Here is a 57,671-nt window from a genome sequence, read left to right as displayed (position 1 = left end):
GGTCTTGCCTTCTCCCGTTTTCATTTCCATGATTTTACCCTGGTGGAGAATGATACTCCCCATCAGCTGTACATCGAAGAGCCGTTCACCAAGGATTCTGTATGCAGCTTCTCTGGCCAGAGCGTATGCTTCGGGAAGTATCGCGTCGAGGCTATCGCCTTTTGCGAGCCTTCCCTTGAATTCGGCCGTTTTTTCCAGGAACTTTTCTGCGGAAAGTTTCATCATGGCCGGTTCATAGGAATTTATTTTTTTGACGAGCGGAATAAGCTGCTGTAAATCCTTTTTTTGTTTTGATCCGAACAGGATTGCGAGAATTTTATCGAGCATACCGCTAATGTACATTCTTTCGTGAAACTCGTCAAGTTTATCATGTGGTACTTGCACGAAGATTTCATTTATCATACAATCGGGTTACATTACTATCATCATCGGGAAAGAGAATACATGAAAAAATATTTCAAACCTTTTGGAATCGTTTTGTGGCTGGTCCTTTTTTTAGCGGGGTGCCCGATGGAACAGCCCGAACGCCTTTATAAAGAAACGCTTTTTACCATTTATCTGGGGAAACTCGAGGATCAGATCGATCTTTTTCAGCTAAATGGCGGATTTTCCAATGCAAAAAACGATTTTTACATGAGAGACGGAATGTTCTATATTGCCAATACGAACTCTTCGAAAATCATGCAGTTCACTTCTTACGGGGATCTGCTTTTCATTCTTTATAATCCCGATCCCGCCATCAATCCGCAGCCCGTGATACTTCAAACCGAAGATATCGAAGGAAAGGTGACCAACAGGTACGCGGCGCGGTTCGGCCTTCAGCATATCGGAGTGATCGCGGTCGACAGTGAACATACCATCTACGTGGAAGATTCGGTGCCTGAAGACCAGGCCATTGAAGATGAGGAAAACGGTATTGTCCTCAATTCCCGTATTCTTCGTTTTACCCGGCTTGGAGAGCTTATCGATTTTATCGGTCAGGATGGAGTCGGCGGAACCCCGTTCCCCTTTATCTATGATATTCATGTCACGAAAAATGATGAACTCGTTGTCGTTTCAAAAATACCGGAAGCCTGGATCGTATTCTGGTTTACAAAGGAGGGGAGGCTGCTTTTTACGGAAAGATTCGACCTTATCAATCTTCCGAATGAAAAAAATTACATTGCATCTCTCACCTCGCTTATTCCCGATTATAAGGAATATTTCGTCTTCCTTCACGCCTCGTATTCTTCGGAAGAAATCGATCAGTCGACAAAGACCAAAATCACGATAAAGAACAGGTTTTCGCGGATTTATGCCTATGATATCGAAAAAAAGAAGTATTCGTATCATATTCAGGTACCCGATGCGGGAAAACGGAAATACCAGAGCGGTTTCGGGGAAGTTGAAATGCCGCTTCCTTCATATGAGTTTATCGGGGTGAATGAACGGAAGCTTTTCTACCTCATCAGACCCGATGTTACGAGTGATTATCAACTTATTGTCATGGACAGGAAGGGGGATGTCCTCTCGTCGCGGTATCTGATTATCGGTGAATATGACGATTCGGAATTATACATCAAACAGATTTCCCTCTCCTACCGCGGTATCATCTCCGGTTTATTGTGTTTCAACGATCATGTGGAGATGATCTGGTGGCGGACGGACAGGGGAATCAAGGGAATCGGGAATGAGTAAGGAAACGGAACCGCACCACGAAGAACGTCTCGTTATCAGGCCGGATGTGCCGCAGGAGGTTGTCTACCATTATAACCGGGAAGAACGGCTTGGTTCCCTCGACCCGGATCGTGCTGAGAAAAAGAAGAAGCGCGGCGGAAGAAATTTCTTTACGGTCATCCTTGTCGCGGATATTCTGATTATCGTCATTGTCCTGTTCTTTCTTCGATGGTCGGGATTGACCGACAGACCGGAAATCAGGATGCTTGGGCGTCATATGCGGCTCGGCGCGTACTGGATTAAGGACAGGGTCTTCGTCAAACTTGAAATCGAAGGAAACGGGAAGCACGAAGATGCGCCGGACGGCGGTGAATGCCGTGTCAGATTTTATCAAAAGGAAGGGGGGGCCTGCACAAAGACATTCGTCCTTCCCGCAAGGGGAGGTGGTGTCAAAGAGATCTCATGTTCTTTTTTTTCAAAAAGCGTGCAAAAAAGGATATGGGCCGATGTTTCAATCGGAAACCTTTCGGAACGCCTTTCAATAACGCCAAATGAACGATAATTTTTTATCGTTCGTTTTTTCCTGTTCATTGACTTTTTTGAGTTTTTATAATAAGCTGATTACATCATCCTGTAATACCGCCGGTACTTTCCGGGGGTGCGGGAGAGCGGATCGTAATAAATATTTTTACTATTAGAAGGACAGACAAGATGGAGCAGTTCTATTTTCTTTCTATTTTTTTCAATCTTCTGGGAGGGATCATTCTGAGTGCGGCGTATATCAAGGAGAAGGTACCTCTTTTTTCACCATTTCTCGATGTGATTGCCAAAAAGGAGGTGAAATTCATAGCCGGCATTGCTTCCCTGATTATCGGTGTATTCAAACTTATCGTGCCGTGGGGGATCATCATTATCGGAGATTTGCTGCCCGCTGCGACTTCTTTTCTGGTGGGGGCAGCCCTTGTTACCGATTTCTTCAAGGAAAGCACGACCCTGACATCAGAGACAGTCAAGAAAATGGATGTACTGGTCAATCAATACAGAAATATCATCGGAGGAACCGGGATGGTGATGGCCGTCGTCCATTGGCTTTTCGGCGGGGCACCGGTGCTTCTATAGTTCCGGCTTTCGTCATCCGCTAATCGATAGATCGTCACATTACCCGTTCGATGATGATAAAGAGGTGAACGCTTTTCATGGATCGATGCGGAAGGGAGCGGTTTTAGTCAAAGCCTGATTCCGTTCGGAACGGGTTTTTCCTTAAAAAAGAGATTTCCTTTATCGTCGACCGCATAGTAACCGCGTGCAATATATTCGATCGTTTTGGGGAATATGATCCAGTCGCCTTCTTTCTTCAGCCGGGTCTGGTTTTTTTCCGCGATCCCGGCCGCCGCCTCAGGATCCGAAAGCGATTTCCCGTCGGGAATTTCGATGTCAAGGGGGCGGGATATCATCAGAATTTTACCCCCATCGACTTCCGGTTCGATCAGATGCGTCGTTGAGCAGATTGTCTTTTCTCCGGCCATAATAGCATCCAGTACGGCGTGATCGCCCACCCATCGCCGCTTTCCGTTTCGCGTCACTGAAAGATCAGCCGGATGCACATTGACACCGATAAACGCGGAGATGAGAGCGTTTGTCGCGATTGACATATAACCGGCATACACCGCACATTGCGCCCTGAAACATGAGAGCGCATTCACCGTTTCCCTGTCGAAATCCGAGCGTACCGTCATGTCGCGCCGCGGCAATTCCCTGCTTCGATAATATGAGCGTATATCGCGTATGATAACCGGAAGATCGAAATCCCTTCCGATTTCGGGTGCATTGCTTTTATAATTGTCGCTGAAGACCGCAACAACCCGGTAAGGGGAAGTTCCTTCCTTTTTGGCCAGTGTGTGCTGATGTTCCAGAATTGTGCGGAGGTTGGAGCCCGACCCCGACATAAGGCCGACGACCCGGAGAATTCCGTGGTCCGGATTATGAAGTCTGGTCAGCGTCATGATGCAAGCCCAATTCGGCGATTAATTCGGGATGCGTTTCTTTCAGCGCATCATGGATCTTTTTCAGCTGGGAGGGCGTAAAGCGCCGCGAACGGAGTTCGTATTCATCGAAGGCCTCCCATACGGCCGGGGTTACGGTCTTGACGATGGTACCCAGCACGTCCGCATACTGCCGGATTTCCTGCTGTGCATGGATATCGGCACGCAGCTTGATGAAATGAAGCAGGTTGCGAAGATCGATCTGCCAGTACATCTGCGTATAGAGACTCAGTGGCAGAATGATACGGGAGATTTCGCGTGAAATATTGTCCCCGATGCACCGGCGGTATCCGTCATATGCGGTTTCGCAGGTTTTTTTAAGAATCCGAAGTACTTCCTGCTGCATTTCGGACGGAACTTCCTCTTCACTTCTTCCCTGCCTGTTGTGTTGACTTTGAAACCGGATGTCTTCTTCCCGGGGCAGGTAGAACTCATCCTCCATGACACTGTATCGTCCGGAGATCTCGTTCATCCGTGCCGTACGATGGCGTACCCACTGACGCGCGACAAAAATAGGCATTTTCAGATGAAACGTGAAAATGACCTGTTCGAACGGACTCATATGTTCGTTGCGGAGAAGATAATTAATGAGTTTTTTATCCTCCCGTACCGTTTTGGTGCCGCTGCCGTATGAAACGCGGGCAGCCTGCACGATACGGGCGTCCCCACCCAGATAATCGACAAGCCTGACAAAACCGTGGTCGAGTACCCTTGTTTCCTTGTCGAGGATATCTTCGGCTTCCTGAACCCTTATATGCGCCATTGTCCCCCTCCTTTTTATAATGTGCGGCCATTATATCGTATTATTGCGGCTATGCAAAGAGTATAGGCGGGAAGGACGTTATGCAATGTTATCAGATACATATTCGTACAGATGAACACCGTCCATTTATTTTGTATTTCAATTGAAAAGGTGTTCAGAATTTTAACAGGATGTGGGAATAGGCCTTTATATCCAGATATAACGTATCAAAAAAAGTTATGTTCGTCACGACATTCAGCCCCATGTTGAATGTTTTTTCCCTGTTCAGCGCAAACTCACACCCCAGATTTCCAGATACGCCGAACGCGTAGGGTATATCGGTATAAAAGGTATCGAAATGGGTTCTGAAGTCGATGATATCGAGTTTGTAATGGGGGCTTGCGCCGATAAAAAACCCGAAAAAATCACCGAATTCAAAAAAGGCTTCAATAAGCAGTTTGCCGGTGAGGGAGTGATAATGGACATACCGGTGATAGGCGTTATCGTCACTCTGAATCGCGAACGAATAATCGATGAGGATGGCCGGCCTGAGGTAAAAATCGAATGTAGCCGTATTGACAAGCAGCAGACTCCATTTTATTCCCTCTTCGAGTGAGACACAGGGAAAAACGACATCTTTCCATTCACCCAACACGGTATAGAAATACCCCGCTGAAATATGGAAACTCATGATTTTCTCCGTCGATGTTCTCACCGTGCCCGGAATATCTTTGACAACCACTTCTTCCTTGACCTCTTTTCCGGATTCCTTTTCATCGAGTAATTTTTCGATTTTTGCCAGTAGATCGCTTTCTTCTTTGCTTATTGTTGCTTTGCCTTCTTCCTCCCCTGTTTCCGTTTCTTTTTCCTTTTCCGCGATTTCAGGCTCTCCTATTTCCTCCCGTAGTTTTTCAGCCCTTTCCCGTGCCGTTTTTTCTTCCCGGGTCTTTATTTCGGCATATTTATAGCCGAACTCTATGGTTATCCGCTCGGCGAGCGCGTCGACGAATTCCTCTTCATTTGAGACGTCTTTTACCATGTCGGTCGAAAAGACGGTATCCCCGGCGATTTTACTGTAGATTTTGATCGACGCGATATACCGCTTTTCATCGTTTTCGATAAACAGCTCTCCGTACAAAACATAATCGACTTTATGAAAAAAACATATGGCAAGGGCGTCGAGATTGTCGGTAACCGGCTCGTTGCTGATAAAAGAAGGTTTTTCCTTTTCCAGGAGGGAAAGGTCCTTGAAGGTGAGATCGCCGGTCGAATGATCGGTGAGTACCTTTTTAAAAAGGATCGAAATGATATCCGTTTTCCGTTTATGCGATTCCTGCGTCAGGTCGGAATAGGATTTATACGATGAGTTCAGGCTCGAGACGTAGACAGATATGCCGGATACATGTGTCGTTACGCCCAACAATAACAGCGCAAACGTAATTCCACACCAATGCTTCACGATATTCTTACCTCGTTATTAATTATATCGTAAAATTATCGTAAATTCAATACAATGGGAAATATATGCTGTGCCTTTCATCGATCGTGAAATGTCGCAGCCCCTTATTAATCTGATTTGTCATCACTTCTCCGGTCGTACGATCCGGACATCGGTAAAGAGCGCGGCTTTGAGCTTTTATTATTGATATTTTATATGAGAAGGATTATATTAATAATGGAAAACCAATGAGGAATTTGCTGATGAAAAGAAATATGTATCGTGCGGTAATTTTCTCGATATTATTGCTTATATTGGGCGGATGTGCCATGGAAGGTGATGTATATCTCTCTTTTTTCTGGTATGACGGGCAAAAGCCCGATGCGACATTTACATGTTCCGCCCCCAATATTCCCGCCGCCCTTGTTGATCTTGAAAAAGGAGTGTATTACAAGACCAAAGCCGGTTCTTATACGGTATCATGCAGCTGGACGGCGCCGCCCGGTGTTTATTCCACCAATTTCACGCTGGAAGCAGACAGCACGATATTGGGCGTGGAAAACGCTTACTACGATATCAGTTTTTATCAGTACGCAAATCCTGTCTGTCTCAAGGTCCCCCAGGATTTTTAACAACACCCGTTAACACGGTGTCATTCTTCGAAATATCGCGGGAATATGTCGAAACGTGAACATGGAACAAGTAAAAAAGTAACGATGCCGCTTGAAGCCGCCGTCATCCTCACCTACCGTTGCCCCATGAAGTGCACGATGTGCGGGATACACGATCATCCGTCAAAACCGGAACTGGAAATCAAACCCGACATATGCGAGAAACTCCCCGACCTGAAATTTGTCAATATAACCGGAGGAGAACCCTTTGTCAGGGAAGATCTCGGTGAGTTCGTCGCGCGTCTCTCACGTAAAGCGGACCGGATCGTGATTTCCACGTCCGGCTGGTTTGTCGAACGGACCATCGCCCTTGCAGAGAAATATCCGAAGGTGGGGTTCCGGATCAGTCTCGAGGGGCTTCCCGAAGTCAATGACCGGCTTCGCGGCCGGAAGGGGGGCTTTGACCGCGGGTTGAGGGTCCTTCTTGAACTCAGAAAGATGGGTATCAAGGATATCGGGTTCGGGATTACCATCTCCGACGCGAACGCCGAGGAGATGCTCCTTCTTTATGAATTATCTCGCGCCATGAAAATGGAGTTCGCGACTGCGGTCGTTCATAATTCTTTCTATTTTCACACCTCCTCCAACAGGTTCCGCGAGCCGGAAAAAGTATGCGGTTGTATCGGGGAACTGGTCGGGCGTCTGTTACGTGAAAACAACGTCAAAAGCTGGTTCAGGGCCTATTTCAATTGCGGCCTTATCCGATGCGTGCAGGGGAAATCACGTCTCCTCCCCTGCGAAGCGGGGACCGTGAACTTTTTTCTCGATCCGGATGGTGAGATATATCCATGCAACGGCTGCGATCCGCAATACTGGTTCGAGAGTATGGGAAATATCAAACAAAACGTGACCTTCGGAGACGTCTGGGGAAGCGAACAGGCGGAAAAAGTAAGGGCACTGGTGAGGACATGCAGGCGGGGATGCTGGATGATCGGGACGGCGTCTCCCGTGATGAAAAAATACTTCCGTTATCCGCTTTTATGGGTGATACGGAACAAGCTTCGCTCGATGGCCGGAAAATCGATATGTATCGATGAACCCGTCCCTCACCGGGAAAAGAACGGAAAGGATTATCCCGAAGAACCGGTTCAGGAAAAGCCGTTGTGAAATTCTTTGTCACAGGAACACGCGGAATACCCGATATACAGGGAGGAATCGAGACACACTGCCGGGAATTATATCCCAGGCTTGTGTCATATGGTTGGAAGATAACGCTTGCCGTAAGAAGCTCTTATACACCTGGACCTGTTGTCCGGTACAAAGGAGTCGGGCTTGTCGGTTTACCGGCATTGAAAATCAGGGGGCTGGAAGCATTTGTTCATACCTTTATCGCCGTCATGTATGCACGGTTTCACGGTTTCAGGGCCGTTCACATTCACGCTGTCGGCCCCGCTCTTTTAGTCCCCCTCGCCCGTCTTTTAGGCTTCAGGGTGGTGTTCACCCATCATGGACAGGATTACCGCAGACAGAAATGGGGAAATATAAGCAAGGGAGTACTCAGACTCGGGGAGATGTTCGGCAGCCTCTGCGCACATAAAATAATCGCCGTCTCAAAAGGGATCAAGCACAGTTTGCTGCAAAAATACGGGCGGAAAGATATCGAGGTGGTCCCGAACGGGGTCTGTATTCTCGATCGGACGAAACAGACCGGCTTTATCCGGTCGATCGGACTTATACCGGGACATTATATGCTCGGTGTGGGAAGACTTGTCCCCGAAAAGGGATTTCATGACCTTATTGAAGCGTTCGGAAGGTTGCCCCGTAATATGGCATTACAGTGTGTTGTGGCGGGAGATGCCGATCCCGAAACGGCATACAGCAGGCGGCTGAAAGATATTGCCCGCAAGGCGGGGTGTGTCCTCCCGGGTTATGTCGGCGGAGACAAATTACGTGAGCTTTATTCACATGCAAGGCTTTTTGTGCTGCCTTCATATCACGAGGGACTTCCGATCGCGCTTCTCGAAGCATTGAGTTATGATTGTCATGTTCTCGTAAGCGATATCAATGCCAATAAGGAGATCGATATTCCCGGAATTTCGTATTTTAAAACAGGGGATGCGGCTGCTCTGTACGAAAACATACTCGTTTCTCTGAAAAACCCCGCTTCTTGTTCCTGCCGGAAAATATTGAGTGAAAAGTACGGTTGGAATGCGATTGCTGAAAAAACCCATGGCGTTCTTGAGGGACTTTTTAAATAAATATACTTGTAAAAGAAATCCTGTTACGCTATCATATCGGTCTGAACAAACTATTGAATGAAACGTTACGAACCATCTACGTTATTGAAACAGTAAGGAGAAAGGCGCGGATATGACAAAGGAAGCATTTATCAAACAAAAAATCGACGGTATGAGTCTCGATGAAAAAGTCGGCCATATGCTGACCTTTACCTGGCGCGGGTGTTTGATCACCCCAAGCGGGATCGAACAGATCGTGAGGCTTCACGCGGGCGGGCTCTGCCTCGAACCTTATACGCAGGAAACATGCAAGAACCTGTATTGGGGGAATTCCCAGCTCGACCCGGATTTTGTCAAACCGCCCGGATATTTTGCCATCGCGAATACCTATTTTAACAATCACAATCCGGGAATAAGCGTCACCCCGGAAGAATACACCGAAATTCTCAATCAGCTGCAGAAGATCGCCGTAACGGAACGACCTTCGGGGGTTCCGCTTCATATGGCAATCGACTTCGAGGGGGATTTTAAAAACGATTACACGGCGGGCGGTATCAGGCAGTTTCCGCCGCCGATGGGTCTGGCCGCGACCGGCGATCTCGATCTTACATATAACGTCGGGTTGACGATCGGCAGGCAGTTGTCGGCCATTGGTGTGACCCAGATATATTCGCCCGTGTGCGACGTCAATATCAATCCGAAAAATCCCGAAATCGGGGTACGGTCATTCAGTGACGATCCGGCTGTATGCGCCGAATTCGCCGCCGCCCTCACCAGGGGATTCCAGGACGGCGGCCTGGCCGCGACCGCAAAACATTTCCCGGGCCGCGGCGACTCGTCGACCGATGCCCATGATGTTCTGGACGTCGTTCGGGCCGACATGAAACGAATGCACGAGGTCGAGTTGCGCCCCTTCAAGGCGGCTATCGATGCGGGGGTCAAGGGGGTGATGACGGCGCATACCATCTATACCGCGTATGACCAGGAATACCCGTCGACCTTGTCGAAAAGGATTCTTACCGGTCTTTTGCGCGATGAACTCGGGTTCGACGGCGTGATCGTTTCCGACGCGATCGGGATGGCGGCGATTCTCAAAAAATGGCCCCTTCCGAAAGCCTGCGTGATGGCGATAAAGGCGGGTGTAAATGAAATATTGTTGAAAGCGGACGATGAATCGAGATCACAATGTTTTTTCGGTATTAAACACGCGGTGGAAACGGGAGAACTTCCCGAGGCCCTGATCGACGATTCGGTCCGCCGCCTTTTGGGTATGAAATACGATCAGGGGTTGTTCGAGAAAGCCGGCACGATGGACCCGGAAAAAACCCGTGCGATCGTCCGCAGCAGGGAGGTGATCGACTTGTCGCTTGATGCGGCGCGTAGAGCGCTTATGATCGTCCGCGACGAGGAGAATCTCCTGCCGCTTGCGCCCGATCAACGGATATTGGTCGTCGAACAATGTATCCCCTATGTTTTTCTGGGCAAGGACACCTACAGCCATCAACATGTTTTCTGTGAAGCGATGGTCAATCAGTCGCGAAATCTGATTCTCCTCGATACCGATTTTCATGCAACGGACGATGAAATCGAAGAATGCCTGAAGCTGGCCAAACAGGCCGATCTGGTCGTGATGACAAATTATTACGCGCGCATCGAAAAGGCAGGCAATAACGCGAGACTCGTCAAACGGCTGAAAGATGCCGGACATACCGTGGTCGTCGTTACCAATTACCCCTATGTGGAAGGGACGACCCCGGAGGCCGACGCCGTCGTATGCAATTTCAGCGGTTCGCCCGATTCGATCAGGGTATCGGCTGAACTCCTTTTCGGAAAAATCGAACCGCAGGCATCGCTTCCCATCTCGAATGCATAAGGGCGTTCGTCGCCGCGGCATTTTTTCTATGAGAATCACACACCGTATTATTTTCTCAAGCCGGTAATAAAGTCAATCAGATCTTTCGGATCCACCACATCTATCTTTTTCTTCTGCTTGAGGTCCATGATGTATTGTATCATGATGTGGGATAAAATGGCTCCCGGCCTTGGGTAAGCGGCGACAATATAATGCGGGCCTTCTTTTTCTTCACCGTCTTCCAGTTCGTATTCCGCACGAAGGTTATCCGGCGTAATAAGCGAGTTGCCGTGCTCGAATACGACCTTGTCCATTTTTTTGTACACTTCCTTGCTTTCTTCCGTCATGCCGTAATGATGAAGCAACTGTGCAAAAACATAGTTTGATGTGGTATAGACATCCTGGCCCTGTTCGGATTCCACTTCTTCTCCGTCCTCTGTTCTGGTCATACACCAGCCCATCGTCGTGAGATTGTTCACATAGATCGTTTTGAGAATCTGCTTTATTCTTTCTGCCGGGATAAACGGCTCTTCACCCATGGCGATCATCGACCATATTGCATCGAGTTGATTGGTCCAGACATCCTCGTTTGTTTTCCCCGACTCGGGATCATAGCAGGTGATATAATACTGAAGCCGGTTGCCTTTCCGATTTGTCTTGTCCCTCCATAACTTCTCGAAGATTTCAGAAACTTTGAGGTAGACCTCTTCATATTTCTTTTCCGCTTCCGCATCCTTCATCATTATCGCCATCTTCTTCATGGCCAGACAACATGCCATGAACATGGTCACATCATAGGCATCGATACCGAACAAGGTGAGATTATCAAAGGTGTTTTTTACCTCGTCGGGATTCCCTTCGGGGATGCCGTCCCCGTCGATATCGAGGGTTTGCAGGTATTCGAATCCGAACTTGAGGGTATTCCAGTTTTTCTTGATAAAATCGCGGTTTCCCGTGAACTTGAAATTACGCAATACACGAAGGACAAGTTTGGGGTAGAGGTCGATCCAGTAGTTGTTGTTGTACCAGGCATAATCGCTGATATTCCTCAATGCATGGCCTTTCGGCATCATTCCCAGATCATGCGCCACACTTCCCTTGACTTTGAAGGTATCACGAATCTGCGTCATTACAACGTCTTCATATTCTTCAGGAAACATCTCGTAATGAAGCCTTGCTTCGACAAACGAGGAGTGATAGTGATAAAAGCGTTCCGACAGATCTTCCGCCAGAATCGAGTCGATAAATCGCTGGCAGAGTTCCTCTTCTATTTCGGGAAAAAGCAGCAGAATGACCATCGAATACCAGTCGACATCCGAAGGATCGATATACGAATAATCGAAACACTCGAGAAACCTGGCTTTGTCCTTCCCGTTTTTGTCTTCGATCCAGACCGCGGCGTTCGATAACGGAAAACTGAATTCATTGATTAAAAGCCTGAGTACCCGTAATGCGCCTCCCCTGTCTTTTTTATACGCGGGGCTTTGCCGTATAAGCTCAAACAACCTGCTATGAAAGTTCATGGTCCGGTCCCACCATTCCCGATAGTGCTTGTAGGCCGTTTGCGCCATATCGACTACCCTGGTTTCATCGTTGCTGAAGCTTTTACTATATTTCCTGTCAAAAATTTTCCCGTCGATATATCGTTGCTGCGGGAAATCGAGGACGACGATAAAGGGTATGGTGATCGACGCTTTCGGCTCAAGGGAAAAGGTAATACTGATCGCGGCTCCGTAATCGTTGTTGAAACAGGCTTCGTACTTTTCATAAAAACTACCGTCGGCGTTCAACAGCATATCCTGCTTGTATCTGTTCAGATGAACATACGGTTGTGCATCGATGCGGAGGCCGTCAATGTCGGGGACCGCTATCAGCATTCTGTTTTTACTTTCCCGGCTTCCCATGATCACCCCGCGGAGTGAGCCCGAGGTGAACTCTTCGTGCCGGTGACCTTTGACAGGTGCGCTCGAGACATAAATACTGTCCTGATCGGTCGGCTTGAGTTCTTTTTCCTGAAGATTCACCAGGGAAGGCCTGGGAATGACAAGGGTTATTTCCCTCGATTTGTTCGATGCGTTCTTTACCTCATACTCCTCGACGCCGATCGGCATCAGGGCCTGATTGTTCCCTGACACAAGCGGCGAGACAAATCTTCGTTTTACTCCGACGGTTCCAACTTTATAGGACAACTCCGCAAGGGGAGTCGCGATCGAAATGGTGACGTTGTCTTCGGCGATCGGCGCGTGATAATAATTTTTCAAAGCCGGGACATCGTCCGGACCCTCGACGGCTACGGGAGTCCTGGTTGTCAGCATCGTGAAGGTGTCGCCGATACGGATGAAGGGCGCGGAGCCCAGCTGAATCGCGTTCTGATTCAGAAGGATAAGCCTGCCCGCGTCGTTCAGCCGGTTGTACAGGCCCTCAGGTGATATGCCGATTGAACAGGTGGGGGCGCCCTGGAGGGCGATCGTCTGAGGAAACTGGAGTGTTTTGGACATTCCCTGGAAATGAACCGTCATTCTGTTTGTTTTGTAAATATCCGATATCTGTGAGCCCGAAATGGTAAAGATATCTTTCACATTGAAATTGTTCGATGCTGGCATGTATCAATGTCTCCTTATGTATTTTTATTAATATCCCGATAACCTCAAACGGGTTGTTTCACGGCACTCCGCGTGCAGCTATTACACTCCCGTTAATCCGGCTTTTCATAACAGTCTTTCAAGACCGAAAGGCGTCGACGTTAAGTTACTCAAATTCATGCCGAAAAGGCAAATCCTTTTCCCGGTTTATTTTCACCTTTCATTTATTTCACCGATACGGACCGACGACCACCTGGAAGAGCGTGACCTTGCTGTCGATACGGGAAGGTTTTGAAAAGCCAACCGCTTTCTCCGCGGCCGGCTTTCCTTCATCTTACATGTAACAATTGTCGTCATTGTATATCCTTTCATCCGCCCTTTACATATTCACTCATACTTACGGCGGATAAAGGAGACCTTAGAGAATGTTTCCTACGAACCACTCAAACCAAAGGGATTTTTCTTCAACGCCTTGAGTTTTTTCGGCGGGGCCGTTTTTTGCGCGCTGAGTTTTACCGGCACCTTTGTCGTTCCGCACGGCTTTATTTTGCCGAAAAGCAGGTCGGTGGAAAGCCGGATCGAATCCGGAGTGCCGCTGAAATGACAGACGACGGCGTCCGCTTCCGCAGTCGTTCCTTCGATGTACGGGTTGTTGGTGACTACGACGATCTTGTGTCCGGCTTTTTTCAGTTTTCTGGCAAGAAGCTGGTTGTTGCCGGTTTTGACGATACGGGCATAATAATTGGTCATCACGACGATGTCGGCCTGTTTGGCAAGTTCGAGACATTCGGCGATTTCGTCTTCAAAGGCGGCGAATGCCGTATCGACCAGAATAAGATTGTGCGAGTGGTTGACCATCGCTTCGCAGAACACGTGCGTGTGATTGTACGGATCCTTTCCGACAAACTCATACGGGATGCGCTGCTCGATAACCAGTATTTTCTGTTTCGGATTCAGGGGAAGCAGTTTCTTGTCGTCACGCATGACCACCATCGCCTTTTTGGCAACATCCGCCGAAAAATCGATGATTTGTTTACTCGCGGTAGTATTGTGTACCTGAACGGGATCCTTTTCGACCGGGTTGGTAAACAGCCCCTGATCGTATTTCATTTTCAGAAGACGGGTGACCGCATCGTTCAGCCTTTCTTCGGACAGTTCTCCATTTTCGACCGCCTGTTTGATGCCGAAGAAACACTGTGACCTTGATTCATCATCCGCCTTGAGAAGAATCGTGTCGACCCCGGCCTTGATCGCCATGGCACATGCCTGCGGGAGGGGCCATTTCTTGAGGATGGCCGCCATACCGATAGCATCGGAAACGATTACACCGTCAAACCCAAGCTCACCCCGTAATAAGCCGGTAAGCACTTTTTCGGAAAGGGTTGCGGGATATTCGGCATCATATGCCGGGTATATGGAATGGGCCGTCATGATCGCTTTGACCCCGGCATCGATCGCAGCCTTGAACGGAACCAGCTCGACTTCCTGCATTCTCGATTTGCTCGATTTGATGACATCCAGTACATCATGGGCATCCGTAGCCGAATCCCCCCTGCCGGGAAAGTGTTTCGCCGAGGCAGCGATACCGTTGTCCTGGAACCCTTTGAGCAATGCAACGGCGTGTTTCGCGCATACTTCCGGATCGTCGCTGAACGCCCTCACCCCGATTTCGGGATTTTTCGGATTCACGTTCACGTCGCAGACCGGCGAATACATCTGGGTGACGCCCATGGCGGCGAGCTGTCTGCCGATTGTCGCGCCGATTTCGTACGTCAGTTTCACATCGCCGATAGCGGCCATTCCCATCGGTCCCGGGAACTGCCGAATTCCACCGGACATGTAATCGTTTTTGAAATCGCCTTCGAAGTCGATGGTCATGTGAAGAGGAATACCTGAAGGGCGATTGACCGCCAATTTCTGCAGTTTATTCAGTGCCTTCGTGTAGTCCGGCGGGGTGATGCTGATCCCGAAGGTTTTACCGTTGAAATAGGTATTTGAAATGGTAAAGTAATCCTTTGGTTTTTTAAAATTTTTATCCAGCTGGGTGTTTCCCCAGTAGAGGTTTTTTGAGGTCTCGAGTGCGTAGGGTTCGAGGCAAAGACCGCCGCATTGAAGCCGTGTAATCTGCTCGATACCGCTTGGCGTCAGAATCGTCCCCCGCCAAGTGAATGTGAGGAGTTGACCGACCTTTTCCATTAAACTCATGCCTGCCAATTTTTTGCTGACAAATGCATCTCTTTCTTTTGACATTGTTCGTCTCCTTGTTTGTTTTCAAATTATCGTGTCAGGCTGCTTAGGATTCCCATTTGCCGCTGTTACGCGGTCCGACCCAGAATCCCTTCTCGTACTTCCAGCCTTGTTCGTTTATCTTCAATTCCTTGGTTTTCCATCCTGCCTTGATCCGTTTTGTCAGATCATCGAATCCCTTGTTCCATGTCAATCCGTCGGGAACGGTGACGTTCATGCTGCCTGCAGCATTTGCGTACCTGAGGCACGATTCGATCGAATGTTCCCATACAAAGGCCGAGAGGAATCCGGCAATAGCGGAATCGCCCGAACCGAGTGCACCCACGAATTTTTCTTCTTCGTAGACCGGGAACCAGAGTTCCCTGTTTGCCCAGTTTTCGATATTCGAACCTCCGGCCGCGCCCAGTTCTTTGAGCCGTCTGCTTTCTCCCGTTCGTATGTAAAGTCCACGGTGTCCGCATTTTACCATCGCGATGGCGGAGCCCATTGCGATCAGGTCGTCACCCATCCTCGTTATCTCGTCGACTGTCATGTGATCGAGAACGCTTTCCTTCGGTCCAAGACGGTTTTTCTTTTCGAGAAACTGATGTTTATAAAGAAAATAAAAAAGTTCCTCGGCACTCGGTACCATGATGTCGGACAATGGTACCCAGTCTTTCAAAATGGAGGACCAGTCGACCTGGCCCGCGGGGCTGTTGACATCGGGAAGAGAAAGATCGAGGGCGGTCGTCGTTCCCAATTCCTTTGTTTTTTTGAGTATCTTTGTTAACTCTGCGCCATTGTTCCTGTACAGTTTCGCCATCCATGGCGGATAGCCGAAAAGCATAAGCTTTGTCCGCTTGACGAGGTCGAAATTCATATCGTCATACCCGAAGGTATCGTTTGCACCGCAATGATGCAGGTAAAAACGGTCGATTCCCGGTATACAGATCGCGATCGTATACGAGGTTGATTCTCCTTCAACCACTTTAATCCCTTCGAAATGGCCTTCGTGCTCTTCATACCACCGAAGAATCTGTTTCCCGAAGTCATCGTTTCCGATCTTTCCGATTAATTCGGTCTTGACGCCGAGACGCCGTATCGATACGCCGGCGTTGGTGACGGGGCCTCCGCCGACAACCACACATTCTCCCATATTGATCATTTTGCCGGGAACCAGCACGTCCGTCAGTTTGTCGACGCTGTGATCGATGTTAAAAGCAGGTATCAGATCGAGGCATGTATGACCCGCCGCAACAATCTCGAGATCTTTCTCATAATCCATAATTCGTACTCCTTCTATTTAATTGATAAAAAATATATTGATATTCACATCAAATTGAGGTTGTTCCGCACCCTGGAATAAGGCTGTTTCAAAACCTCGCGACACGATATACAGCTTGATTTCAATACAAATGGCGCTGTATATAGTGGTTATTATTATCACTCCATAAAACAACGAGGTTGCAAGACAGCCTCAATTATTTTCTTCTAAACACGAGTAATTGAGGTTGTGAGACAACATCAATTATCGTAGTGCGTTTCAGGTATGCATTGATTTTCACGCCGACATACTTCTAAGCACCTCATAGAACGCCTGCTTTGGTTTATAGTCACGGTCGAATAATAACGGATAATTGGTCCTGCCGCGCATAGGCCAGTTGTTCAGCCACGAATACCCGTCACTGATTCCCCATATCGTCACTCTGCCTATCCTGTCGCTCATTTTTTTGAAAATCCGAAACAACCCGGCGTAACGGTCCGCCAGGCGTTGCCGGATCTCATCCGGCAGTGTTTCCGGATACGGATCGAATGACGATTGGTAATCATATCGCAAAGAAACATCGGCACCCCTGTCTGCCCCGGGATAAGGAAGAACGTCCACATCGAGTTCGGTGATCATAACGTTTACTCCGCAATCCGAAAAACCCCGTATACTCGCTTCAATATAATCAGATCGCACCGGAAAATCAAGTGCCCAGTGTCCCTGCATCCCGACGCCGTGTATCGGAACGCCCTGCGAAAGAAGATCGCCGACAAGCCGTATAACGCCGTCCCTTTTGGGTGGATCGACGAGCGAGTAATCGTTGTAATACAATTCGGCCCCGGGATCCGCCTCATGGGCAAACTCAAAGGCCTTTGTAATATAGTCGACGCCGATAATATCAAGCCATCGCGAGGGCCTCAACGTGCCGTCGGCACTGACGGCTTCATTGACGACATCCCATCCGCCGACCATTCCTTTATAACGGCCGACAACGGTAACGATATGCTCCCGCATACGATGAAGCAGTGTCTCGCGATCGGCGGGTTTACCGGAGTCATCCTCGAATACCCATTCCGGCGTCTGGTTATGCCAGACCAGAGTATGGCCCACGATGAACATGCCGAGTTCCCTGCCCAGCCCGACAAACCGGTCGGCAGTCTCGAAAGTAAATCTCCCCTCCGTTTCCTGAAGGTGCATCCATTTCATGGCATTTTCCGCGGTGATGGAGTTGAAATTTTCTTTCAGAACTTTTACCGCTTTTTCATCTTTCCCCGTAAATTGATCTTTATTAAGTGAGGTTCCTATGCTAAAATGATTTCCTATACTCTCTTTCAACATCTGCTTTTACCAACAATGGTCGAGTTTTCTTTCGGGGTCGGCTGACAACCTTGATTTTTTTTTCGGGTTAATGGCCACACCGGCGAGATGATGATATGCATTTTTAAAATAATGGTCAACCTGATTTGAGGAAATTGGCCGGAAAATTATCAAAAATAATGTGTCGGACCGAAGGGGTATTGTCTTGTGACTCAAGACGGCAGATAGTAGTCAAAAAAACTAGATTAAAAAACGGATAGGATTGAGGGCATATGGCCGAGACAAGCCTAAGACAAACGGGAGGTAAATGATGGCGAAAAACGATAAGAAAAATGAATATATCACTTTTACGCATGAAAAGGGGGCGGGGGCATTCGTTCTTTCGGATGAGGGGCTGTCTGCACCGTTATACATCGATACCGGTGACTTTACGGGAGTGAAAAAGGCGTTCAAACAATGTGCCGTCGATATCGGGCGTGTAACGGGTACGGAACCGGACCTCGTTTTCGATACGGTTCCCCGGGCCAGGGAGATCGTTTGTGCGGGAACAATCGGTAAAAGCTCTTTGATTGACGGGCTTGCGGAAAAAAAGAAGATCGCATCCGGGATGATTGAAGGAAGGTGGGAGTCATTCATCATTCAAACGGTCGAAACCCCGTTTCCGGGTGTCGAACGCGCCCTGGTAATCGCCGGAAGCGACCAGCGGGGTACGATATTCGGAATATACGACCTCTGCCTCCGGATCGGTGTTTCCCCATGGTATTTCTGGGCCGATGTACCGATAACAAAACGCAGGGCGCTTTATGTCCTGCCCGGTTGTTATACGGAAGGCGAACCGGCCGTCAGGTACCGAGGTATTTTCATCAACGACGAATACCCGGCCCTCACCAAATGGGCCAATGAAAACTTCGGGGGCTTTACTCATCGCTTTTATGAAAAGGTCTTCGAACTGATTCTCCGCCTGAAAGGGAATTTCCTCTGGCCCGCGATGTGGGGTCATGCCTTTTATGACGACGATCCGGCCAATCCGAAGACCGCCTTCGAATATGGGATCGTTATCGGAACGTCTCATCATGAACCGATGATGCGTGCCCACAGCGAATGGCAGATGTATGGGGACGGGCCGTGGAATTACGAGAAAAACGAGGATATCCTGAAAAAGTTCTGGGAAACCGGCGTTAAGCGGATAAGCGGGTATGAGAGTATTATTACCGTCGGGATGAGGGGGGACGGTGATGAACCGATGTCCAAAGAAGCAAACATATCCCTGCTTGAAAAGATCGTGAACGACCAGCGGTGCATTATCTCCGAGTCGACCGGCAGGGAATCCGGCAATCTGCCGCAACTCTGGGCAATCTACAAAGAAGTTCAGGAGTACTATGAAAAGGGGATGAAAATACCGGATGACGTGACCATGATGTTCTGCGACGACAACTGGGGGAATATACGAAAGTTGCCCCTGAAGGGGGAACAGCCCCGAAGCGGCGGATACGGTATGTATTACCATTTCGATTATGTGGGCGCGCCGAGAAATTACAAATGGGTCAATACGTCCCAGATAACGAGAACATGGGAACAGATGAATCTCGCCTACAAATACGGTGTGGACCGGATCTGGATCGTCAATGTAGGGGACATTAAACCGATGGAGTTTCCCGCACACTTTTTTCTCGACCACGCGTGGTATGCCGATCGATGGTCCGTCTGTGACCTGAACGATTACACCCGCCGGTGGGCCAGCCGGCAGTTCGGGGAGGAATACGCATCGGAAATTGCCGATATTATTTCCCGTTATACCATGTATAACAGCCGCCGCAAGCCGGAGCTTCTCTCGCCGCATGTCTACAGCCTTGTCAATTACCGTGAGGCCGAAACCGTGCTTGCCGATTACAATGAATGCAGGCAAGCGAGCGAACGGATCTATCGCAGGCTTCCCGCAGAATACAAGGACGCCTATTATCAACTTGTCCACTATATGGTATCGGCCTGTGCCAATCTGAATGAACTATATGTGGCGGTCGCGAAAAACCGTCTCTATGCGAGACAGGGGAGGGCGTCCGCTAACGATATGGCGGACCTCGCGAGGAAATTGTTCAGCAAAGACGCCGAATATACATCATATTACAATCATGATTTGTCGGGGGGCAAATGGAATCATATAATGGATCAGACTCATATCGGGTATATTTCATGGCAACAGCCGGAAATCAATCGCCTGCCCGATGTGAAGGAGATTACGCTCCCCGACGTTGCCGATATGGGGGTCGCTATTGAAGGATCGGAAGAATGGTGGCCGGCATCCGGCTGTGATGCCGTTTTGCCCGAATTCGATTCGTACAAAAGACAGGTTTACTATATCGAGATATTCAACAGGGGGAAAAAACCATTTCGCTTTTCTGTCGAGACCGATAGAAACTGGCTTCACGCAAAGCCGGACAAAGGGGTGATCGAAACCGAACAGCGTGTTCGGATATGGTGTGACTGGAATGCGGTCCCGGCCGGAAAACACCGGGCGCATCTTCATGTCACCGGAACAGGAAAGAAGCCTGTTGCGGTGAGTGCCGCAGTCGATAAACCCGGCAGTCAGGGTGAAGAGGCGGTGAAAGGATTTATCGAGGGAAACGGTTACGTTTCCCTCGAGGCCGAACATTACAGCAGGGCGGTCGACACGGATGAAATCACCTGGAAGTGTATTCCTTCGCTGGGCAGGACACGTTCGGCGATGACGACATTTCCGGTGACCATGTCGGTACAGAGACCGGGCGGGGAGAGTCCCCGGCTTGAATATAGAATATACGTGAGGAATCCCGGCGATGTTGCGGTACGGGTTTATCTTTCGCCGACACTCGACTGCCTCAACACCGGCGGTTTATGTTACGCGGTTTCGTTCGACTCGGCCACCCCGCAGATTGTCAATATCCACGAGCATTTCTCTTATAAAGCATGGTTGAGGATGGTAAGCGACAATATAAATGTGACCTGTTCACGGCACCGGATTGAAGAGGCGGGTGGGCATGTATTGAAGTTCTGGATGGTCCATCCGGGCATCGTCCTTCAAAAGCTCGTCGTTGAAACGAAGACGATCTCACCGAGTTACCTCGGGCCTCCCGAAAGCTGTTTCAGGGAGTAACGGGAATATCGCGGGGTGATTCGGATCATCCGTATTTGTTTTGAAACCAGTTGATGGCAAACTCCCGCAGCTCGTAGGCAGTTGAAAGATTGAACTTAATTTTTATGTTGTTTCTGTGGGTTTCGACCGTTTTAACACTCATATTAAGTTTTTTGGCGATCAGTGCCGGACCCATGCCTTTCGCAATAAGCTGGAATATCTCGAATTCACGGTCACTCAGTTTATCGACAATACTCGAGCCAAGGGTCTGTTTTTTTTTCATGATACCGAGTGAAACCCGCTGCTTCATCGCGTCACTGACATATATATTGCCGGAGAGGATTTGACGGATCGCTTTCAACACCTTGTGTGAGGTCTCCTCTTTCATGATATATCCGTCCGCTCCGGTATCGATCGCCCGCTCCCCGTAGAGGGTTTCATCATGCATCGAGACAACGAGAATTTTCAGGTTCGGATAGGCGTGCGTCAATTTTCGTATGAGTTGCAGGCCATTGATCCCTTTGAGCGAGATATCTACCAGGGCAAAATCGACTTCCCTGTCTTTGATGATTTTCAGTGCTTCTTCAGCACTGCTTGCCTCTGCGACGACGGAAAAATCCTTTTCATTGTTGATAAGGTAAACGAGACCTTCACGTGAAATAGGATGGTCGTCGATAACGATAAACTTAATTTTTTTCCGTAACATTTATCTCCGCAATCCTTTTATTTTTTTCTTGGGATAATGCATGTTACCGTTGTCCCCCCTCCCCGGTTTTTTTTAATGTTCAATTTACCTCCGACAACATTCGCTCTGTATCGCATGCTTCGTATCCCCATTCCCCCCGACGATTCATATTTCTTTGGAATTCCGATACCGTTATCCGTGACGACAAGCTCCACTTTATCATACATGGAATTGATCGTTATTTCGATATGTGAAGGCTTTCCGTGCTGCACCGCATTTGTCACCGATTCCTGAACGATCCGATACAGATGTAAATTAAGGAGATTATCCTCGATTTCAACCTTAATGTCAAATATTATATGGCAGGATATTTTAAATTGCACCTGAACGCTTGAGGCCAGTTCCTTGAGCATTTCAATAAGACCACTGTATTCGAGTTCAGCCGGATAAAGGCCTTTTGCCAATGACTTTGTTTTGATGATGGTGTTTTTTATCAATTGCCGAAGGTAGCTCGCTTTTTCCGCTTTTTGGGGATCCACTTTTATCAGTTGGTTCTCGATGACACTTGCAATTGCACCGATTCCCACCATGTCCTGACAAATATCGTCATGAAGGTCCTGGCCGATTCTTCTTCTTTCATTTCCGATTACCTCGAGCACTTCCCGTTCGAGTTTCCGGCGTTCGGTAAGATCATAAAACCCGGCAAGGATGCATCGCTCGCCTTTGAAAATCATCTTCTGAAACGACGAAATAACCCAGAAATCGTGACCGTCGGTGTTATGGACCGGAATTTCAACGTTTGAAAGGTGATTTTCTTTACGTAATTTATGATGCAGTTCTTTCATGAACTCCCTGTCATACAGAAAATCCTGAAGACTGATTTCTTTATCGTATTCGCTTTTAATGCCGAAGGTCTTGCAGAAGGGCTTGTTCGCGTAAAGAATGTGCCCGTCGTTCATGCGGATAATCACGAGGGGGATAGGGGTCGCTTCCGTAATGGCGCGCAGGTTTTTCTCGCTTTCTTTCAGACTTTCTTCCACTTTTTTTCTCAGTTGTATCTCTTCTTCGAGTTGCCTGTTCGATATGGTGAGGTCCCTGGTTCGTTTCGCGACCTGTTTTTCGAGATTTCCCGCATATTGCTTTATCTCTTCCAGCAGGAAAGCACCCTTGAGGGTGATGCTTATTTGCTGCCGCAGGGTATCGAATATGACCGGTTCATCCGGAAACATCTCGCAGAAAAGGAACCCGAATTGATCATATTGAAAATAGAGTGGTTCCAGGATCATTGTACAACGGTGTTCGTTATAGGAGAGGCCGGGCGGGAGAATCGTCCTGCTTTTATATGACCGGTTTTTCCCTTTAATGACAAGCGGCTTTCCGCTTTTATAGGCAAGAAAAAGCCGTGCGGTATCGGGCACCTTGGATTCGTGCCGGTAGAGTGCGAGGTAGCATTGACGTATCTGTAAAGCCGAAAGTGAGGTGACCAGAACGTCCGAAAGCTTGTCGAGATCGAAGTTGGAAATCAGTGTATTCCCCACTTCGCGCAGCCGGTCCGTCCGTTTCACCAGCTGGATGCGGATATATGCCTGATACCGGCGGGAAGTATCGCCGATAAGGACCCTTGCCTGTTCGCAAATGTTTTCCGCCTTTATCAATGCTTCCCTCGAGAGATTGAATCTGAGCACGTATTTGCGGATAAGCGATATAATCTCGTGCCAGTAGGTCACCTCGATTCCCTTGATAACAGAATCATGCAGGATGGTATTCAGCATGGACAATAAAGCCTCGGAGTTCGGGTTTTTCATATCGTTATAGAAGGAAACGATAAGGCCGCGGACCTGTTCTTTGAACTGATCGTCGGTAAGATGTGACATCGGATTCTTGTTTAGTATATCCGAACATTCTTCGATGATATCGTCTTTGTAGGAAAGGAAGTCCTCGGAGAAAGAAACGCCGCTTGTCGCCGTATCATTGATGAAAACCTGTTTTGCGATATGTGAAAAGCAGCCGCAGGATTGGCGTATAACAGCGTGTGAGGGGAGGACGATGTTCGGCGGGGTCTTTTCGTTCCCGACGATTCCGGCGATGAGCTGCAATGCCTTTTGTCCCAACGTGTAAATAGGCTGGTTTACCGTCGTTAACGGGGGGGTGTAATTCTGGCTTTCCCTGATATTATCATACCCGGTTACAATGATGTCTTTCGGTACGCTGATACCCCTTGCCTGCAGGGCTTCGAGCACACCGATCGCCATTGAATCGTTTGCCGCGACAATCGCATCCACGTTTCCTTTGAGTGTGTTCATAAGGGTGTCGACGGCCTGTTTCCCCGAGTCTTCAAGAAAGTCCCCCTGTATGTATTGCCTGTCATCAAACGGGATGCCGTGGTTGGCGAGTACGTCCCTAAAGACGTTGAAGCGTTCTTCGGCCTCCTGATGCCCCCGGGGACCGGATATGAATGCGAACTTTCGACAGCGATGGCCGGTGATGAGGTGTTCGATGAGGCTGAACAGGCCGGTTTTGTTTTCCGCAATGACGCTCGGGACATTCTCGAAGGTCAAACCGATACTCACGACGGGGAGGGCTTGATAGGATCTGATAAAGTGATAGAGTTCGTCCTTTGTGATACATTGACCGATCGTGCTTGCCAGGATGATAATACCGTCGACATTCTCCCTGCCGGCGAGTTGATAGATGACGTTTGCCTGCGATTCGAAACGGTATTTCGACTGTATGATTTCACCGGGAAAACAGATGATGTCGATATCCCGGCATACGGCTTCGTCGCAAATTCCCCGCCATATCTCCTTCTGGTATTCATAATCCAGTTTCGTGACAAAGAATCCAATGGCTGTACGGTTTTTTTTCACGGATTTTTTTTTCATCGATGATTCGCTACTATAGTATTACAGAAAGCATCATGTGTCAATGTGGACAGACATACATTACCGGTTCGACGGTGAAGCGGCCCGGTCGATTATTTTTTCAGGGCGCTATCCGGATTTTCACTAAGGGATGCCAAAAGACGGTCGCAAAGAAGCCGCGCCGCGATCCTGTGCCCCGCCTCCGTCCAGTGCAGATGGCCTTTGAGACGATAGAGTGTTTCACTGCTGCGGGCTGAGAGGAGGGGATAGCGTGTATGAACGATGTCGTCTTCCGTAATCAACTTCAGAGCGCCGGCGGGAAGGTTTGATTCGGCAAACGTGAAGTCTATGATATCGAGGAGAAAAAAGGAAATATTTCGTTTATTACATTCTTCTTTTATTTTATCGAGCAACTTTGCACCGAGGAGCGTCCGGGCTGTTTCCTTTTTTATCGTATCCCCGGAAATATCGTCAAGGTTCCTTTCATAGTCTTTTGTTTTTATAAAATACGCGAGCTGTTCCCTCAACAGGCAGAGGAGGTGCGAGTTTTCGGCAAGCCAGCGATAGATACCGAGCGAGTAGAGAAAGTCTCTTTCTTTTACGGCGGGAAGATAGGTTTCCGCCGACCTCGATAACTCGCCGTCCGGGCCCATCGAAAAAAGCCCCGTCCGCACATTATCGTCGAGATCGTTCTGGTAATATCCGACGATGACGATATCGGGATTAAAATTAAAACCGAAGGTTTGAAGCATGATCAACTCTTCGGCGGTACTGAACCCGCTGACGGCGCAATTGATGACTTCGACGCCCGGATATTTTTTCTCAAGGCATTGCTCGAGCAGATAAAGATAGGAATCTTCCACATTGACTTCATAGCCCTGCGTAAAAGAATCGCCGACAGCGACTATCCTGAGTATACCTTCCGGTTTTTCGAATGTGTATTCGCGGTCGCTTCGAATCCCCATTGAGTTTATCCTGAACCCGACCCGGGCCTCGGGCGAGGTGTGGAAATACCGGACGTTCGGGATATTGACACGGATCCCGCCGCTTCCTGCCGTCACATAACGGGGGAAGAGTACCTGCGGGAAGAAAAGACGGACGGTACATTCACCCGCAATCAGGGCGATAATGATCGAAAGAAAGGTGAGTAAAATCCGCTTTATCCATGTGTTGCGGCGTCCATTACCTTTTTTTCCATTGACCATCGGTATTTCCTTTCACCGGACTACGAAAACAATGTAATGACAATACTATAAGTGATAGAATTTTAAAGCGCAAGAGTTATTTTCAGGTCTTTCCGGCGAAACATGCTTTTATTGCTACTCTTGTTGATATACATTATAATGTCATCACCTCGTGAAACAAAAAGAACTTGTCCGTGATATTTTTAAAACGACAGCACTCGTGATCGCCGGCAAATCCGTCGGCTTTCTTGTTCCTTTTATAATAGGGGCGCTTTTCGGTATAAGCGGCGATATGGATGCTTTCTTTTTCACTTATGGTTTGCTTTTCTATATATCGATTATTTTTTCTTCGACTATCGCCATGGTTATTGTCCCGTATGTCGCGGAAGCGCGGTCAACAGGCGGCGATATCGGAAAATTTGTCGGTTCTCTTCTGGTTTCCATAACATTGTTGATCCTTCTTTTGAGTCTGATAATTATTCCTTTGCTACATCCGGTACTCGGTCTGGTCACACAATTCAACAAGGAATCATTACGGCTTATTTTCGTGTTATATATTGAAATGATCCCGTTGGTTCTCCTGATCGTCTATGCCGGTGTTTTTGACGGTATTTTGAACGCATACAAGAAGTTTGACGCACCCGCCCTTTCTCCGGCCCTCCGTGCGGTCGTTCTCATCGTCGTTATGTTTCTGTTTCAGGGTACCATAGGTATTCATGCTATCGTGCTCGGCTATATAACAGGCGAGTTGTTTCGCCTTGCCGTTCTGGTGGTCATGGTAAAAATAAACAAACTCTTTACATTTCGTTTTTCTTTTTTCCCCGACGTCCGGTTGAAAGAGTTCTTTCGCAAAGCGGGGTTCCAGCTTATTGGTGTGCTGTCAATCAATCTAAACTCATTAATCGATAAAACGATGGCCTCCTGGCTTGATGAGGGGAGTGTTTCAATTCTCTACTACGGCGACCGGCTTTTTATGGTCCCCGCCAATATCATCATGACGGGACTCGGCGTCGCATTGCTTTCCCATTGGAGTGAACAATACTATTCGGGTGAAAAAAACAGGTTACGGCATCAGGTGAACAGAACCGCACTGCGCGTGTGTTTGGTGATCATTCCACCCTTGCTTTTGTTGATGTTTTTTCACAGGGAACTGGCTATGTTTGTTTTCGGATTCAGTAATTTCAGCGATCATGACATACTGCTTATTGCAAGGGTATTTTTCTTGTATGTCATCGGGCTTCTTCCCTACGTCGCTTCCCAGATTTATGCCAGGGGCCATATCGTTATGAAAAAAACCAGAATCATCATGATCGGTTCGCTATTGTTATCCTGTTTAAATGTCTGTTTTAATGTTGTGTTTATGAATATAATCGGTGTGGAGGGACTGGCCTTGTCGACAAGTATCGTGTCTGTAGCCGGATTTATATTCTTTATATTGACATTCAGGTATACCCATTGATTCAATCGATTTTACTCTGTTGAGTTCGATCGACGAATCGGGTATAATCGAATAACAGAAGGCTATTGTCGCCCGATAAAACTATGCAGACGAATGAGGCAATTATAACAGGTTACAAAACAGAGAAATGGATTCATTTTTTACTTATGACTACCGGTCTGTTTCTCCTCGTTCAGGATCTCATTGCAAGGAATATAAGCGAATACGGACAGCTTTTCAGCCTGGTAAAATATGCAGAGGAAATTATCGCTATCGTCCTGTTTGCATTGATTATTTGTTATCATATTTTTTTACGGTCTATTATCAGAATGACAAACATCGACTTTTTTCTTGTTTTCTTCATCATCATCAATCTTATTTCAGGAATAATAAACAAAGTGCCTTTTTTTATCTTTCTTTCGCAATCGATATTATATCTCAAAGGCTTTTTTATATTTTTTATTTTTTATTATTTGAGATGCGAAGAAGATGTGCTGAAAAAATATATCCTGGTTTTTTTTCGGGCCGGGGCGATCGTCCTTTTTTTCGGTTTTGTGGATCTGATAATCCCCCACCGGTTCAGGGCGCTTATCGGAAACGCGGCCTTTGTCGATTACCGTTTTTCCATCCCTTCGGTCCAATCGGTCTTCACCCATCCTGTCTATTTCGGATGGTTCATGAGTTTTATGTCGCTTTTCAGCTTCGCTTTTTTTGCCGTTTACAAAAAGACGCGGTATTTTTTTATGAGTCTCTGTTTTTTTGCAGGCTGTTTTCTCTCAATGAGGGTGAAGTCGATTATCGGATTCGCGATTGCCCTTTTCGCGGGGTTTCTCCTCATCCCGCTCGAGCGGAAAAAGCACCTGACCGGTGTCTTTCTCATCTTCGCATTGATCGTCCTTCTCGTTCTGGGGCCGACGGTGGCGGGGCTTTTCCAGTCGAAAATGCAGCTTTATGTGATCGGTGAAAACAGGATGGATGCGGCGAGGAATGTCCTTTATATAAAGAGCGCCGAGGTGGCCGTCGACCATTTCCCTTTCGGGGCGGGGCCGGGGCGGTTCGGTTCGTGGCTGAGCAGGATTTTCTACAGCCCGGTTTATGAAAAGTACGGACTCTCGAAGGTCTGGGGTATGTCGAAGGAGAATCCCTATTTTATCACGGACACCTTCTGGCCCATGATCCTGGGGGAATCGGGGATATTGGGATGCCTTTCGTATATCATTATCCTGCTGATTTTTTTCTTCACCCTGCGGGATCGGGCCGTTCGAACGGGCAGCCGGCTGTTTTGCGCGTTTTACATGGGAGCCTTCATGGTACTTATCGAAAGTATCGCAGAGAGTATCGCCACCCCCGTCTTTGTCAATCCGCCCCCCTCCATTTTTGTATTCGGGGCGATCGGGATCTGTTATTCACTCGCGCGGACGGAAAAAAGCGGGGAACCGCTTTTGAAAAAATACACGACATGAAACCGCCGCCTACCTGAAAATACTCACGGAAAAGCCGACGATATTTCTCGTCTCGTCGTCACGGGGCGTCATGCCGCTTTTGTTTTCATCCTCGAATGTATATGAAAAACCATAAAAGACCTCAAAACAGACGGGAAGGTTTTTAAGGCTGTATGAAGCCCGAAGGGTGACGATGTTGATCCATTCATAGAGTCCGTCCTGTAAAAAACGCTTTTTCGGGTATTGGGAAGCGATATCGTAGTGAAAGTACTCGTCGATATCGCCGTAAATAGCAGGAACATAAGCCCCGGAATAGTCGTTCGTTCCGTGCCTGATGAGTCGATACCCGAACGATACAAGCAACCCCGAAAAAGGCATGGTTTCAAGCATGAGGAGAAAGGAATCGGAGTTGGGCGGAAGCGGGAAACCGATATTCTCCCCGTCATGGGTGTAGCTGAGATCGACGTTGGTTTCAGGGCTTGCCGGATTGACTTCGGGGTAATGGGCGTAGACAAACGGTTCGATTTTTGTATACTGCATGCACAGAAGCGAGAAGGGGATGAAAGGAAGGGGGACCCTGATTCCCGCCTGGAAAGCGAAGGCGTTTCGCGGATTGGAAAAGAGTTCTTCAATGTGAGAGAGTTCCATTTCGTCGATAAAGAGTGAGAGGTATACTTGCGCGATACCGGGAAATGTATACACTGCCTCGATGGAAAGGAAAACATTGTCGAAATCGCCGTTCAGATTCTGATGAATCAGCGGGTACAGGAGGGGGGCGCAATATCCCGGTTCGAAACGTTTGCCCCAAAGCGCGATCGATGCGGCAAAAACGGAAAAAGATGTGAAGGGATTGAACTGAAGCATTTCGATTGTGACCATTTTTTGATAGGTTGGGTTGCCGCTGTCTTCTTTCAGCCCCTGATCGGCCCGCCAGTTGCCGAGAGAGCCGATCAGATAGGAATAATGGAACCACGGGAGGGGCCGTGCATGGAATTCGAGGGCCTCGAAAGGCCGGGCCGTTTCGGAAAGGAAAAGGCTCCCCTCGCCGGCGCCCCAGTTTCTCCGCAGACGGGCGAGTCTTATGGAAAGCGCGTGGTCGAAGAGGATTGCGGTGATTTCATTTTCAAGGAGAAATGAAAAATAGGGGACGGGTTCTATCCCGTCCGCGCTGTACCGGGGTTCACCGAACCCGATATGAAAGCCGTCCCATTCCTTTGTAAAGGTATAGGGGAGGAAAGCTTCGGGGGCGACTTTATCGAATGTGGCGCCGAAGGCCCCGTTATATGAAAGGCTATCACCGATATCGCCCCTGAGATAAAAAGCGAGGGCGTGATGCATATGCCAGGCTTCGGGTTTGTTGAGATTGCATCTGAAAACCGATAGTTCATCGATTCCTATGGCGCAAAGGCCCAGAACACCAACCCCTGCGATATTACCCCGGGAGAAGCCCGTTTTATCCTGCTTGAACGAATCACAGAAACCCCCGATTATTTCCTGTTCCTGAGGGAGGAGTTTACCGGCGCCGTTCAGTATCGCCCCGAGATACCCGGTGACATTCGATGCCGCATAGGGTTTCGCGCGGGGGAGGTGGGGGATCAGACCCCTGATTTCCGCGTACTCGAGAATAAAATAAACGGGGCGGTCGATACGAACGGAGAGATGGTTTTGGGGATATGATAATTGAGTCAGACAGAGGCCTATGCCGATGAAGAAGGCGGTTTTTTTCATACATAATGTCCTTTGGTTCATATCATAAAGATTTTTACGGCCCGGAACAAGGATAAATACAGCCGATTTTTCATGATATTTCCCACATTTCCTGGAAAAAACGTGAAAGAGATATTATATTTTGTAGTGGGGCGATAAAATATGGCAGGGCGTTTTTATAAATTTTTTGTGTTGCTTCTCGCACATATCGTAATGACGCTGTTTTTCTTTTTCATCTGCCTTTCGATTATTCCGGTGGTGCTGCGGTCACGGCCGGAGCAGCAATTGATCCTCTTTTCCTTTCATGCGTTCTATTGCCTGCTTTATTTTGTTTTACTCTGGAAGGATCTTTACAGCCGGAGCTCGACGATGTTCTTCAGTCCCCGGACATGGAGCCTTATCGTAAAGAACCTTTTTCTTTCCACAAGCTTTATGGCCCTCGTCATGTTTCTCACCTATTCGGCGGATGTCATTTTTACGCTTTCGATATTCAGGGCCGGTTTTTTCAGGATAGTTGCCGTTATTTTCATAGTCGATATGTGCTGCTCGGTTCTTCTGCATTTTTTCCAGTTCGGATGGATACGGCTGCTTGTCGAACAGGGGTATCTGAAAAAGAATGTCATCATCATCGGAAAGCCGGACAGGAGATTTCCCGTTTCGCGGTTTTTCTCCGAATCCTACGGGACGAAGATATATAAAGGAAATATCTATGGAAACGAGTCGGGCTGGTTTTTTTCGGATCGGGACAAAAGGGAAAGGAAGATAACGCTGGAAGATATTCCGCACCTCCTCTGGAAAGAGATTATCGGCGAAGTCCTCATTTTTATCGGCAGGGAAATAAGCGATGTCCACATTTATATGCTCGCGAAGTTTTGCAGGGACAACAGTATCGCCTACAGTATCGTGCCCGATATTGAAAAGCTCATGGAGAAAGATTTCTGGAACAATCCTTTCTCATACATACCGGTTATCGAACATTGGGAAAGCATGAGGGACTCGCTTACCCTTATCACATGCAAACGCTTTATCGACCTCATTCTGGTTTCCTTTTCATTACTCATCGCTATCCCGATCGGTCTTATTATCGCGGTGATCATCAAATGCGAGGATGGCGGCCCTGTTTTTTATATAAGCAGGAGAGTCGGTAAAAACGGAAAAGTAATCAAATTTTACAAATTCAGATCCATGGTTGTCGATGCCGACAAAAGGAAACGGGAACTCCTTCAGCTTAACCGGCGCAAGGACGGGCCGCTTTTCAAAATCGACAATGATCCCCGCGAAACAAAAACAGGCAGGATTCTCAGGCGGTTCAGTCTTGACGAATTGCCGCAGTTGATCAATGTACTCAGGGGAGATATTTCCCTTGTCGGTCCCCGTCCCCACCTCGTCGATGAAGTCGCGTTGTATACCTCCCGCGACCGGCTGCGGCTTGAATGTTTTCCCGGTATCACCTGTTATCCGCAGATTTTCGGAAACACGGCAATAAGTTTCAGAAAGGTCGTGGATCTGGACCTTTCCTATCGAAGAAAATGGTCGCTTTTTCTCGATATGAAGATACTGGCATCGAGTCTCAAAGTGTCGCTTTTTCAATAACCTCGGGACGAATACCGGACTGGAAGATACTTTCGTTTCCTGTTTTTTTCGAATAACAAACTGCTATACTGTCATGATTCCTTTTTATTCACCCTCTTTACAAAGAAGTCTTTTTCTTATATCTTTAAAGAAATATGAAGTCACAACCTCGACGTGACGAAGAGTTTGATCTGCTTCGATTTATGGGTGTTTTTTATAAATACAGAATGCTCATCCTGGTGATGACCGGTATTATCGCCGGAGTCGGGCTGTTTTTTCTGTTCGTGACGTCGATTCTTCCTTCCCGGATCAGTATTCTTCCCGATATGTACCGGCCGGTCGCCGTTATTCTCGTGAACGAACGGACTTCGGGAGATATTATCAGTTCGCTTCTTTCGTCGTTGCCTTTTCCCGGCCAAAGTTCAATCGTGGGCGGCGGGGCAAGCAGCTTCAGCTATGGAAAACTGGCGGAAGTTCTCCTTCACAGCAATTCGATAATCGATATCGTCGCGGAAGAGTTTCAAATGGCGGAACGATACAATGTCGTCCGGTATAAAAAAGGGGATACGCGAAATAAAATCCTGAAGTACCTTTCCGTCGACTATGATGAGGAAACGATGCTTGTTACCATCGGTTATACGGATTACGATCCGGAATTCGCGACCAGAGTGGTGAACAGGTTTGTCGAATTACTCGACAAACGATTTCTTTCCATCGGCGGGAACAGGATCATCATGCAGAAACAGCTTCTCGAAACAAAAATAACGGAAGTCAAGGCGGAGATCGAGGTCCTGGAAAGCCAGATCCAGGAGTTTCAGAAAAAATACGGGGTTCTGGATATCGACAGCCTGGCGATGGAGCAGGTGACGATGATGGCGGGCTTCCGAAGCCAGCTTATCCTGAAAGAGATGGAGATCAAGACATATTCGGATTTTTCCCGGATCGAGGACCCGGTCATAAAGCGGCTGAAAGCGGAGCGCGATAATCTGCTTGGACTTATCGGGGAAATGGAGTCGGGTTTTTCCGAGTATATGGATGTCATTCCTTCCCAGAAAGATCTTCCCGATATCGCGCAAAGCTTCTACCACCTGGAACGGGATCTTTCCGTCCAGGAAAAAATATATGAAATTCTGGTTCAACAGTATGAGGTAATCAAGCTTTCGATGGAGGGCGTGCCCATGTTTCAGGTGCTGGAAACCGCCGATGTCCCCGATATGGAAATAGGTCCCCACAGAAAAACACTTTTCATCACAATTACTGTCATCGGCTGCGTCCTGAGTATTTTCACCGCTTTTATTGTCAATACGATTCAAATGATCCGGAATGATCCGGATAGACTGAAACGGATAAAGGGGCAATAACCATGGGGAAAAAACTAGCCGTATGGCTGCTCTTTCTTTTATCGACACAGGGGCTCCATGCCGAAGAAAATGATATCCCTGATTTTAATTCGGATTTTCGGGCTTTTACGGATGCGCCGGATGCAAAGGTACTGCTTGCCGTCTCGACGGCGGCATATCCGGTGACACCGGGGGATGTGTATCAGCTTGTCTATATGGATTCACAGGGATTGCGGTCGCTGGAGATGATCGTGTCGGGGGATTATTCGGTAAATCTGACGCTTTTCGGGAAAATAAATGCGGAAAATCTTACCTATACCAGGCTGCAGAAGAAAATCGAAGAGATAATTCAACATGCGTATCCGGGAAGCGGTCCCCAGCTTATTCTTCAGTCAACGGGTATGTTTCAGGTATTTTTACAGGGTGAAGTGGAAAAGGACGATTTTGTCGGCTGCTGGGGGCTGTCGAGGCTTTCGGATATATTGCAGGGAAAGACTACCCCCTATGCGTCATTCAGAAATGTGGCCGTCATTTCAAAAGACGGTACGAACAGGGAATATGATCTGTTCGGCGCAGTCAGGGCCGGTAAGGTGGAACAGAATCCGTTTCTGAGACCCGGCGATACCGTTATCGTAAAAAAGGCCGGGCGGCGGGTTACCGTTCATGGTGAAGTAAGGCGGCCGGGTACCTATCAGCCGCTGCCGGGCGAAGGGCTACGGGAACTGATCGGTTTTTATGCGGACGGATATACCGGGCAGGCCGGCCCTGAAGCGATACGTATCACCCGCTATAACACCCAAACGGGCGGGGGAGCGCGCACGTTGTATTATAACGGGTCCGATATATCAACGACAGAGGTGACGATTGAGGATATGGACGATGTGTTTGTGCCGGCAAGGAAGGAAATGCTTCATGTCGCTTATTTTGAGGGGGCCCTGATGCTGCCGGAAAAGGGGGAAGCGGACGGGGCATCGCAGGCATTCCCTACCGGCAAATATATCCACCGGTTCGCACCCGGTGAACGTCTTTCCACCGCCGTCAGCAGGATTGCCGACCGTCTTGTTTTCTCCGCAGACCTGAAAAGCGCCTATATTATCAGGGAAAGCGAGGAAAAACCGATTCCCGTGAATCTTGAGGCCCTTCTTTATACGGATTCCCCCGATGAGGATATTGAACTCAATCCTTTTGACAGGATAATCATCCCGTTCAAGCAATTTTTTGTGACGGTAAGCGGGGCGGTTTTTCTTCCCGGCAGGTATCCGTATGTGCCGGACAGGGACTACCGCTATTACATCGAGATGGCCGGGGGCAGCGACCCGGCGAAAAACCTCAATAACACGGTCCGTATCGCGGATGCCGACAATGTGAAACAGCCGTCGGACAGGGTGATCCGGCCGGAAGACAGAATTTTTGTCGAGTACAACAATCCCCTCTATCATATCAACCAGTGGGCGGTCTTTATCAGCGCGGCCGTGTCGGTAACGGCCCTGGTCTTCAGCATCGTGCAGATTTCGAAATAGGTGCGGGATTCAGGTGCTTTGCCAGAATAAAATATCAAGTGAAAAAAACGCAGAAATCACCGCGCGTAAAGTTTTGCGAGTTTAGTGAGTTCACCCCGGTCGAGCCAGACGCCTTTGCAGGTCGGACAGCGGTCGATGTTGACCTCCGGGGCTTTGTTGTTTTTCATGTGCTGCAATGCGATACGGCAGCGGGGGCATTGCCTGTTCCCTTCTTTCATTTCGACGGTTTTTTGTTCCGATGTATCGAGATGTTTGATATAGAAATCACTTACTGTGAAGAGATCGATAAGTTCTCCCTTATCGAGCCATATGCCGCCGCACCGGGGGCACCGGTCGATCGTGATTGTTTTTTCACACTGCACTTTCTCCATTTTTTCGGAAGGACAATTAATACAGGAAAGCGACTCCGGTTCCGATGTGAAAGCCATATCTTCCCCCTTATTCCATGAGTTTTTCGAAACAGGCGTCCAGCCATGGCTGGACTTCATAATAGTAGGCATCCTGGGTCATGAGAAAGGCAAAGAAGGCCTCTTCATATCGTTCGGTGAAATAGTATATCTGGCCGCAATAAAAGGAGGCTCGGGCCTGGAGTTCGTCTGAATGCTTTACTCTCAGGAAATCTTTCAATTTTTCCTCGGCGATATCGAATTTTTTCTTTGCGAACAAGCCATTGACGATATGCTGGAGTGTGGTCGCCTCCCCTTCGGTTGCCGCGGTATCGATTTCGAGAATCTGCATTTTGATTTTCGGTGTGGAAGGAAATGTCAATCCGCGGCTCAGGTTGTCGACCGCTTTCTCCGTCTCTTTGCTCAGTTTCTTTTCTTCGGGCAGATAGGAGGAAACGGACGGAACGAGTTTTTTCCCGTCTTCGACATCGGAGAGAATCGAGATATAGGGGAGGGGGATCGGCCGTCCGGCCGTCGACGACGATTTTTCTTCCTTGCCGCCGATGGGGATGGTAACAGGCTTGGCAAGGGTGTTTTTACCCGGTTCGAGTTCGATTTTACCGATTTTAACAAGCGCGGCATCTAAAACGGCGTAAAAGTAATCGATGCCCGCGATTGGATAATCCGTATAGGTGGTTTTGCCTTCAAGGGCAATCGGGGTGATCGACTGGATAAGGTTGTCCGATATAAGGATGGGAGACGTATTGCGGTAAAGAAGATACGTGCCGTCTTTTTTTGTCGTTTTAAACGTTACGACAATTGTATTGTCTTTTACCACCGCCTTGAGTTCCGTTATCTCTCCCGTGCGTTCGATCTCCGTCTTGCTTTCTTTTATAAAAACCCCCTCGATGGTGATATTCCTGAAAGGAATGAAGAGGCTGTGAATCTCCCCGGTTTTATCTTTGATCAGGACCGCGTAATAGTATTCATCGGTATTATCGGGATAATCCACATAGGATTCCCTGTCTATTTCCAGGGAGGCAATTACATCGGCATCGGCGATATTTTCGTCATTTATTTTTTCCGTGTACCGGTACACGAGAATGGTACCATCGATATCTTTGGGATTTTTCCACATGAGTACGATCGCTATATCCGAAACGGTCGCTGTGAGACGGGACACAAATGGAGAAAACTCATCAGGCCCGTAATTCTGACCGGCTATATTGACAGCCGCCATGAAAAAAACCACGATAACGGGCACAAACGTCCTTTTCACGGTAATACTCCTCATATCGCGGCATGTTTTCTCATTCCCGGTATCCCGATTGCCGCCGTGATATCCTGCCATACTATGAGAATCGGCCTTTTTATCCATCAATATTATTATAACATTTTCCGGTGTCTATGGCTACAATCGGGAGGCGTGAAAAAAAAATCCAGCAGATTGATTTAATGATTGTAATGATGTAAACTCCATCCATGTTTGTAGCAGTTTCCTGTGATTTTTCAAACGAAGATCATAGAGATCATGTTTCCGATCTGCTCATACAATATGGATTCAAACAGGTGATGGAAGGCCTTTTTGAATCAACGACGATTCCGGAATCTCATCTGGCGAGACTCAAGAAAGATATTGATTCTGAAACGGATTCGTATGATATTATCCGTATATATCAATACCCTTTTGAAGATACCCTTGTCATTTCCGCCCTTGAAAGAAAAAAATGGCGCAAGATGAGAATCGTGGTATAGACCGGATGACGAAGCTTAACGTATCGGTCGAACCGTGCATTGAATGTTACATCCGCAAAGGGTCGTCTTGTATCGTCCGGAACGGGTATGCCCGGTATCATACCTTAAAGGGATGATTTTTATTATTTTTACTATATCGGGATTTTAGGATAGGGTGTCTTCGTCGTAAGGATGACCATTAATTTTAAGGAGGAAAAGAATGCTTTCCGAACTGCAACAGAAAATAGATAGCCTTCACCACGATATCGAGGAAGCCTGGAGGTATCTTTGACTTCGATGAGTTGAGAGAAGAAGTCAAAAAACTCGAAGAGGAAACGACCAATCCGGATCTATGGCAGGACCGGGAACGGGCGGAAGTGATACTGTCAAAACTCAAAAAGAAAAAAACCAGGCTTCAGCGTTGGGAGAGTGTGAGAAACGAATTCCAGTCACTCAGGGAATTGTATGAACTTGCCTGCGACGAACAGGACGAGTCGCTGGAAAAGGAGATAAGCCATGCGCTCAATCGTATCGACAAAGAATATAAATCCGCCCGTATTTTCGAATTCTTGAGCGATAAACATGACGATGCATCGACCTTTCTCACGATTCATTCGGGTGCCGGCGGTACCGAAGCGTGTGACTGGGTGAGTATGCTTTTTCGGATGTATATCCGGTGGGCCGAACGCCACGGCTATAAAACGGAGATTATCGATATACTGGAAGCGGAAGGCGGAATTAAGAGTGTCCTCCTCGAGGTAAGCGGCGAATACGCCCATGGATATCTTAAAACCGAAACCGGCATTCACCGTCTTGTAAGGATTTCCCCCTTTGATTCGAATAAACGGCGCCACACCTCATTCGCGTCCGTCTTCACCACCCCCGTCATCGATGATGATATCGAGGTCGATATACGGGCGGAAGACCTCAGAATCGATACCTATCGTGCTGCCGGTGCGGGAGGACAGCACGTCAACAAGACCGATTCAGCCGTCCGGATCACCCATATCCCGACGGGAATCGTCGCCCAGTGCCAGAACGAGAGAAGCCAGCACAAGAACAAATCGATGGCGTTAAAGGTACTGAAATCGAGGCTTTACGAACATTATATGGAAGAAAGGGAAAAAGAAAGGGCCGAGAAGGAACAACAAAAAAAGGATATTGCCTGGGGAAATCAGATACGTTCGTATGTTTTTCAACCCTATACCCTTGTCAAGGATCACCGCACGAAGCATGAAACAGGAAACATACAGGCGGTGATGGATGGGGAGATTGACGATTTTATCGAGGAATATCTCAAATTTATGGTCAGCGGGCAGAAGGTGTAGGCCGTGGGGCGTGACCGGTTTTTTTCTTTTCAGGCGGCAATTCACAGTTGAAGAAATCGGGGTTATATATTATGCTAATACCGATGTTGTGTAAACGGACGACGATTGCGACCTCTCTGTTTGTTTTTATAAACGCCGCCTTTCTTTTGCAGGGAGAAACCTCACTCGAAAATTCAGAATTGTATCTGCCGGAGAATACCGGCTATACCGTTGGTTTTTGTATGTTCTCCGATCTCGATCTCTCACCGGAAAATATTCATCTTAAACAAAGCATCCCGATGCTCCTCAAAGAAGACCTCGAGTCACTCGAAAAGCATGTTGTCAGTGTCCTGCAGGAAAAGGCGTATCAAAAAAATATTCTCCTCGACCGAATCCGCACACTCAACAGGCAACTCATCGATCTGCAAAAAACAAAAGACGCGATTCTGTTCGAAAACGTCATGGAATCGAAAAAAAAGGCCGCATTGGAAGAAACAGAGAAAAAAATCGGGGATATCATCAAAAAAATCGGGGAAATAAAAGAGACCGATCCGGCCGGGATTACAATACCCGAGGAGCTTCGCATTCAGATAAAATCGGGAGAAGGCGCGGGACTTCTCCTCGATCCGCCTTCATATTCGGCATTACAATATACGAAAACGCACGGTATTGATTTTCTTGTTTATGGACATGTCGAAGAGATTTTCGGGTATCTTTTTATTTCCATTTCGGCCTTTGACCGGCTTCTGGAAGAAAAGGTCTTTGATTACGATATCACCCTTTCACCCGAAGAGGTATATCCCGCCCTTGACGATATAAAAAGGGAGCTGTCACTCCTTATTTTGGGCAGGGAATGGGCCGGTCTCGTCGTCATTCCCGATCCACCGACGGGTTTCGTTTATGTGAACGATGAGTTTGCAGGAATAGGAAAAACGGAAGTCAATTATCTAAAGCCCGGTAAAGCAGAAGTCAGAGTAACGCACCAGGATTATTTCGAGGAGAAAAAAGAGGTAAATCTTGTTGCTTTCGAAGAGAGCGAATGCGTAGTATCGCTTACCAGAATAGCGTCGGGCAACGTATTTATCGATTCTATTCCCGAAGGGGCGAATGTGTATGTCAATTCGGTATGGCGTGGGATAACCCCGCTTGCAGTCGAACGTTCGTTACATCTGTTGCGGATCGTGATTAAAAAAGACGATTTTGACGAAATTTCATTTCATATCGGGGAAAGCGGAGAGGCTTCGATCAATGTCGAGCTGACCAAAAGCGAGATAAGCGGCGAGCGGCGGCAGGAATTAAAAAGGGATAAATTTTATACCGCCCTCGGATATTTCTTCGTTTCCATTCCGTTCCCGGTGTTTTTTAAAGGTCTGGCGGATGATTACGGGGATATACGCGATTATCGTGCTTCGTCGGGTACCGACGAATACAAAAGGGCAAGCATTATGCAGGATGCCTTTTTGATATCCCATTATGGAACCCTTGTCGTCACCGGGGCGCTTTTTATCAATCTTTTCGTCAACCTGATCGATTATATCGGTGCTGCGGACAGGCCGATAGGATGAGGAAACCGGCATGCTAAAGAAAATGAGTCTTGCAGAAAAAATAAAAAAGGCCCTCGGTATCGGGAAAGACTTTGATGCGCTTTGTGAGGATCTCGAAGAGGTTCTGATATCAGGCGACATCGGTCCGCGGGTCGCAATGGAGGTGATCGACCGGCTCAGGGAAAAAGTGAAAAAGGAAAAACTGAAATCGGTTCCGGAGCAGCGGGAGGCCCTCCGGGATATTATCGCCTCATATATCAAGGTCTATTCACTGGTTCCGGAGAAAAACAGACTCAATTTTTATTTGGTGCTTGGTGTCAACGGGGTGGGAAAAACGACCACCATCGCAAAAATGACGGATTATTACCGGAAACACCATAATATCGGGGGGATCCTGTTGAGCGCAGGGGACACTTTCCGGGCAGCGGCAATCGAGCAGCTTTCCCTTCATGCGGAGAGACTCAATGTGAAGGTTGTCGGTCAGGAAAAGGGCGCCGATCCCGGTGCCGTTATTTTCGATACGATCACACACGCGCATGCAAGCGGCAGTGAACTCGTCCTGGCGGATACCGCGGGGAGAATGCATAACAAAGCGTCGCTGGTCAGGGAACTCCAGAAAATCGACAAGATAATTCGCGGGAAAATCGCAAACGGCTATTATAGAAAAGTGCTTGTTCTCGATGCGACAACGGGACAAAATGCGTATAATCAGGCGGAGACATTCAATGAGGCCATCGGTATCGATACGATTGTTCTCGCAAAATACGACTCGACGGCGAAAGGCGGTATCGTTCTTTCAATCTCTCATACGCTCGGTATTCCGTTCTCGTTTATGGGGACCGGAGAAAAACTCGATGATTTTATCCCGTTCGACAAACGGGTGTATCTCGATTCACTGATAGGAGAAAGTGCACGGTGAGGAAACATCTCGCGCTTCCATTCTGGCTCGCGATATTTCTTTTTACTTTTTGCCGAAACGCCTTCCCCGCAGAAATTCGCTTTTTCCGCTCGAATGATATCGGGATGAAATTTGAAGAAATAGATGAACGGAATATTTCCGGGTTCTCCTATATTCTTGAAGTTGAGAAGTCGGGTGAAACGGAAACACGTCGTCTTTTTTCCGGGGAAAAAGAGGTCAAGCGGTGGGAACTTGCCTTTTACAACAATATGAACATCAGGGAAGAAAGAACATTCATCGATAACAAGACCGACACGATAAAACTCTTTGACAGAAAAGGCCGGCCGACGGAGGAACAGGTCTTCTCTGATGCATCAATGGTTCAAAAAACGCGCTACTTCTATTCCGAAGGCCAGACCATGAACCGTTCGGAGACGTATGATCCGGAAGGCGGCCTTCTGTATCATGAAGAATATGAGTATTCGGAAAAGGGAAAATTGCGGAATGTCAGGCGTACCCGGAAAGACGGAAACACCGATGTATCTTCATACATCTACGGTGAGGGGCGTCTTGTTTCCGAGGTGTTCGAAAGCGGCAATGAAATTAAAATCGTGTGGTTCAATTCGTCGGGGATGATTAATAGAAGCGAGGTGTGGCGGGATGATAAGCTGATCAGGAAAAAAATCCTGACCTATAGCGGCACAGAGGGGATTCTGACTGAAACGCAGGAAGAGGACCTTCTTGAAGGACTGAGTTATACTATTTTTTTCAATAAGGAGGGAAAAATGAGGAAACAGGTCGTGAAAAAAAAAGATAAAGTTGTTGAGGAGCTTATCTATTCCTATGATAATGAAGGACGCCAGAGTAAAACCGAGAGAAAGAGTGGTAACGGCCTCGAGGAGTGGATTTTTTCTTATAACACGAAGAATGAACTTGTCAGGGAAGAATATTATAGAAAAGGTGTTATCGAAAAACAAACGATTTATTCGGATGAAGTATCCTATGTGGAGGAATTGTTCAGAAAGGGTGAATTGGCGATACGGATCCATTACGATGACGGAGAAAAAGTGAAGGAAGAGTTTATTGACGGAGGTAAGGTTATTCGGGAGCGGACCTTTATTGACGATAAATGAATATTCGTTTTATACTGTTTGTCGCCTTCAGGTATTTCAAGGAAAAGAGAAAAAGTAAACGAACTGCTTCTTCCGTCCTCTCGAGCACCGGCATTGCGGTCGGCGTCATGACATTGACGGCGGTGATCGGTGTGATGAACGGATTTCAGTTGAGTTTTATCGAACCGTTAATCAACATCGGCTCATTTCATATACAGATCTCGGGCGGACCGGTCATGGACGAAAGGAAAACGGAGATGATTCGCGATATCGACCAGGTGGAAGCGTTGATCCCCTTTTCTGAACACCAGGCATTGATCGAAGGGAACGCGGCATGCATTCTGAGAGGAATTCCCGCGAACATAAATGAAATCGATCCTTCTTTTCAGGAGAGTTTCGATACCGATTTTAATCTGATACCGGGTGAAACCAGTATCGGGGAACCGGACACGATACTCCTCGGCTATTTGCTCGCCTCACATCTCGGTGTTCACCCGGGCGATTCGGTTTCAATAACGACCTTTCCCGGTAATTGGTCGTCGAAAAAGAATGTGACCGGAACCTTTCAAACGTGGTATCATGAAATCGACAGAAATTGGGCGTTTATTTCTCTCGAGACCGCTTCCGGTATCGTCGAAGGCGGAAAAGATCCTTCGCTGATCTATGGGGTCAAACTGAAAAACAGATTCGGCGATCGAGAAGCGGTCATGAGAATAAAAAAGATTCTGGAAGGTACTCCGTACGTTGTCCGCTCATGGCGGGAGTTCAACAAGACCTTTTTCAACGCCCTCCTGATGGAAAAAATCCTCATGATGCTGCTTATCGGTCTCATATTTATCGTTGTGGGTTTCAATATTTTTCATTCACTCAAACGCTCCGTATTCGAACGAAAGGAGGAGATCGCCGTTTTCAAGGCACTCGGGGCTTCACCGGGGGGGGTGAGAAATATATTTATTTTTGAAGGATTTCTTATCGGTATATCAGGATGTCTGGTCGGGGTGATTCTGGGCCTTGTGGTCACCCATAATATCAATGAGCTTTTTCGATTGACCGAGTTCCTCATCAATGATATCGTCTTTGCGAATCTCGAAAAATTGCTTTCATTTTTCCTTCCCGACCTCAGATTTCAACGTGTTTCAATCTTTTCGCCTGACGTATTTTATATTAAACAGGTCCCGGTACGGGTTTTATTACCCGAAACCCTTTTTATTTGTTTTTTTTCCATGTTGAGTTCGACGGCCGCCGCATGGTTTGCATCCGGGAAGGTCGTCTCAATCAAGCCGGCCGAGATTTTGAGATATGAATAGAGTGCCGAAAAAGGGTGGTGTATGGACGTACTTGTCATTGATTCAATAAAAAAGATCTATCGGATTGGAAGAGAGACAATCGAGGTATTAAAAAAGATCGATCTCACCGTCTCCCCCGGAACGACAATCCTCATTACCGGGGAAAGCGGGTCGGGGAAAAGTACCCTTCTCAATCTCGTCGGCGGTATCGATACCCCCACCGCAGGTCGGATCGTTGTGGGTGGGATTGATATTACCGCCCTTACCGAAGAAGAGATTACCACCTTCAGGCAGCGGACGATAGGGTTTATCTTCCAGTTTCATTTTCTTCTCAAAGATTTCAATGCGCTTGAAAATGTGATGATGCCCGCTTTTATCACGGGTATACCGCTAAGCAAAGCAAAGGAGCGGGCTGAAATGCTTCTTGATGAAGTGGGGTTATGGAACAGAAAGGATCATTATCTTGTCGAGCTTTCAGGCGGGGAACGGCAGCGCGTAGCCGTCGCACGGGCGCTGATGAACGATCCTCCCATTATCATCGCCGACGAGCCTACCGGCAACCTGGATGAAAAAAACTCGTCGATCGTCCGGAATATCCTTTTTGAACTTGTCGAGCGGTATCAAAAATCGATGCTGCTCGCAACACATGATATTGCCATGAAGGGTCGAGGCAATAGGCATTATGCGATAGAACACGGGGTTCTGGTCGAACGATGAAACTTCCGCTTTTTTTATTTCTCGGTCTGAGGGGATCGATACAACAGGGCAGAACAAGGAAAATACCGCAGCAGTTGCGCGGTGCGATTTTGGGGATCGGTTTGAGCATCATTCCGCTTCTTGTCGTTATTGTCATGACGAACGGTATGATTGAAGGGATCACGCGGCGGCTTATCGAAATTACCACCTGTCATCTGCAACTGTCCGTCAGAAACGCCTCGGAGGAGAGGCTCGCCGCTATCGCCGAAGAGATTCGGCATATTGACGGGGTATCGGTCGCTTTTATCGAACGAAGCGGATTTGCCCTGGTCCGGTCCAAAGACGACATCGGCGGGGTCACCCTGAGGGCGATACCGGAAACACTGTACTCAGATGATGCCGGCTTGCGGGAATATCTCGATGTCACTGAAGGCAGATTCGACCTGGGGCCGGTTCCTTGTATTATTAACGAAGACATCGTGCGGCGGCGTGTGTTCAAAGGCATCGATCCGGAAAAACAGCGGTTATTTCTTTCCGCCTACCGGTTCGATGATGCTCGGGGAGTATACGTTCTCAAAGAGGAGACGGATGGCCCGATACCGGAGAAACTCGCACGGCTGTTCTCCGCTTTGAGGTTTTATCCGATTCTCCTCGCACAGAGTCTGGCGGACACCCTTCACGTGAGCGTGGGGGACCAGGTCTTCGTTCTCTCTCATACGGATTTCCACTCAAACATTGTGATCAAATCGACACGGTGCATCGTCGCCGGTCTCGTTACCACAGGATATCAGGATATCGATAAAGTCCTCGCCTATGTTTCCGAAAGCGCCGGGAAACTTATATTCGGCGAAATGCAGTCGGAACAATACATCGGGATCAAGGTGGACGATCCTTTTTCCGGTTTGAACAGGATCATGGAGGATATAGACACTATTATATCAAATAATAAAATGTCCTTTTCCACGATAAGGTCCTGGTATCAAATGCAGGAGAATCAATACCGGTCTTTTTCTATTACAAAGGCGCTTCTGGTTTTTATCATGATTCTCATCATTCTGGTCGCTTCGGTGAATGTTTATTCGTCGATTGTCATGATCGTGATGGAGAAAACCCAGGAAATCGCGATTTTGAAAAGTATGGGCGTTTCGCCAAGGACGATTACCTTTTCTTTTCTCGCCGTCGGTACGTTGACGGGTTGTATCGGCACGATCGTCGGGTTGGCCGTCGGACTCCTCATCGCGCTCAACATCAATGAAGTGATCGGGGGTATTGAATGGATCGTCAACCGGTTTCTCGCTATATATCATATCATCATTTCCCCGTTTGTTTCGATCGATACTGCCGAAGCCTTTGTGATTTTTAACACCGATTTTTATCTGGAAAGAATACCGATCAATATTTCCATTATCGAGATATTTGCCGTCTGTTTTGTAACGTTATTGCTTTCCACGCTCGCCGCTTACCGGCCCGCCAGAGAGGCAGGCAGGATCAAACCGCTCGAAGTCATACGAAGGTATTGAAAGGAATATACCGGTTGCAGGCAGCGTTTTTACGCTTCTTCCGATCATTTTTATTGTGACGCCCTCATGTGACGTTTTTCGGGCTAAAATAACCAAAAAAGATATATTATGTATTTTTTTTTTTATTCTATTTCATCTTCCGCTCAAATATGGTATACTATTATATAAAATGTAAGGTATTCCGGGGCTTGTTTGAAGACGGATAATCCCCGGTGACAACAATATATCGATAAAGGAAAGTATCTATTTTATGAAATGTGAAATATGTAATAAAAACAGGGCAACGATTCAGATACATTTTGTTACCGACAACAATAAACGGCATTTCGCAATCTGTGAATCCTGTGCCCTCGTGACCGGGATTATGGGAAAAAAGGGCGATGAGAAAGAAATAAGTATTTCCAACCTTTTAAGCGGCGTTTTTGAGGCGGCGTTGAAAAAGAGTTTTTTCAAGGAAAAGCGTTGTCCCGTTTGCGGGAAGGGACTCGGTGAAATTCTAAAAGACCAGAAATGCGGGTGCAGCTCCTGTTATTCGGTATATCAAAAGGAAATACGAAGAAAATTAAAACAGTGTTACGGGCATACCCGCCATCACGGGAAATACCCGGAACGGCTTCTATTAATGAAACGGTATCTGTTCGACATCAGGGAGCTCAAGGAAAAATTAAAAATCGCGGTACGCAACGAGGATTATGAGAAGGCGGCTGAATTGAGGGACCGTATAATGAGTTTTCAGGATACAGGGCGGGAATGAAAATGAGTGAGTTCAATGAAATAATGACAAAAGCCGGATGGTTTTATCAAGGGGGACCGGAGAATGATGTTGTCCTCTCGACGCGTGTACGGATTGCCAGAAATTTGAATGATTATCCTTTCCCGGGGGCGCTCTCTCAAAAAGAAGAAAAAACGGTACATACGAAAATTATCACCGCATTCGGGAAGTTGCCGGAAAGCTCGAATTTTACGATATTATATCTTGATGAGTTGAAACCTGTTGAAAAGAAAGTATTGCTTGAGCGATGCATTATCACGCGGAACTATTGCGAAACGGGAAACAGGATTGTCGCCCTGTGTAATGACGGTGAAGTAAGCGGTATGATCTGTGAGGAAGATCATCTGAGATTATCATGTATCAAGGGGGGGCTTGTCCTCGATGAGGCTTTTAACCGGATCAATGAAATTGACGGACTGCTCGAGAACCATTTGCAGTACGCGGTCAATATCGAATGGGGGTATCTGACGGCCGGTTTCAGTAACCTCGGAACGGGGATGCGGGTGTCCGTGCTGATTCATCTTCCCGCCCTGGAACTCGCCTCATTGCTTGACGAAACACTCAATCTGATTGTGAAAAAGGGTTTTTGCGTGAAATCATTCGGCGATTTATGGAATCATTCTCCCGGGACGATTTTTCAGATTTCGAACAGGTTTTCTATCGGATATAAGGAAGAGGAGATAATCAATTATATCAATGAGTTGCTCGTTCCATTAATCAGTCTGGAAAGAAAAACCAGGGAAGCCCTGTATATGAACAAAAAGAGGGAGATTGGCGTCAAGGTGAAAAAAGCCCTCGCGATACTCAGATATTGCAGGATGATACCTCTCAAGGAGGCAATAGAAGCCCTTTCCCTCATTCGAATGGGAATATGTATGGATCTTGTCGACGAGGTGACGCTCGAGGCAGTGACCGCACTTTTTTTTCTGATACAGGAATCGCATATTGAAAAGATGAGTAATGTGGGGATCAATGGAAATGCGGAGATTTCCGATACTTTAAGAGCCAATATCATTCGTGATATTTTATAGGGAGAATGATCATGGTGTTCATGATGTTGCCGGCCGCCAGGATTAACGGACCGGTAGAAGGAGCAGCGATAGAGGGGGGAATATGTTTAAGTTCAAAGGTCTGACCCAGCGGGCCCAGCGGGTGCTGACACTCCTTGCACCCGAAGAAGCGAAAAAAGTGAATTCCGAAAGAATTCAACCGGAACATATCGTTCTTGCACTGTTGAGGGACGGTGAAGGTGTTGCGGTTAAGGCACTGAAACGGATCAATGTCAATATCGCGGAGATGATTTTTGATATCGAGCAGAAAATACCGAAAGGTGAACATTCGACGGTCGTTACCGGCGAATTAAAACCGTCAAACCGGCTGAGACACGTTCTTGAGGATTCTTCGGAAGAAGCGCATAACCTCGGCCATGAATATATCGGCACTGAACATCTTCTTTTAGCCGCGGCAAAAGAACCGGGAAGCCTGACGAATAAGTATCTCACACAAAAACGTATAACGATAAATAATCTCAGGGAAGCGATATTCCAGATAAACGGTCCGGGCGGTGTTAGAAATTTCAGCACATACAAGAAAAAACCCCAAAGCACAATGGCCAGGAAAACGACACCGACGCTGAACGAATTTTCCCGTGATCTCACCTCCCTCGCGAGGGAAGGCGCGCTCGATCCGGTTATCGGCAGGGAAAAGGAAATCCAGCGTGTGATACAGATTCTCGCGCGAAGAACAAAGAACAATCCCGTCCTTATCGGTGAACCGGGCGTCGGGAAAACGGCGATCGTCGAAGGCCTCGCTCAGAGAATTATCGAAGGAACGGCTCCGGAAGTCCTCTTCGACAAGCGAGTCGTTGTGCTTGATCTGGCGTCGCTTGTCGCCGGGACAAAGTACCGGGGGGAGTTCGAAGAAAGACTCAAACGTGTCATGCGGGAGATTGTGACGGCAAGCAATGTCATTCTCTTTATCGATGAATTGCATACGATTATCGGCGCAGGAGGGGCGGAAGGGGCGATCGATGCCTCGAATATGCTCAAACCCGCCTTGTCGCGGGGAGAACTTCAGTGTATCGGTGCAACAACACTCAACGAGTATAAAAAATATATCGAACGGGATGCGGCGCTCGAACGGAGATTCCAGTCGATTTATGTCGACGAACCATCTGTTGAAGAAACGATAGAGATTCTGACCGGTATTAAGAACCGCTACGAAGAACACCACCATGTCACCTATACATATGACGCTCTTGAAGCCTCTTCGATTCTTTCTCACCGTTACATTACCGAACGATTCCTCCCGGATAAGGCGATCGACCTTATCGATGAGGCCGGTTCGCAGAAACGGATCAACAACAGCGTCAAACCCAAGAAAATCGCGGATCTCGAACAGGAGGTTCAGCGGCTTGTTACAGAAAAAACACGTCTCGTGAATAATCAGAAATACGAGGAGGCCGCTGCCATCAGGGACAGGGTAAAACAAAAACGGGAAGAACTGGAGCAACTCAAGGAGGAATGGGAGAATACCCTCAAAAATGAGGAAAATATCGTGGATGTCGAGGATATCCAGCGGATCATATCCGGCATGACGGGAATTCCCCTTATCCGAATCGCGCAGAGTGAGTCCGAAAAGCTTCTCCAGATCGAAGAGGAGCTTCATCAATCCATCGTGGGCCAGGATGAAGCGATCAAGGTGATCGCCTCGGCGATACGGCGGTCCCGGACGGGACTCAGTTCACCGAAACGGCCACGGGGTTCCTTTATCTTTTTGGGCCCGACCGGGGTCGGAAAGACATATCTGGCAAAACAACTCGCTGGATTTCTCTTCGGCAACGAAGATGCGTTGATCAGACTCGATATGTCGGATTTCATGGAAAAACACAATGTATCACGTCTTGTCGGCGCCCCGCCCGGCTATATCGGATACGAAGAGGGCGGACTTCTGACCGAAAAAATCCGGCGCAGACCCTACAGCGTCATTCTCCTCGATGAGATCGAAAAGGCACACCGTGATGTGTTCAATCTTCTGCTGCAGGTACTCGAAGAGGGGCAGCTTCAGGACAATCTCGGACACACGGTGTCCTTTCGGAATACGGTCCTGATCATGACCTCGAATGTCGGGACGCGTGAAATCAACAAGGATACCTTTCTCGGATTTCATGCCGACGGTAAAAGCGGTATCATGGGCTTTAATGAAATGAAAACATCCGCCATGAGTGAACTCCGCAAGATATTCAATCCGGAGTTTCTCAACAGGGTGGATGAAACCGTTGTGTTCCATGCCCTGAGCAAGGATCATATTTCCAAGATACTCGATCTTCTCATCGGAGAACTCGAGGAACGGCTTGCGCCGCAGGATATCGCGCTGCAGATCAAGAAGAAAGCGAAAGAGTTTATCATAGCCGTCGGCTTTGACGAAAAATACGGAGCCCGCCCATTGCGGCGAACGATACAGAAATATATTGAAGACCCCCTCTCGGTTGAAATGCTCAAAGGAAGATTCCAAAGCGGCAGTACCATTATTATCGATATAAAAAACGATAAGATCGTATTTCGGGCAAAAAAGAAGCTTATGCAAAGCGACAGTATGGAAGAACTCGAGAAGATATCGAGTTAGCGGCAAGGTGGAGGTAATATACGGCCTCTTATAAATTAATGAGAAAGAACCCGGCCCATTGAAAAAAAAGAAAGAAGAGCTATCATTGTAAAGGGATCAAGATACGCCGAATGAAAGGGGTTTTGTGAATGAAACGATTTCCGCTTGTTCTGACCGTTTTTATGCTTACCGGATCGCTTTTTGCCGGGTCCCCCCTGCAGCTTGCGGCCGGTATCAAAACCGGATACGTCCTTTCAGTATCCGGAAGCAAATACGAAATAATGGGAACAACCTATGAATCGTTACAGCTGCTTCACGATATTGTCGCGGGAGCCTATTTCGATGCCGAATTCGTGAGGATCGATATCGACTGGTCGATGATGCTCGCGGGCGGCTGGTTCATGGACGGCGATGAGATCGATCCCTATACCGATAATTTTATCTCCTTTATCAACGCGACACTCCTCCTGAAATATCCGATCAGCCTGGGCGGAGTCAAACTGTGGCCTGCGTTCGGGGCCAGATACGCCTTCTGTATCGGCTATACGCTGGACGGTGACAATTACCTCGAATCCGACGACACACAGTTGAACGATATCTATATGTGCGGCGGATTGGGGCTCGACATTCCCGCCGGGCCTCTCGCTATCACTCCGTTCGTTCTTTTTCATTACAATATCACGCCGAACCCGGAGAAAGACATCGCGATACCGGGGATGACGATAAGCTGGTTCGATATCGAAGCCGGAATCGGTGTCGCTTTTTTATTCTGAATATTCGGTGAATACGGCTTGAGCGTCGCCGCTTTGATTTCATAGAAGCGATTAGCCGCCCGCGAAGCGCTTGTTCCGCAAAAAGCGTTATTTATCCGGTTATTAAAATAAGCATATTTCGATTATTGAAGGGCCTGCCGCTGCTACTGACCACCTTTTTATTCGATGATTCTCGATTGGATTATTTTGTCGAAATTGATTCGCATGGCAAGATATGCCTTGAATGCATAGGGGATTGTATCCATACCGAGCATTTCTTCCTGGCCGAAGGAGTAAAGGGTATTGTCGATGTAGAGTGAATAAAAGAGGGCTGGGTTTGCGTATACATCGATACCGATACCAAAGAGAATGGTGTGAAGATCGTTGGTGACGACATCAGGGGCCATGATGTATGATTTCGAGTAGTGCTGGTAGGAAAAAACAAGATGGAGATGGTACGGAACATTTTTCTTGAATATGGTTGTTTTCAGCGAATAGTCGGTTAATTCATCGACGAGTTCGTATGTGGTGCCGGATTCCGTTTCACGCTCGGTAAATTTTTTGGATAACATCGAAAGGGTACAGATCGCATTCGGCACAAAAAACCCGAAACTCATATCCGTTCTTTCCTGAAAATAATCATTGTCATGCGTGAGGTGGACATCTAGTGTTTTGTCGACACGGAGATCTGCAAATAGAATACCGGGAAACTCGATTCTGACGATGGACGAAATCCCCGGTTCGATGTATGGAAAAACGTTTGAATTTAAAAAGCCGAAAAATGGTCCGACACCCATAACGAATATGCTTTCGGTATAATAGAAATGTGTGTATGATATATTTTTAAGGATGGCATCCGAATAAACCCCTGTCTGGAATTTAAAATTGTCCGAAAACTGATGTGTATAGGTCAGTGAAATTCCTTTATCCCAGTAAAAAAAATTGGGTAATTCCATTTGATCCAGAAATTCGCTGTTGGTCACCTGGTAATCGGGAATATTCAGACTACCTATTCTGTATTCTATACCGAGTTCATTTGAGACGAGCGGAAAAGAGGCAAAGAAAAAAACGACAATTACAATTATGGATGACAGCAGCCGCTTATTCATGGTTAATACTCCGTCCTGCAAAGAATAGAAAAAGCACCGATTACCTGTTTTCGATCCCGGATGCATTGATCGTATCGCATGTATATCCTCGCTTATTTATTATATCCTCTTCATGATTGTTTCACAACCACTCATAAGGATGATCTTCTGCGAAATACCGCATAAACCTTATCCGTCTGAGATATACCGGTTATCATTGCCGTTCAATCCCGGCCTGAAATACCGTGGATTGACGGCCCCTATTTACTATATTACTACGAATTTAAAAAAAATCAATGGATATCTTCCGGCACAGGTTAAAAATGAAATGAGATTGCTTATAAATTAATAACCGGATATGATAAGGATTTATAAGGTTATGGTATATCCGCTATCGGCCGGCCATTAGTCGGAAATTCGCCTGAATATATAGCGGGCAATAATTATTTTCTCGATTTCGGTAAGCGAGATAAAGCGGATAATGATGACATCTCTTCGCTTTTCGACAATATTGCCCTGAATCGTCATTTCCCTGAAATCAAGGTTGAGATGAAGATCGATAATGCGGGCGCCTTTTTTGAGGGGTAAAGGCGGAACGGACTTTAGCAATGCAATTGCTATACCTTCCATACTGAGATTAATGATTTTCCCGTAGAGAAGCCCCGGGTATTCTTTCAATCTGAAATCGGTACGGAGAAGCTCATCCGAAGCCGGAATAACCCGTAAATAATTTCTCTTTTCGTCTCCTTTGAAAATAATTTTCGAAAGTATTGATTTCAGCTGAATGAAGGTGTTTTCTTCATGAAACGGTTTGGAAATATAGCCGATGATTCCAGGACAGACAATGTTCTCCTTCAGATACTCGCCGGACGATGCGGAGTGGAGGATAGTCCTAAAAACTCCCGTTGTGCGAATGTGTCCTATTTCCGATATAAAGTGAACACCCTTCGCTTCATTGTCGTCGACATCGATAATTCCCGTATCGATTTCCGGATGCGACCGGCAGACATCCAGTGCGGTTTCGGCATCGGATGCGGGGATTCCTCTGACACCGCAGGAGAGGAGCATATAGCAAAGTGTGTTGGCGATGCCGGGATTGACATCCAATACGATCATCTTCAAGCGGAAACCCCCATCGTTTTTGTAACCGGTTTCAGGACTCAAACCACGTCATGATGTATCGTTATTGAACATGGCCGGAAAAGCGGGACCGTGTCCGGTCCATCAGAACAGGCTGTTTTCTCTCTTTTCCGGATTTTTTTTTAAGAAATGATGTCACATCCTCCGGCTAATCAAAATTTTAAATAAAAAGTTATATTTGTCAATCTTGTAAAGATTATCTATTGACTTTCAGTCGGGAATTGATAAAAATATTATTAATGAGTGACTATCTGGATCCCACGAATAAAGAACTGCTTAAAGATTTTTTTGATGAAGCAGAACTTCAGGTAGAATTGCTTGAACAGAATATTCTTCTTCTTGAGAACGATCCCTCAAACAGGGATGCGATCGATGAAATATTTCGGGCGGCCCATACACTGAAAGGCGGGTCCGCGACAGTCGAGATGCAGGAAATCACCCAATTGACACATCTGATTGAAAACGTACTGGATGAAATGAGAAGCGAAACGCTTAAAGCCGGCGAGTATGTGGTCGATATTCTTCTCAAATCAATAGACATTATCAAACAGATGTTACGGGAGCGGCTTGCAGGAAGAATATTTGAAGAGGATATTTCCGCGCTGGAAGATGAACTCAACGCGCTTCTGGGAGAGGGCGGGGAAAAAGATAAACAGAAAAAAAAGAAAGAAAAGAAAGCCCGCCCGAAAGAAAAAAAGAGCCATAAAGAACCTTCCTATCAGGAATCTGATTTGACCGAGTATGAACTGCTCGAACTCCGGCAGTCAACAGGTGAAGGGGAAACCCTTTATCAGATTACCGTTCAATTTGACAAAGATGCCGTTATGAATACGGTCGGCGGCATACAGGTTTATGCCGCTCTCAAGGAAATAGGGACGGTGATCAAAACGAATCCGGAGTTCGAACAACTTTACAGCGACAGATTTTTTCCGTATGTCGAGTACTACATTTCGACAAAAGCGGGGGCGAATCAACTCGAGTATATTTGCGATATGCCGGATATCATCAAATCGGTAAGAATCATTAAATTGAAAGAAACCGCTTCGACGGATGAGGAAATGAATGAATCCGGTGAGGGAAGTTTGACGGGGGGGGAAGAGAAGGCAAAAGCTTCTGAGGCAAAGACAAAATTATCCGATATAAGGAAAATCACAAAGTTCAGTTCGGTCCTCAGGGTGGAAAGCAACAGGATCGATGCGCTGATGAATCTTGTCAGCGAGGCGGTCATCACAAAAGCGACATTTAATCAGATCAGCAGCGATTACAATAATTTATTACTTGATCTGCAAGAGGCAACCGGAAGGATTAACGCGAGAATCAAGGAGTTTTTCAAATCATTACCCGAATATATGGAAGCATATAAATCAAACGGAAAAGACCTCAAAGCCGTTACGCGGGAGGTTATGAACAGATTCGACAACCTTCCTTCGGATTATATCGCCTTTGAATCTGCGCTGAAAAATACGATCGGACAATTTCACACGACCGCACAAAGCCTCGGCAGGATTACCAATGAACTTCAGGAAGGCGTCATGAAGATCAGAATGGTTCCCGTGGAACAGATTTTCTCACGGTTCCCACGGCTTGTCCGCGATCTTTCACGGGATTTGAACAAAAATGTAAAGTTGAAAACGGAAGGAGAAGAAACGGAACTCGATAAATCGGTTATCGAGGATCTTATCGATCCGCTTATTCATTGCGTCCGAAATTCCCTGGATCACGGTATCGAATCGGAACAGGAACGGATCAAGCAGGGGAAACCGCCGGAAGGTACTATCCTCCTTAAGGCAATGAATGAGGGGAATATGATTATCATCGAAATCTATGATGACGGACGGGGGATTGACGTCGATGATATACGAAAAAAAGCGGTAAAACTCGATCTCATTCATCCCGATAAACATCTTTCGGACATCGAGGCTTTTAATCTGATATTTCAACCGGGCTTTTCAACCGCGGAGAAAGTGACTGATGTTTCCGGCCGGGGGGTCGGTCTGGACGTGGTAAAGAAAAAAATCGAAAAACTCAATGGTAACGTGAGCGTATGGTCAAAAATCGGAGTGGGAACAAAGTTCACGATAAAACTACCGCTTACCCTGGCAATTATTCAGGGTTTGATGGTCCGCGTGGGAGGGGAAGTCTATGCAGTACCGATTACATCGGTCATCGAGAGTCATCGGATAAAACCGGAGGAGATAAAGCTTATTGATAATTATGAAGTGTTCAACCTCAGGGAAGAGGTGATATCGATCGTGAGACTGAACAGGATATTCAAGATTCAAACGGATGAAACCAAACCGCATTATTACCTTGTTCTTGTGGGTTCGGAAAATAACAAGGTCGGTCTTATGGTCGATTCCCTGATCGGTGAAGAGGATATTGTCATAAAACCGCTCAAGGACAAATACTCGAACTCGCCGGGAATTGCGGGCGCGACAATTCTGGGAGACGGAACAGTATCTCTTATTATCGATGTCAGCCAGCTTCTCGACCTTGACGTACAGATCGAAAAGACCAAACGGAAGGAACGTGAAGCGAAAATATTGTAGGCGTATGAGGATGATTGCATGAATTCAATGACCGAAGAACTAATGGAAAAAGAAAATGCTGAGCAGAAACGTAGAATAGATTTCAAGATGGTGACATTTTCACTGGCCGGCAGGGATTACGGTGTCGATATCATGAAGGTCAAAGAGATTTCAAAAATCAGCCGGTTTACCTATGTTCCGAATACATATCCTTTTGTGCGGGGCGTTCACAACCTCAGGGGGGAGATAATCTCGATTATCGATATGCGAACGATGTTCAACCTCGATATCAAGCAGGATAAAAATGAAAAGGGCAAAAGCGCGATTGAAAACGTCCTTATCCTGAAGTTGAAAGATTCTCTGCTTGGTGTCATCGTCGATTCGATAGACAAGGTTATCGGTATTGCATCGGAAATGATTAAACCCCCGCCCGCTCTTTTTACGGACATAAACATCAAGTACATAAGCGGTGTTATCGAGTATGAGGATAAGCTTTATATTATTTTGGACAGTGATCGTATTTTCAGCGGTGAAGATCACCGGATAGAGTATGAGACCTTCGAGGAAACCGAGCCTGTTTCGGAAAATATCGAAAAAGAAGTGGTAGTTCGGGAAAAAGAAGCACCGGAGTTCGGTTTTATCGTCGAAACACTCGCGACATTCAGACATTTTTATGTGACGGGATTGAATCTCGATTGGGTAAGCGAACGGTTTAAAGAGTGGAGTGCGCTCTGCAAGAGTAGCGGAAGGGAAGTGCAGCTGAGAAATGTCGAAGATGCCGATGAGTTCCTCAAGCCTTTTTTCTCGCCATATACGGGAAACCTCTGGCAGCGTGATTATATGGAGGTTTTTTCTTCACTTCTCCCGGAGAGACCGGGTGGTACGATCGCTGTATGGAATCCGGGCTGTGGAAAGGGATTGGAAACGTATTCACTTGCCTGTATTCTGCGTCATAAATACCCCGAGGCGCGGATCAAGGTGTGGGCAAACGATAACAGCCTCATTGAAATATCCACGGCGCCGAATATAGTGCTTGCTGATGAGGATATTCCGGATTATATTAAGGATGGTGGGTATATCGCAAAAACAGAGAAAGGATCGCGATTTACAAAAGAAATAGAAGATATAATTCTGTTCGAATATCATGACGTTTTGCACGAGAATGCGATTCCGCTGGTCGATATTATTGTCGCGCGTGATTTCCTCTCCTTTTTAAAGCCGGATAATCAGGAAAAAATCGTGGCGGAGTTTAAGGAATTGTTGAAAGCGGATGGTATGTTATGTTTGGGACAGAACGAACGTCTCGTATCTCCCGAGTGGAAAGCGATCGAAGAGAAAGTTCTCACCGTATATAATAAAACGGCGGAATGATGATTAGTTCGAGAAGTGAGGAGGAACGTGTTACATGAGAATTGAATATATCAATCCCTTTGTTGAGGCGACATTCAACGTGCTGAAAGAGGTGCTCGAGACTGAAATTACGCGGGGGGAATTATATTTGAAAGCGACATCACAACCGGTCCTTGGAGTTGCGACAATCGTCGGGCTTGCGGGAGATGTCGAAGGGCGTGTTCTCATCGATATGTCCGAGGAATCGGCACTGGCGATTGCATCCAGTATGAACGGCGAAAAACTGACTCAATTGAATGAACTTGTAAAAGCGACAATAGCGGAGCTTGCAAACATGATTGTGGCGCAGTCGGTAACGAAATTGTCCGAACTGGGATTCAAGTTCGAATTAACGCCCCCGACGGTATTTACCGGAGAAAGAATGGAGATCGCCAATTTTGAAGTAGAGGCGTTAATCGTTCCGATTGAAACGGGTTATGGAAAACTCGAAGTCAATGTTGCTTTGCGTGACAGGAGTTAGGAGGAAAGACTATGAAATCAAAAATAGAGTTTCCTAATATTAATGACAGAAAACCGGAAGGATTCAAGGAAGACGGAACACCTTTCAAAGTTCTTATTATAGACGACTCCATGTTCGTCACCAAACAGATAAGTCAAATTCTCACATCGGAAGGATTCGAGATCGTCGGGACCGCGAATGACGGGGCAAGCGGTGTTGAAAAGTACAAGGAGTTGTATCCAAATATCGATCTTGTGACGATGGATATTACCATGCCGAATATGGATGGTGTCACCTCTCTGGAAAAGATAATCGAGTTTGATAAAGAGGCAAAAGTGATCATGATAAGCGCGCTCGGCAAGCAGGATCTTGTAAAAAAGTCACTACTCGTCGGCGCAAAAAACTATATTGTCAAACCGCTTGATAGAAACAAAGTCCTGGAAAGGGTAATCACCACACTCAGAAAGCAATAAAAAAATCTTTTTTTTACTCAAGCATATTGCCAAACCGCCGGTATTCTGGTACTATTTTTCGATAATATATGGGCGGCTAGCTCAGTTTGGTTAGAGCACTAGCTCGACACGCTAGGGGTCACAAGTTCAAGTCTTGTGTCGCCCATATTTATTTT

At 47.2% G+C, this 57,671-nt stretch carries 45 protein-coding genes and 1 tRNA gene (1 of these 46 running past the window's edge); 30 read left to right on the top strand and 16 right to left on the bottom strand.

The annotated features are described in order from the left end of the window. Positions 1 to 327 carry the beginning of a preprotein translocase subunit SecA gene (gene secA, locus JW881_12425; GenBank protein ID MBN1698311.1) on the bottom strand. It extends 2,412 nt beyond the left edge of the window, so only the first 327 of its 2,739 coding nucleotides appear in the window; its start codon is at positions 325 to 327; its stop codon lies beyond the left edge, outside the window. 117 nt (positions 328 to 444) lie between these two features. Between secA and JW881_12420 the strand changes: the two genes are divergently transcribed. The 3 genes from JW881_12420 (at position 445) to JW881_12410 (ending at position 2,775) form a co-directional block, all read left to right on the top strand. Next, complete coding sequence (locus tag JW881_12420) at positions 445 to 1,677, top strand: hypothetical protein (protein MBN1698310.1); 1,233 nt, start codon at positions 445 to 447, stop codon at positions 1,675 to 1,677. Continuing rightward, on the top strand, positions 1,670 to 2,218 hold the full coding sequence (locus tag JW881_12415) for a hypothetical protein (protein ID MBN1698309.1): 549 nt from the start codon (positions 1,670 to 1,672) through the stop codon (positions 2,216 to 2,218). The genes JW881_12420 and JW881_12415 overlap by 8 nt, the downstream gene beginning before the upstream one ends. Before the next feature lie 149 nt (positions 2,219 to 2,367). After that, a complete protein-coding gene (locus JW881_12410; GenBank protein ID MBN1698308.1) occupies positions 2,368 to 2,775 on the top strand; it encodes a hypothetical protein in 408 nt (135 codons plus the stop codon). Between the two features lie 107 nt (positions 2,776 to 2,882). Here JW881_12410 and JW881_12405 read toward each other — a convergent pair whose 3' ends face one another. The 3 genes from JW881_12405 to JW881_12395 form a co-directional block, all read right to left on the bottom strand. Then, on the bottom strand, positions 2,883 to 3,659 hold the full coding sequence (locus tag JW881_12405) for a hypothetical protein (GenBank protein ID MBN1698307.1): 777 nt from the start codon (positions 3,657 to 3,659) through the stop codon (positions 2,883 to 2,885). Continuing rightward, positions 3,637 to 4,461, bottom strand: coding sequence for an FAD-dependent thymidylate synthase (locus tag JW881_12400; protein MBN1698306.1), 825 nt, complete (start codon positions 4,459 to 4,461; stop codon positions 3,637 to 3,639). Before JW881_12400 ends, JW881_12405 begins: the two co-directional genes overlap by 23 nt. A 154-nt stretch (positions 4,462 to 4,615) precedes the next feature. Next, a complete protein-coding gene (locus tag JW881_12395; protein ID MBN1698305.1) occupies positions 4,616 to 5,899 on the bottom strand; it encodes a hypothetical protein in 1,284 nt (427 codons plus the stop codon). Positions 5,900 to 6,141: 242 nt separating this feature from the next. Here JW881_12395 and JW881_12390 point away from each other — a divergent pair, with 242 nt between their 5' ends. From JW881_12390 to JW881_12375, 4 genes are all read left to right on the top strand, one after another. After that, complete coding sequence (locus tag JW881_12390) at positions 6,142 to 6,510, top strand: hypothetical protein (protein MBN1698304.1); 369 nt, start codon at positions 6,142 to 6,144, stop codon at positions 6,508 to 6,510. Between the two features lie 45 nt (positions 6,511 to 6,555). Continuing rightward, the gene (locus tag JW881_12385) at positions 6,556 to 7,656 is read left to right on the top strand and encodes a radical SAM protein (GenBank protein MBN1698303.1); all 1,101 of its coding nucleotides are present in this window, start codon (positions 6,556 to 6,558) and stop codon (positions 7,654 to 7,656) included. Continuing rightward, positions 7,653 to 8,747, top strand: a complete 1,095-nt coding sequence (locus JW881_12380; GenBank protein ID MBN1698302.1) for a glycosyltransferase family 4 protein — start codon at positions 7,653 to 7,655, stop codon at positions 8,745 to 8,747. Before JW881_12385 ends, JW881_12380 begins: the two co-directional genes overlap by 4 nt. A gap of 112 nt (positions 8,748 to 8,859) precedes the next feature. After that, positions 8,860 to 10,599: a glycoside hydrolase family 3 C-terminal domain-containing protein gene (locus JW881_12375; GenBank protein ID MBN1698301.1), complete on the top strand. Its 1,740-nt coding sequence runs from the start codon at positions 8,860 to 8,862 to the stop codon at positions 10,597 to 10,599. A gap of 47 nt (positions 10,600 to 10,646) precedes the next feature. Here the strand turns inward: JW881_12375 and JW881_12370 are convergent, their stop codons facing one another. From JW881_12370 to JW881_12355, 4 genes are all read right to left on the bottom strand, one after another. Next, a complete protein-coding gene (locus JW881_12370) occupies positions 10,647 to 13,181 on the bottom strand; it encodes a hypothetical protein (protein ID MBN1698300.1) in 2,535 nt (844 codons plus the stop codon). A gap of 411 nt (positions 13,182 to 13,592) precedes the next feature. Then, on the bottom strand, positions 13,593 to 15,410 hold the full coding sequence (locus JW881_12365) for a glycoside hydrolase family 3 C-terminal domain-containing protein (protein MBN1698299.1): 1,818 nt from the start codon (positions 15,408 to 15,410) through the stop codon (positions 13,593 to 13,595). 43 nt (positions 15,411 to 15,453) lie between these two features. Further along, entirely contained in the window at positions 15,454 to 16,671 is a 1,218-nt protein-coding gene (locus tag JW881_12360; protein MBN1698298.1) for a carbohydrate kinase family protein, read from the bottom strand. A 276-nt stretch (positions 16,672 to 16,947) separates the two neighbouring features. Beyond that, positions 16,948 to 17,991 (bottom strand): endo-1,4-beta-xylanase, encoded by a 1,044-nt coding sequence (locus JW881_12355; GenBank protein MBN1698297.1) that lies wholly within the window; start codon positions 17,989 to 17,991, stop codon positions 16,948 to 16,950. A 286-nt stretch (positions 17,992 to 18,277) separates the two neighbouring features. Between JW881_12355 and JW881_12350 the strand changes: the two genes are divergently transcribed. Further along, positions 18,278 to 21,100 carry a glycosyl hydrolase 115 family protein gene (locus JW881_12350; GenBank protein MBN1698296.1) on the top strand — a complete coding sequence of 941 codons (2,823 nt, stop codon included), beginning with the start codon at positions 18,278 to 18,280 and terminating at the stop codon, positions 21,098 to 21,100. 25 nt (positions 21,101 to 21,125) lie between these two features. Here JW881_12350 and JW881_12345 read toward each other — a convergent pair whose 3' ends face one another. The 3 genes from JW881_12345 to JW881_12335 form a co-directional block, all read right to left on the bottom strand. Beyond that, positions 21,126 to 21,785, bottom strand: coding sequence for a response regulator transcription factor (locus JW881_12345; GenBank protein MBN1698295.1), 660 nt, complete (start codon positions 21,783 to 21,785; stop codon positions 21,126 to 21,128). A gap of 17 nt (positions 21,786 to 21,802) precedes the next feature. Then, positions 21,803 to 24,646 (bottom strand): substrate-binding domain-containing protein, encoded by a 2,844-nt coding sequence (locus JW881_12340; GenBank protein ID MBN1698294.1) that lies wholly within the window; start codon positions 24,644 to 24,646, stop codon positions 21,803 to 21,805. A 92-nt stretch (positions 24,647 to 24,738) separates the two neighbouring features. After that, a complete protein-coding gene (locus tag JW881_12335; protein ID MBN1698293.1) occupies positions 24,739 to 25,830 on the bottom strand; it encodes a hypothetical protein in 1,092 nt (363 codons plus the stop codon). A 151-nt stretch (positions 25,831 to 25,981) separates the two neighbouring features. Between JW881_12335 and JW881_12330 the strand changes: the two genes are divergently transcribed. After that, positions 25,982 to 27,268, top strand: a complete 1,287-nt coding sequence (locus JW881_12330; GenBank protein MBN1698292.1) for an oligosaccharide flippase family protein — start codon at positions 25,982 to 25,984, stop codon at positions 27,266 to 27,268. Positions 27,269 to 27,414: 146 nt separating this feature from the next. Next, on the top strand, positions 27,415 to 28,710 hold the full coding sequence (locus tag JW881_12325; GenBank protein MBN1698291.1) for a hypothetical protein: 1,296 nt from the start codon (positions 27,415 to 27,417) through the stop codon (positions 28,708 to 28,710). A gap of 9 nt (positions 28,711 to 28,719) precedes the next feature. On the opposite strand, the gene JW881_12320 is transcribed toward JW881_12325, so the two are convergent. Next, positions 28,720 to 30,417: a hypothetical protein gene (locus tag JW881_12320; protein MBN1698290.1), complete on the bottom strand. Its 1,698-nt coding sequence runs from the start codon at positions 30,415 to 30,417 to the stop codon at positions 28,720 to 28,722. A gap of 141 nt (positions 30,418 to 30,558) precedes the next feature. Between JW881_12320 and JW881_12315 the strand changes: the two genes are divergently transcribed. From JW881_12315 to JW881_12305, 3 genes are all read left to right on the top strand, one after another. Next, positions 30,559 to 31,989, top strand: coding sequence for a sugar transferase (locus JW881_12315; GenBank protein MBN1698289.1), 1,431 nt, complete (start codon positions 30,559 to 30,561; stop codon positions 31,987 to 31,989). 134 nt (positions 31,990 to 32,123) lie between these two features. Continuing rightward, positions 32,124 to 33,329, top strand: a complete 1,206-nt coding sequence (locus JW881_12310) for a hypothetical protein (protein ID MBN1698288.1) — start codon at positions 32,124 to 32,126, stop codon at positions 33,327 to 33,329. Between the two features lie 2 nt (positions 33,330 to 33,331). After that, entirely contained in the window at positions 33,332 to 34,828 is a 1,497-nt protein-coding gene (locus JW881_12305; GenBank protein ID MBN1698287.1) for an SLBB domain-containing protein, read from the top strand. A gap of 56 nt (positions 34,829 to 34,884) precedes the next feature. Here JW881_12305 and JW881_12300 read toward each other — a convergent pair whose 3' ends face one another. Both JW881_12300 and JW881_12295 read right to left on the bottom strand, forming a co-directional pair. Beyond that, positions 34,885 to 35,256, bottom strand: coding sequence for a zf-TFIIB domain-containing protein (locus JW881_12300; GenBank protein MBN1698286.1), 372 nt, complete (start codon positions 35,254 to 35,256; stop codon positions 34,885 to 34,887). A 10-nt stretch (positions 35,257 to 35,266) separates the two neighbouring features. Then, positions 35,267 to 36,493, bottom strand: coding sequence for a hypothetical protein (locus JW881_12295; GenBank protein ID MBN1698285.1), 1,227 nt, complete (start codon positions 36,491 to 36,493; stop codon positions 35,267 to 35,269). Positions 36,494 to 36,696: 203 nt separating this feature from the next. On the opposite strand from JW881_12295, the gene JW881_12290 reads away from it, so the two are divergent. The 12 genes from JW881_12290 to JW881_12235 all read left to right on the top strand — a co-directional run bounded on the left by JW881_12290 (position 36,697) and on the right by JW881_12235 (position 50,459). Continuing rightward, the gene (locus JW881_12290; protein MBN1698284.1) at positions 36,697 to 36,969 is read left to right on the top strand and encodes a CRISPR-associated protein Cas2; all 273 of its coding nucleotides are present in this window, start codon (positions 36,697 to 36,699) and stop codon (positions 36,967 to 36,969) included. A 227-nt stretch (positions 36,970 to 37,196) separates the two neighbouring features. Further along, positions 37,197 to 38,276, top strand: coding sequence for a peptide chain release factor 2 (gene prfB, locus JW881_12285; GenBank protein MBN1698283.1), 1,080 nt, complete (start codon positions 37,197 to 37,199; stop codon positions 38,274 to 38,276). Positions 38,277 to 38,347: 71 nt separating this feature from the next. Continuing rightward, on the top strand, positions 38,348 to 39,820 hold the full coding sequence (locus tag JW881_12280) for a PEGA domain-containing protein (protein MBN1698282.1): 1,473 nt from the start codon (positions 38,348 to 38,350) through the stop codon (positions 39,818 to 39,820). Between the two features lie 10 nt (positions 39,821 to 39,830). Further along, positions 39,831 to 40,718, top strand: coding sequence for a signal recognition particle-docking protein FtsY (gene ftsY, locus JW881_12275; protein MBN1698281.1), 888 nt, complete (start codon positions 39,831 to 39,833; stop codon positions 40,716 to 40,718). Next, positions 40,715 to 41,830 (top strand): hypothetical protein, encoded by a 1,116-nt coding sequence (locus JW881_12270; protein ID MBN1698280.1) that lies wholly within the window; start codon positions 40,715 to 40,717, stop codon positions 41,828 to 41,830. The genes ftsY and JW881_12270 overlap by 4 nt, the downstream gene beginning before the upstream one ends. Then, on the top strand, positions 41,827 to 43,116 hold the full coding sequence (locus JW881_12265; protein ID MBN1698279.1) for an ABC transporter permease: 1,290 nt from the start codon (positions 41,827 to 41,829) through the stop codon (positions 43,114 to 43,116). Before JW881_12270 ends, JW881_12265 begins: the two co-directional genes overlap by 4 nt. Positions 43,117 to 43,137: 21 nt before the next feature. Further along, positions 43,138 to 43,812, top strand: coding sequence for an ABC transporter ATP-binding protein (locus JW881_12260; protein MBN1698278.1), 675 nt, complete (start codon positions 43,138 to 43,140; stop codon positions 43,810 to 43,812). Continuing rightward, the gene (locus tag JW881_12255; protein MBN1698277.1) at positions 43,809 to 45,311 is read left to right on the top strand and encodes an ABC transporter permease; all 1,503 of its coding nucleotides are present in this window, start codon (positions 43,809 to 43,811) and stop codon (positions 45,309 to 45,311) included. Before JW881_12260 ends, JW881_12255 begins: the two co-directional genes overlap by 4 nt. Before the next feature lie 250 nt (positions 45,312 to 45,561). Beyond that, positions 45,562 to 46,065 carry a UvrB/UvrC motif-containing protein gene (locus JW881_12250; GenBank protein ID MBN1698276.1) on the top strand — a complete coding sequence of 168 codons (504 nt, stop codon included), beginning with the start codon at positions 45,562 to 45,564 and terminating at the stop codon, positions 46,063 to 46,065. Between the two features lie 2 nt (positions 46,066 to 46,067). After that, positions 46,068 to 47,114: a hypothetical protein gene (locus JW881_12245; GenBank protein ID MBN1698275.1), complete on the top strand. Its 1,047-nt coding sequence runs from the start codon at positions 46,068 to 46,070 to the stop codon at positions 47,112 to 47,114. An 82-nt stretch (positions 47,115 to 47,196) separates the two neighbouring features. Next, positions 47,197 to 49,707 carry an ATP-dependent Clp protease ATP-binding subunit gene (locus tag JW881_12240; GenBank protein MBN1698274.1) on the top strand — a complete coding sequence of 837 codons (2,511 nt, stop codon included), beginning with the start codon at positions 47,197 to 47,199 and terminating at the stop codon, positions 49,705 to 49,707. 128 nt (positions 49,708 to 49,835) lie between these two features. Next, complete coding sequence (locus tag JW881_12235; protein ID MBN1698273.1) at positions 49,836 to 50,459, top strand: hypothetical protein; 624 nt, start codon at positions 49,836 to 49,838, stop codon at positions 50,457 to 50,459. 158 nt (positions 50,460 to 50,617) lie between these two features. On the opposite strand, the gene JW881_12230 is transcribed toward JW881_12235, so the two are convergent. Continuing rightward, the gene (locus JW881_12230; protein ID MBN1698272.1) at positions 50,618 to 51,547 is read right to left on the bottom strand and encodes a hypothetical protein; all 930 of its coding nucleotides are present in this window, start codon (positions 51,545 to 51,547) and stop codon (positions 50,618 to 50,620) included. Positions 51,548 to 51,931: 384 nt separating this feature from the next. Beyond that, complete coding sequence (locus JW881_12225; GenBank protein ID MBN1698271.1) at positions 51,932 to 52,642, bottom strand: PilZ domain-containing protein; 711 nt, start codon at positions 52,640 to 52,642, stop codon at positions 51,932 to 51,934. Between the two features lie 263 nt (positions 52,643 to 52,905). Here JW881_12225 and JW881_12220 point away from each other — a divergent pair, with 263 nt between their 5' ends. From JW881_12220 to JW881_12200, 5 genes are all read left to right on the top strand, one after another. Further along, a complete protein-coding gene (locus JW881_12220; GenBank protein ID MBN1698270.1) occupies positions 52,906 to 55,215 on the top strand; it encodes a chemotaxis protein CheA in 2,310 nt (769 codons plus the stop codon). An 18-nt stretch (positions 55,216 to 55,233) separates the two neighbouring features. After that, complete coding sequence (locus JW881_12215) at positions 55,234 to 56,565, top strand: chemotaxis protein CheW (protein MBN1698269.1); 1,332 nt, start codon at positions 55,234 to 55,236, stop codon at positions 56,563 to 56,565. 34 nt (positions 56,566 to 56,599) lie between these two features. Continuing rightward, complete coding sequence (locus JW881_12210; protein MBN1698268.1) at positions 56,600 to 57,064, top strand: chemotaxis protein CheX; 465 nt, start codon at positions 56,600 to 56,602, stop codon at positions 57,062 to 57,064. A gap of 11 nt (positions 57,065 to 57,075) precedes the next feature. Continuing rightward, complete coding sequence (locus JW881_12205) at positions 57,076 to 57,516, top strand: response regulator (protein ID MBN1698267.1); 441 nt, start codon at positions 57,076 to 57,078, stop codon at positions 57,514 to 57,516. Between the two features lie 70 nt (positions 57,517 to 57,586). Further along, positions 57,587 to 57,661: transfer RNA gene (locus JW881_12200), tRNA-Val, on the top strand. The last annotated feature ends 10 nt before the right edge of the window (positions 57,662 to 57,671 follow it).

The organism is Spirochaetales bacterium (assembly GCA_016930085.1).
In the GTDB taxonomy this organism is placed as follows: Bacteria; Spirochaetota; Spirochaetia; order SZUA-6; family JAFGRV01; genus JAFGHO01.
Note: the sequence above shows the minus strand (reverse complement) of the source record. Positions and strands in the feature narration are given on the sequence as shown.

What these genes read in the sequence shown, in the direction of transcription:
- JW881_12315 (MBN1698289.1), top strand. Translation starts at nt 30,559, where the DNA reads ATGGCAGGGCGTTTTTATAAATTTTTTGTGTTGCTTCTCGCACATATC.
- JW881_12235 (MBN1698273.1), top strand. Translation starts at nt 49,836, where the DNA reads ATGAAACGATTTCCGCTTGTTCTGACCGTTTTTATGCTTACCGGATCG.
- JW881_12385 (MBN1698303.1), top strand. Translation starts at nt 6,556, where the DNA reads ATGTCGAAACGTGAACATGGAACAAGTAAAAAAGTAACGATGCCGCTT.
- JW881_12400 (MBN1698306.1), bottom strand. Translation starts at nt 4,461, where the DNA reads ATGGCGCATATAAGGGTTCAGGAAGCCGAAGATATCCTCGACAAGGAA.
- JW881_12420 (MBN1698310.1), top strand. Translation starts at nt 445, where the DNA reads ATGAAAAAATATTTCAAACCTTTTGGAATCGTTTTGTGGCTGGTCCTT.
- JW881_12215 (MBN1698269.1), top strand. Translation starts at nt 55,234, where the DNA reads ATGAATTCAATGACCGAAGAACTAATGGAAAAAGAAAATGCTGAGCAG.
- JW881_12230 (MBN1698272.1), bottom strand. Translation starts at nt 51,547, where the DNA reads ATGAATAAGCGGCTGCTGTCATCCATAATTGTAATTGTCGTTTTTTTC.
- JW881_12415 (MBN1698309.1), top strand. Translation starts at nt 1,670, where the DNA reads ATGAGTAAGGAAACGGAACCGCACCACGAAGAACGTCTCGTTATCAGG.
- JW881_12225 (MBN1698271.1), bottom strand. Translation starts at nt 52,642, where the DNA reads ATGATCGTATTGGATGTCAATCCCGGCATCGCCAACACACTTTGCTAT.
- JW881_12355 (MBN1698297.1), bottom strand. Translation starts at nt 17,991, where the DNA reads ATGTTGAAAGAGAGTATAGGAAATCATTTTAGCATAGGAACCTCACTT.
- JW881_12365 (MBN1698299.1), bottom strand. Translation starts at nt 15,410, where the DNA reads ATGTCAAAAGAAAGAGATGCATTTGTCAGCAAAAAATTGGCAGGCATG.
- JW881_12220 (MBN1698270.1), top strand. Translation starts at nt 52,906, where the DNA reads ATGAGTGACTATCTGGATCCCACGAATAAAGAACTGCTTAAAGATTTT.
- JW881_12210 (MBN1698268.1), top strand. Translation starts at nt 56,600, where the DNA reads ATGAGAATTGAATATATCAATCCCTTTGTTGAGGCGACATTCAACGTG.
- JW881_12260 (MBN1698278.1), top strand. Translation starts at nt 43,138, where the DNA reads ATGGACGTACTTGTCATTGATTCAATAAAAAAGATCTATCGGATTGGA.
- JW881_12390 (MBN1698304.1), top strand. Translation starts at nt 6,142, where the DNA reads ATGAAAAGAAATATGTATCGTGCGGTAATTTTCTCGATATTATTGCTT.
- JW881_12265 (MBN1698279.1), top strand. Translation starts at nt 41,827, where the DNA reads ATGAATATTCGTTTTATACTGTTTGTCGCCTTCAGGTATTTCAAGGAA.
- JW881_12405 (MBN1698307.1), bottom strand. Translation starts at nt 3,659, where the DNA reads ATGACGCTGACCAGACTTCATAATCCGGACCACGGAATTCTCCGGGTC.
- JW881_12305 (MBN1698287.1), top strand. Translation starts at nt 33,332, where the DNA reads ATGGGGAAAAAACTAGCCGTATGGCTGCTCTTTCTTTTATCGACACAG.
- JW881_12340 (MBN1698294.1), bottom strand. Translation starts at nt 24,646, where the DNA reads ATGAAAAAAAAATCCGTGAAAAAAAACCGTACAGCCATTGGATTCTTT.
- JW881_12205 (MBN1698267.1), top strand. Translation starts at nt 57,076, where the DNA reads ATGAAATCAAAAATAGAGTTTCCTAATATTAATGACAGAAAACCGGAA.
- JW881_12320 (MBN1698290.1), bottom strand. Translation starts at nt 30,417, where the DNA reads ATGAAAAAAACCGCCTTCTTCATCGGCATAGGCCTCTGTCTGACTCAA.
- ftsY (MBN1698281.1), top strand. Translation starts at nt 39,831, where the DNA reads ATGCTAAAGAAAATGAGTCTTGCAGAAAAAATAAAAAAGGCCCTCGGT.
- JW881_12245 (MBN1698275.1), top strand. Translation starts at nt 46,068, where the DNA reads ATGAGTGAGTTCAATGAAATAATGACAAAAGCCGGATGGTTTTATCAA.
- JW881_12350 (MBN1698296.1), top strand. Translation starts at nt 18,278, where the DNA reads ATGATGGCGAAAAACGATAAGAAAAATGAATATATCACTTTTACGCAT.
- JW881_12370 (MBN1698300.1), bottom strand. Translation starts at nt 13,181, where the DNA reads ATGCCAGCATCGAACAATTTCAATGTGAAAGATATCTTTACCATTTCG.
- JW881_12280 (MBN1698282.1), top strand. Translation starts at nt 38,348, where the DNA reads ATGCTAATACCGATGTTGTGTAAACGGACGACGATTGCGACCTCTCTG.
- JW881_12250 (MBN1698276.1), top strand. Translation starts at nt 45,562, where the DNA reads ATGAAATGTGAAATATGTAATAAAAACAGGGCAACGATTCAGATACAT.
- JW881_12410 (MBN1698308.1), top strand. Translation starts at nt 2,368, where the DNA reads ATGGAGCAGTTCTATTTTCTTTCTATTTTTTTCAATCTTCTGGGAGGG.
- JW881_12345 (MBN1698295.1), bottom strand. Translation starts at nt 21,785, where the DNA reads ATGTTACGGAAAAAAATTAAGTTTATCGTTATCGACGACCATCCTATT.
- JW881_12360 (MBN1698298.1), bottom strand. Translation starts at nt 16,671, where the DNA reads ATGGATTATGAGAAAGATCTCGAGATTGTTGCGGCGGGTCATACATGC.
- JW881_12255 (MBN1698277.1), top strand. Translation starts at nt 43,809, where the DNA reads ATGAAACTTCCGCTTTTTTTATTTCTCGGTCTGAGGGGATCGATACAA.
- JW881_12325 (MBN1698291.1), top strand. Translation starts at nt 27,415, where the DNA reads ATGACTACCGGTCTGTTTCTCCTCGTTCAGGATCTCATTGCAAGGAAT.
- JW881_12290 (MBN1698284.1), top strand. Translation starts at nt 36,697, where the DNA reads ATGTTTGTAGCAGTTTCCTGTGATTTTTCAAACGAAGATCATAGAGAT.
- JW881_12310 (MBN1698288.1), top strand. Translation starts at nt 32,124, where the DNA reads ATGAAGTCACAACCTCGACGTGACGAAGAGTTTGATCTGCTTCGATTT.
- JW881_12335 (MBN1698293.1), bottom strand. Translation starts at nt 25,830, where the DNA reads ATGGTCAATGGAAAAAAAGGTAATGGACGCCGCAACACATGGATAAAG.
- JW881_12300 (MBN1698286.1), bottom strand. Translation starts at nt 35,256, where the DNA reads ATGGCTTTCACATCGGAACCGGAGTCGCTTTCCTGTATTAATTGTCCT.
- JW881_12240 (MBN1698274.1), top strand. Translation starts at nt 47,197, where the DNA reads ATGTTTAAGTTCAAAGGTCTGACCCAGCGGGCCCAGCGGGTGCTGACA.
- JW881_12375 (MBN1698301.1), top strand. Translation starts at nt 8,860, where the DNA reads ATGACAAAGGAAGCATTTATCAAACAAAAAATCGACGGTATGAGTCTC.